Annotated in this window: 61 protein-coding genes (1 of these 61 cut by a window edge); 32 read left to right on the forward strand and 29 right to left on the reverse strand. The window is 42.5% G+C overall.

What is annotated here, in order from left to right; translation table 11 throughout:
- The 6 genes from AC1DU2_RS24095 to AC1DU2_RS24120 form a co-directional block, all read right to left on the reverse strand.
- Positions 1–116 (reverse strand): IS1/IS1595 family N-terminal zinc-binding domain-containing protein (locus AC1DU2_RS24095; protein ID WP_477387629.1); only part of this gene is annotated, 116 nt, incomplete at its 3' end.
- Positions 117–352: 236 nt separating this feature from the next.
- Positions 353–601 (reverse strand): hypothetical protein, encoded by a 249-nt coding sequence (locus AC1DU2_RS24100; RefSeq protein WP_477387522.1) that lies wholly within the window; start codon positions 599–601, stop codon positions 353–355.
- A 34-nt stretch (positions 602–635) separates the two neighbouring features.
- Complete coding sequence (locus AC1DU2_RS24105; RefSeq protein WP_477387524.1) at positions 636–1,385, reverse strand: ABC transporter ATP-binding protein; 750 nt, start codon at positions 1,383–1,385, stop codon at positions 636–638.
- Complete coding sequence (locus AC1DU2_RS24110; RefSeq protein ID WP_477387526.1) at positions 1,382–2,251, reverse strand: ABC transporter permease; 870 nt, start codon at positions 2,249–2,251, stop codon at positions 1,382–1,384. Before AC1DU2_RS24110 ends, AC1DU2_RS24105 begins: the two co-directional genes overlap by 4 nt.
- Before the next feature lie 56 nt (positions 2,252–2,307).
- Complete coding sequence (locus AC1DU2_RS24115) at positions 2,308–3,282, reverse strand: ABC transporter substrate-binding protein (RefSeq protein WP_477387528.1); 975 nt, start codon at positions 3,280–3,282, stop codon at positions 2,308–2,310.
- A gap of 394 nt (positions 3,283–3,676) precedes the next feature.
- Positions 3,677–4,138 carry an NUDIX hydrolase gene (locus AC1DU2_RS24120; protein WP_477361370.1) on the reverse strand — a complete coding sequence of 154 codons (462 nt, stop codon included), beginning with the start codon at positions 4,136–4,138 and terminating at the stop codon, positions 3,677–3,679.
- 118 nt (positions 4,139–4,256) lie between these two features.
- On the opposite strand from AC1DU2_RS24120, the gene AC1DU2_RS24125 reads away from it, so the two are divergent.
- Positions 4,257–4,754 (forward strand): SRPBCC family protein, encoded by a 498-nt coding sequence (locus AC1DU2_RS24125; RefSeq protein WP_477387530.1) that lies wholly within the window; start codon positions 4,257–4,259, stop codon positions 4,752–4,754.
- A gap of 537 nt (positions 4,755–5,291) precedes the next feature.
- Positions 5,292–5,876, forward strand: coding sequence for a riboflavin synthase (locus AC1DU2_RS24130; RefSeq protein ID WP_477387532.1), 585 nt, complete (start codon positions 5,292–5,294; stop codon positions 5,874–5,876).
- A gap of 171 nt (positions 5,877–6,047) precedes the next feature.
- Here AC1DU2_RS24130 and AC1DU2_RS24135 read toward each other — a convergent pair whose 3' ends face one another.
- The gene (locus AC1DU2_RS24135) at positions 6,048–7,193 is read right to left on the reverse strand and encodes a tetratricopeptide repeat protein (RefSeq protein ID WP_477387534.1); all 1,146 of its coding nucleotides are present in this window, start codon (positions 7,191–7,193) and stop codon (positions 6,048–6,050) included.
- 118 nt (positions 7,194–7,311) lie between these two features.
- Between AC1DU2_RS24135 and AC1DU2_RS24140 the strand changes: the two genes are divergently transcribed.
- Positions 7,312–7,602 (forward strand): hypothetical protein, encoded by a 291-nt coding sequence (locus AC1DU2_RS24140; RefSeq protein WP_477361362.1) that lies wholly within the window; start codon positions 7,312–7,314, stop codon positions 7,600–7,602.
- 88 nt (positions 7,603–7,690) lie between these two features.
- Here AC1DU2_RS24140 and AC1DU2_RS24145 read toward each other — a convergent pair whose 3' ends face one another.
- From AC1DU2_RS24145 to AC1DU2_RS24165, 5 genes are all read right to left on the reverse strand, one after another.
- A complete protein-coding gene (locus tag AC1DU2_RS24145) occupies positions 7,691–8,401 on the reverse strand; it encodes a hypothetical protein (protein WP_477387536.1) in 711 nt (236 codons plus the stop codon).
- Between the two features lie 443 nt (positions 8,402–8,844).
- Positions 8,845–9,858, reverse strand: coding sequence for a hypothetical protein (locus tag AC1DU2_RS24150; RefSeq protein ID WP_477387538.1), 1,014 nt, complete (start codon positions 9,856–9,858; stop codon positions 8,845–8,847).
- Between the two features lie 22 nt (positions 9,859–9,880).
- Positions 9,881–11,737, reverse strand: a complete 1,857-nt coding sequence (gene hscA, locus AC1DU2_RS24155; protein ID WP_477387540.1) for a Fe-S protein assembly chaperone HscA — start codon at positions 11,735–11,737, stop codon at positions 9,881–9,883.
- Positions 11,738–12,227: 490 nt separating this feature from the next.
- On the reverse strand, positions 12,228–13,541 hold the full coding sequence (locus AC1DU2_RS24160) for an MFS transporter (RefSeq protein ID WP_477387542.1): 1,314 nt from the start codon (positions 13,539–13,541) through the stop codon (positions 12,228–12,230).
- Between the two features lie 141 nt (positions 13,542–13,682).
- Positions 13,683–14,492, reverse strand: a complete 810-nt coding sequence (locus AC1DU2_RS24165; RefSeq protein ID WP_477387544.1) for an SDR family oxidoreductase — start codon at positions 14,490–14,492, stop codon at positions 13,683–13,685.
- A gap of 321 nt (positions 14,493–14,813) precedes the next feature.
- Between AC1DU2_RS24165 and AC1DU2_RS24170 the strand changes: the two genes are divergently transcribed.
- Both AC1DU2_RS24170 and AC1DU2_RS24175 read left to right on the forward strand, forming a co-directional pair.
- Complete coding sequence (locus AC1DU2_RS24170; protein WP_477361350.1) at positions 14,814–15,260, forward strand: DUF1572 family protein; 447 nt, start codon at positions 14,814–14,816, stop codon at positions 15,258–15,260.
- A gap of 232 nt (positions 15,261–15,492) precedes the next feature.
- Entirely contained in the window at positions 15,493–16,689 is a 1,197-nt protein-coding gene (locus tag AC1DU2_RS24175) for an NADH-quinone oxidoreductase subunit D (protein WP_477387631.1), read from the forward strand.
- 347 nt (positions 16,690–17,036) lie between these two features.
- Here AC1DU2_RS24175 and AC1DU2_RS24180 read toward each other — a convergent pair whose 3' ends face one another.
- Positions 17,037–18,137, reverse strand: coding sequence for a S1C family serine protease (locus AC1DU2_RS24180; protein WP_477387546.1), 1,101 nt, complete (start codon positions 18,135–18,137; stop codon positions 17,037–17,039).
- 15 nt (positions 18,138–18,152) lie between these two features.
- Entirely contained in the window at positions 18,153–18,722 is a 570-nt protein-coding gene (locus AC1DU2_RS24185) for an RNA polymerase sigma factor (protein WP_477361346.1), read from the reverse strand.
- 401 nt (positions 18,723–19,123) lie between these two features.
- Between AC1DU2_RS24185 and AC1DU2_RS24190 the strand changes: the two genes are divergently transcribed.
- The 3 genes from AC1DU2_RS24190 to AC1DU2_RS24200 all read left to right on the forward strand — a co-directional run bounded on the left by AC1DU2_RS24190 (position 19,124) and on the right by AC1DU2_RS24200 (position 20,090).
- Positions 19,124–19,315 carry a hypothetical protein gene (locus tag AC1DU2_RS24190; RefSeq protein ID WP_477387548.1) on the forward strand — a complete coding sequence of 64 codons (192 nt, stop codon included), beginning with the start codon at positions 19,124–19,126 and terminating at the stop codon, positions 19,313–19,315.
- A 182-nt stretch (positions 19,316–19,497) separates the two neighbouring features.
- Positions 19,498–19,716, forward strand: a complete 219-nt coding sequence (locus tag AC1DU2_RS24195) for a hypothetical protein (RefSeq protein ID WP_477361342.1) — start codon at positions 19,498–19,500, stop codon at positions 19,714–19,716.
- Positions 19,717–19,889: 173 nt separating this feature from the next.
- The gene (locus AC1DU2_RS24200) at positions 19,890–20,090 is read left to right on the forward strand and encodes a hypothetical protein (RefSeq protein ID WP_477362669.1); all 201 of its coding nucleotides are present in this window, start codon (positions 19,890–19,892) and stop codon (positions 20,088–20,090) included.
- Positions 20,091–20,229: 139 nt separating this feature from the next.
- Here the strand turns inward: AC1DU2_RS24200 and AC1DU2_RS24205 are convergent, their stop codons facing one another.
- Positions 20,230–20,685, reverse strand: coding sequence for a PA2169 family four-helix-bundle protein (locus AC1DU2_RS24205; protein WP_477362671.1), 456 nt, complete (start codon positions 20,683–20,685; stop codon positions 20,230–20,232).
- 93 nt (positions 20,686–20,778) lie between these two features.
- Positions 20,779–20,940 carry a hypothetical protein gene (locus AC1DU2_RS24210; protein ID WP_477387550.1) on the reverse strand — a complete coding sequence of 54 codons (162 nt, stop codon included), beginning with the start codon at positions 20,938–20,940 and terminating at the stop codon, positions 20,779–20,781.
- Between the two features lie 460 nt (positions 20,941–21,400).
- Between AC1DU2_RS24210 and AC1DU2_RS24215 the strand changes: the two genes are divergently transcribed.
- On the forward strand, positions 21,401–21,622 hold the full coding sequence (locus AC1DU2_RS24215) for a hypothetical protein (RefSeq protein ID WP_477362675.1): 222 nt from the start codon (positions 21,401–21,403) through the stop codon (positions 21,620–21,622).
- An 85-nt stretch (positions 21,623–21,707) separates the two neighbouring features.
- The gene (locus AC1DU2_RS24220) at positions 21,708–23,207 is read left to right on the forward strand and encodes an ATP-binding cassette domain-containing protein (protein ID WP_477387552.1); all 1,500 of its coding nucleotides are present in this window, start codon (positions 21,708–21,710) and stop codon (positions 23,205–23,207) included.
- A gap of 156 nt (positions 23,208–23,363) precedes the next feature.
- On the opposite strand, the gene AC1DU2_RS24225 is transcribed toward AC1DU2_RS24220, so the two are convergent.
- Together AC1DU2_RS24225 and AC1DU2_RS24230 are read right to left on the reverse strand one after the other, a co-directional pair.
- The gene (locus AC1DU2_RS24225; protein ID WP_477387554.1) at positions 23,364–24,554 is read right to left on the reverse strand and encodes a carboxypeptidase-like regulatory domain-containing protein; all 1,191 of its coding nucleotides are present in this window, start codon (positions 24,552–24,554) and stop codon (positions 23,364–23,366) included.
- A gap of 272 nt (positions 24,555–24,826) precedes the next feature.
- Positions 24,827–25,468 (reverse strand): hypothetical protein, encoded by a 642-nt coding sequence (locus AC1DU2_RS24230; RefSeq protein ID WP_477362681.1) that lies wholly within the window; start codon positions 25,466–25,468, stop codon positions 24,827–24,829.
- 196 nt (positions 25,469–25,664) lie between these two features.
- Here AC1DU2_RS24230 and AC1DU2_RS24235 point away from each other — a divergent pair, with 196 nt between their 5' ends.
- The 8 genes from AC1DU2_RS24235 (at position 25,665) to AC1DU2_RS24270 (ending at position 35,293) form a co-directional block, all read left to right on the forward strand.
- Complete coding sequence (locus tag AC1DU2_RS24235; protein ID WP_477387556.1) at positions 25,665–27,020, forward strand: DEAD/DEAH box helicase; 1,356 nt, start codon at positions 25,665–25,667, stop codon at positions 27,018–27,020.
- Between the two features lie 35 nt (positions 27,021–27,055).
- Positions 27,056–27,322 (forward strand): hypothetical protein, encoded by a 267-nt coding sequence (locus AC1DU2_RS24240; RefSeq protein WP_090653032.1) that lies wholly within the window; start codon positions 27,056–27,058, stop codon positions 27,320–27,322.
- Between the two features lie 124 nt (positions 27,323–27,446).
- Positions 27,447–27,776: a gliding motility protein GldC gene (gene gldC, locus AC1DU2_RS24245; protein ID WP_090653031.1), complete on the forward strand. Its 330-nt coding sequence runs from the start codon at positions 27,447–27,449 to the stop codon at positions 27,774–27,776.
- Positions 27,777–27,943: 167 nt separating this feature from the next.
- Positions 27,944–28,369 carry a hypothetical protein gene (locus AC1DU2_RS24250; RefSeq protein ID WP_477387558.1) on the forward strand — a complete coding sequence of 142 codons (426 nt, stop codon included), beginning with the start codon at positions 27,944–27,946 and terminating at the stop codon, positions 28,367–28,369.
- A gap of 96 nt (positions 28,370–28,465) precedes the next feature.
- The gene (locus AC1DU2_RS24255) at positions 28,466–31,909 is read left to right on the forward strand and encodes a response regulator (RefSeq protein ID WP_477387560.1); all 3,444 of its coding nucleotides are present in this window, start codon (positions 28,466–28,468) and stop codon (positions 31,907–31,909) included.
- A gap of 3 nt (positions 31,910–31,912) precedes the next feature.
- Complete coding sequence (locus AC1DU2_RS24260; RefSeq protein WP_477387562.1) at positions 31,913–32,743, forward strand: CheR family methyltransferase; 831 nt, start codon at positions 31,913–31,915, stop codon at positions 32,741–32,743.
- Positions 32,733–33,320 carry a chemotaxis protein CheB gene (locus tag AC1DU2_RS24265; protein ID WP_477362691.1) on the forward strand — a complete coding sequence of 196 codons (588 nt, stop codon included), beginning with the start codon at positions 32,733–32,735 and terminating at the stop codon, positions 33,318–33,320. Before AC1DU2_RS24260 ends, AC1DU2_RS24265 begins: the two co-directional genes overlap by 11 nt.
- Before the next feature lie 29 nt (positions 33,321–33,349).
- Entirely contained in the window at positions 33,350–35,293 is a 1,944-nt protein-coding gene (locus AC1DU2_RS24270) for a hybrid sensor histidine kinase/response regulator (protein ID WP_477387564.1), read from the forward strand.
- On the opposite strand, the gene AC1DU2_RS24275 is transcribed toward AC1DU2_RS24270, so the two are convergent.
- Positions 35,282–35,767, reverse strand: coding sequence for a methylated-DNA--[protein]-cysteine S-methyltransferase (locus AC1DU2_RS24275; protein WP_477387566.1), 486 nt, complete (start codon positions 35,765–35,767; stop codon positions 35,282–35,284). The genes AC1DU2_RS24270 and AC1DU2_RS24275 overlap by 12 nt on opposite strands.
- Positions 35,768–35,856: 89 nt before the next feature.
- Here AC1DU2_RS24275 and AC1DU2_RS24280 point away from each other — a divergent pair, with 89 nt between their 5' ends.
- The 5 genes from AC1DU2_RS24280 to AC1DU2_RS24300 all read left to right on the forward strand — a co-directional run bounded on the left by AC1DU2_RS24280 (position 35,857) and on the right by AC1DU2_RS24300 (position 40,845).
- Complete coding sequence (locus AC1DU2_RS24280) at positions 35,857–36,540, forward strand: heme exporter protein CcmB (RefSeq protein ID WP_477362697.1); 684 nt, start codon at positions 35,857–35,859, stop codon at positions 36,538–36,540.
- A 219-nt stretch (positions 36,541–36,759) separates the two neighbouring features.
- Entirely contained in the window at positions 36,760–37,947 is a 1,188-nt protein-coding gene (locus AC1DU2_RS24285) for a hypothetical protein (protein WP_477362699.1), read from the forward strand.
- Between the two features lie 12 nt (positions 37,948–37,959).
- Complete coding sequence (locus AC1DU2_RS24290; protein ID WP_477362701.1) at positions 37,960–38,382, forward strand: QcrA and Rieske domain-containing protein; 423 nt, start codon at positions 37,960–37,962, stop codon at positions 38,380–38,382.
- Positions 38,383–38,389: 7 nt separating this feature from the next.
- The gene (locus tag AC1DU2_RS24295; RefSeq protein ID WP_477387568.1) at positions 38,390–39,463 is read left to right on the forward strand and encodes an imelysin family protein; all 1,074 of its coding nucleotides are present in this window, start codon (positions 38,390–38,392) and stop codon (positions 39,461–39,463) included.
- Between the two features lie 8 nt (positions 39,464–39,471).
- On the forward strand, positions 39,472–40,845 hold the full coding sequence (locus AC1DU2_RS24300) for a di-heme oxidoreductase family protein (protein ID WP_477387570.1): 1,374 nt from the start codon (positions 39,472–39,474) through the stop codon (positions 40,843–40,845).
- Between the two features lie 273 nt (positions 40,846–41,118).
- Here the strand turns inward: AC1DU2_RS24300 and AC1DU2_RS24305 are convergent, their stop codons facing one another.
- Both AC1DU2_RS24305 and AC1DU2_RS24310 read right to left on the reverse strand, forming a co-directional pair.
- A complete protein-coding gene (locus AC1DU2_RS24305) occupies positions 41,119–41,535 on the reverse strand; it encodes a hypothetical protein (RefSeq protein ID WP_477362707.1) in 417 nt (138 codons plus the stop codon).
- 520 nt (positions 41,536–42,055) lie between these two features.
- The gene (locus tag AC1DU2_RS24310; RefSeq protein ID WP_477387572.1) at positions 42,056–42,940 is read right to left on the reverse strand and encodes an NAD(P)H-binding protein; all 885 of its coding nucleotides are present in this window, start codon (positions 42,938–42,940) and stop codon (positions 42,056–42,058) included.
- A gap of 83 nt (positions 42,941–43,023) precedes the next feature.
- Between AC1DU2_RS24310 and AC1DU2_RS24315 the strand changes: the two genes are divergently transcribed.
- Both AC1DU2_RS24315 and AC1DU2_RS24320 read left to right on the forward strand, forming a co-directional pair.
- Positions 43,024–43,446 (forward strand): winged helix-turn-helix transcriptional regulator, encoded by a 423-nt coding sequence (locus AC1DU2_RS24315; RefSeq protein ID WP_477362711.1) that lies wholly within the window; start codon positions 43,024–43,026, stop codon positions 43,444–43,446.
- Positions 43,447–43,540: 94 nt separating this feature from the next.
- The gene (locus AC1DU2_RS24320; RefSeq protein ID WP_477387574.1) at positions 43,541–44,875 is read left to right on the forward strand and encodes a dihydroorotase; all 1,335 of its coding nucleotides are present in this window, start codon (positions 43,541–43,543) and stop codon (positions 44,873–44,875) included.
- A 223-nt stretch (positions 44,876–45,098) separates the two neighbouring features.
- Here AC1DU2_RS24320 and AC1DU2_RS24325 read toward each other — a convergent pair whose 3' ends face one another.
- The 5 genes from AC1DU2_RS24325 to AC1DU2_RS24345 all read right to left on the reverse strand — a co-directional run bounded on the left by AC1DU2_RS24325 (position 45,099) and on the right by AC1DU2_RS24345 (position 47,997).
- Positions 45,099–45,566, reverse strand: coding sequence for a GyrI-like domain-containing protein (locus AC1DU2_RS24325; RefSeq protein ID WP_477362715.1), 468 nt, complete (start codon positions 45,564–45,566; stop codon positions 45,099–45,101).
- Positions 45,567–45,742: 176 nt separating this feature from the next.
- The gene (locus AC1DU2_RS24330; protein WP_477387576.1) at positions 45,743–46,165 is read right to left on the reverse strand and encodes an SRPBCC family protein; all 423 of its coding nucleotides are present in this window, start codon (positions 46,163–46,165) and stop codon (positions 45,743–45,745) included.
- An 11-nt stretch (positions 46,166–46,176) separates the two neighbouring features.
- Positions 46,177–46,617 carry an EVE domain-containing protein gene (locus tag AC1DU2_RS24335; protein ID WP_477387578.1) on the reverse strand — a complete coding sequence of 147 codons (441 nt, stop codon included), beginning with the start codon at positions 46,615–46,617 and terminating at the stop codon, positions 46,177–46,179.
- Positions 46,618–46,621: 4 nt separating this feature from the next.
- On the reverse strand, positions 46,622–46,972 hold the full coding sequence (locus AC1DU2_RS24340) for a DoxX family protein (protein WP_477362721.1): 351 nt from the start codon (positions 46,970–46,972) through the stop codon (positions 46,622–46,624).
- Between the two features lie 56 nt (positions 46,973–47,028).
- Positions 47,029–47,997 (reverse strand): helix-turn-helix transcriptional regulator, encoded by a 969-nt coding sequence (locus AC1DU2_RS24345; RefSeq protein ID WP_477362723.1) that lies wholly within the window; start codon positions 47,995–47,997, stop codon positions 47,029–47,031.
- A 58-nt stretch (positions 47,998–48,055) separates the two neighbouring features.
- Between AC1DU2_RS24345 and AC1DU2_RS24350 the strand changes: the two genes are divergently transcribed.
- From AC1DU2_RS24350 to AC1DU2_RS24365, 4 genes are all read left to right on the forward strand, one after another.
- On the forward strand, positions 48,056–48,472 hold the full coding sequence (locus tag AC1DU2_RS24350) for a putative signal transducing protein (protein ID WP_477362725.1): 417 nt from the start codon (positions 48,056–48,058) through the stop codon (positions 48,470–48,472).
- Between the two features lie 197 nt (positions 48,473–48,669).
- Positions 48,670–49,683: a glycosylasparaginase gene (locus AC1DU2_RS24355; RefSeq protein WP_477362727.1), complete on the forward strand. Its 1,014-nt coding sequence runs from the start codon at positions 48,670–48,672 to the stop codon at positions 49,681–49,683.
- Between the two features lie 124 nt (positions 49,684–49,807).
- Positions 49,808–50,563 (forward strand): copper homeostasis protein CutC, encoded by a 756-nt coding sequence (locus AC1DU2_RS24360; RefSeq protein WP_477387580.1) that lies wholly within the window; start codon positions 49,808–49,810, stop codon positions 50,561–50,563.
- Between the two features lie 198 nt (positions 50,564–50,761).
- Positions 50,762–51,118 carry an endonuclease domain-containing protein gene (locus AC1DU2_RS24365; protein WP_477387582.1) on the forward strand — a complete coding sequence of 119 codons (357 nt, stop codon included), beginning with the start codon at positions 50,762–50,764 and terminating at the stop codon, positions 51,116–51,118.
- 111 nt (positions 51,119–51,229) lie between these two features.
- Here AC1DU2_RS24365 and AC1DU2_RS24370 read toward each other — a convergent pair whose 3' ends face one another.
- Complete coding sequence (locus AC1DU2_RS24370; protein WP_477387584.1) at positions 51,230–54,079, reverse strand: TolB-like translocation protein; 2,850 nt, start codon at positions 54,077–54,079, stop codon at positions 51,230–51,232.
- A 623-nt stretch (positions 54,080–54,702) separates the two neighbouring features.
- Here AC1DU2_RS24370 and AC1DU2_RS24375 point away from each other — a divergent pair.
- From AC1DU2_RS24375 to AC1DU2_RS24385, 3 genes are all read left to right on the forward strand, one after another.
- On the forward strand, positions 54,703–55,275 hold the full coding sequence (locus tag AC1DU2_RS24375; RefSeq protein ID WP_477362733.1) for an RNA polymerase sigma factor: 573 nt from the start codon (positions 54,703–54,705) through the stop codon (positions 55,273–55,275).
- 25 nt (positions 55,276–55,300) lie between these two features.
- Positions 55,301–55,702 carry a hypothetical protein gene (locus tag AC1DU2_RS24380; protein ID WP_477362735.1) on the forward strand — a complete coding sequence of 134 codons (402 nt, stop codon included), beginning with the start codon at positions 55,301–55,303 and terminating at the stop codon, positions 55,700–55,702.
- Positions 55,703–55,809: 107 nt separating this feature from the next.
- Positions 55,810–56,025 (forward strand): hypothetical protein, encoded by a 216-nt coding sequence (locus AC1DU2_RS24385; RefSeq protein WP_477387586.1) that lies wholly within the window; start codon positions 55,810–55,812, stop codon positions 56,023–56,025.
- Positions 56,026–56,183: 158 nt separating this feature from the next.
- Here the strand turns inward: AC1DU2_RS24385 and AC1DU2_RS24390 are convergent, their stop codons facing one another.
- Together AC1DU2_RS24390 and AC1DU2_RS24395 are read right to left on the reverse strand one after the other, a co-directional pair.
- Positions 56,184–56,528, reverse strand: a complete 345-nt coding sequence (locus AC1DU2_RS24390) for a DUF7957 family protein (RefSeq protein ID WP_477387588.1) — start codon at positions 56,526–56,528, stop codon at positions 56,184–56,186.
- Positions 56,529–56,767: 239 nt separating this feature from the next.
- Positions 56,768–56,965: the 3' end of a VOC family protein gene (locus AC1DU2_RS24395; protein ID WP_477387590.1), read on the reverse strand. The gene runs 300 nt beyond the window's last position; the window shows 198 of its 498 coding nt (coding positions 301–498); its start codon lies off the right edge, out of view; the stop codon is at positions 56,768–56,770.

The following is a 56,965-nucleotide window of genomic DNA, read 5'->3' on the forward strand; positions in this document are numbered from 1 at the left end:
TTATCTCTTACACCAGCGTGCTGCCGAATAAACAATTGCCCACATGATTTACACTTATATCGCTGTTTTTTATTCTGCTTGCCCCACTTTATTACATCCGTGCTCTTACAGGTCAAACACGCCTTTTTTTGACGATTTCATATAACAAAAAAAGCAAATTGAAACCGATTTCAATTTGCTTGATGTATATTCCTTTATTACAGTCGATTACAAATATTCTACCAACTATTTTTGGCAATTATATCTTTTCTTTTATTAAAAAATATGGATAAACGATAGCCTTTTAAGGCACTGCAATGAGCCATTCAAAGCCACGTTTAACTACCTGGCATGACAAATACATCATAGGCACCTACGCCGCAATAGCCGTATTCCCTCTGCCGGCTTCAATCATAAAATTGTTTTTCAGTTCCCTTTCAGATACCAGTACGCTAAAATCGTCGTATCTAACGCCGTGGTCAAGCGGGTAAAGGGTATAGCCACGTTTAAGGGCATCATAGGCTCCAAGCTCAAAAATTTCGTCTTGTTGTTTCCCTTTTATTTTTGCGCCGGCTACCAACTGGTAGGCGTCGAATATATTTTCAAAATTATTGTTTTTCATTGTACTAATACCATTACAATTACTTTGCCAGTTTTTAAGCAAACCAATCAAAAAGATCATTTTGTTTTAACGCGGCCTTTTCCTTTTGACTTAAATCATTGATTACCAGCCCCTCCCCCATTTGTATTATTCGTGCACCATAGGTGTAGGCGTCTTTTAAGTTATGGGTAATCAGTATGGCGGTTAGTTTAAAATCGCTAATCAGCTTATCTGCAGTGCGCATCACTACATCGGCCGAGCGGGGGTCGAGCGCTGCCGTAGGTTCATCAAGCAGTAAAACCTTGCAGCTATCCATTACACTCATTAATAGCGTAAGGGCCTGCCTTTGCCCGCCCGAGAGCGTGCCCATGGACTGCTCAATTTTATTTTCGAGCCCCATGCCCAGGGTGGCAATCTTATCTTTTACTTCGCGCTTAAATTTATCATTGATACCGATAGATAATCCTTTAGGCCTGTTACGAATAGCTGCCAGGCGGAAGTTATCCAGGATGCTGAGGTCTGATGCTGTGCCACTCATTGGATTTTGAAAAACACGGGCTATCCACTGGCTGCGTTTATAGTCGGCTAGTTTGGTTACATCGTTATCATCAATAGTAATTGTGCCGCTATCCGGCATAACGCTGCCTGCAACCAAATTGAGCAGCGTGGTTTTACCCGATCCGTTGGAGCCTACTATCACCAAAAACTCCTGGCTTTTAATTTGGAGCGTGATACCATTAACCGCGTTTACCTGGTTGGCCTTTCCCTTATTAAAAACCTTATGTACATTGTTTATAGCTATCATGAGGCTTTATTGAATGATAAACGGGGAAGACTAACAATTAACAATACAAACGCGGCGGTAACCAGCTTAAGCAAATTGGCATCAACACCAATGGCCAATACAAAAGCCAACACCAGCTGAAATATTACCGCGCCTGCCAAAACCAGGGTCAAACTAACCCATACTTTGGTAATACGAAACCAGTTGATGAGCGTTTCGGCAATAATCACCGAACCTAAACCTACAATCACTATCCCGATACCCATACTGATATCAGCGAAACCCTGGAACTGCACGATGAGGTACCCGCTGAGTGCCGTAAGCGCATTGGCCAGAGCCAGGCCTGTAATTTTCATCCTGTCGGTATTAACACCCAATGCACGGATCATCGATTCGCTGTTGCCGGTAGCCCGCATGGCTATGCCGAAATCTGTTTTGAGCAGGTAGCCAATAAGTAAGGTTATTATTACCACAAAAACCGAGAGCAGGATAAATGTATTCTGGTTAGGATCGGCCACGATGTTTAAAAGCGAGAACAACGAAGCCGTACCTATAAGCGGCACATTGGAGCGGCCCATGATAGTAAGGTTGACGGAGTACAAGGCAGTCATGACCAGGATGCCGGCCAGCAAAGCATTTATTTTTAGCTTGGTATGAATAAGCCCCGTTAAAGCTCCGGCAAGCCCGCCAGCTATAATCACAGTTGGTAAAATAAGGTAGGGTGATAAATGGCGACTTAGCATTACAGCCGTAACAGCACCGCCTAAAGTGTAACTGCCATCGGTGGTGATATCGGGAATATTGAAAATCTTCATAGAGATATAAATTCCCAGCGCAATGGCCGAAAAGCACAATCCCTGCAATAAAGCGGTAAGGTAAAAATCCATATTTTGGAGCTGAAAGCTTAATCCGTAAAGCTGAAAGCTAATTTACAGTAAAGTGATTATTTAACAGCTTCGAAGCTTGATGGTACGGTAATGTTATATTTTTTTGCCACAGCGGGATTGTATACCCGCTTCCTCACTTTTACCATTTCCCATTTCAGGCCGTCGGTTTTATGTGTTTTTAAGTACTGGGCAGCCTGGGTGCCTGCCTGGTATCCCCATTGGTAAATATCGGCACCAAAAGCGGCTACAGCACCGCGTTGTACCAAACCAGCTTCGCTGGTAAAAATGGGGACATTTTTTTCATTACAACTTTTCAGGATGGTTTCAAAGGATGCAAAAACAGTGTTATCGGGGTTGGCAAAAAAGGCATCAATATTTTTGCTTAACAACGACTGCGTAACCAGCTGGGCATCTGCCGAAGTGTTTACCGGCAAGGCGACAATAGTTATATGCTGCTTTTCGGCCAATGATTTGATCCGGTTAAGCGCATCTGCCGATTGTGGTTCAGCTTGATTATAAATCATCCCGATAACCAATTTGGCCCCTTTAGGCTTCAGCAGTTTGGGAATGATAGAGAACGACGTGTCGATATAATTAAGATCCTCCAAAGCACCAAACAGGTTTACAGGGGCCTCGCCTTTATCATTCAATAGTTTCATCCTTTCGGGTACGGGCGATACCATCGCAAAATCGGGAATGGTTTTGGTGTTTTGCAGGGCTGTTACCGTGGCCAAAGTGGTGCAGGTAGCCAGCAGGTCAACCTTTTCGGAGACAAAGTAATTGGTGATCTGGGTAAGGGTGGGGATATTTCCCTGGGCATTGCGGTACTCTATCTGTACCGTTTTTTTGTCTTCGCTAAAGCCCTCTTTTTTTAAGGCATCGGTAAAGCCGGTGCGGGCCTGGGATATTGTTGCATCTTCAAAAGCATCAACAAAACCAACAACCGGGATATTTACTGCCTTTGGTTTGGGCTTACATGATGCTATGGTAATCAATAATAAAACGGCGGGAATGTATTTGAAAAACTTCATTGTACTAAGTTAAATATTTGAGGCGAAAGGTAAAAGGATAAGGGCAAAAGGTGAAAATTGTTTGACGAAGGGTGAAAACATTGGGTTTGAACGCTGGCTAAGACTCACCCGGCGAGGCTTCGCCCGCCACCCTCTCTTCGGCTTCGCCGGAAAGAGGGACCTTAAAATTTAAGTATAAATAAATTAGACTGTTATAGCCTTTATGACAAATTCAAAAAGGAGGTTGAACAGTTGAATATCTATCTGTAATGCCTGAAAACCACTTTCAAGCCCCTCTTTACACCGCAGGTGAAGAGAGGGTGGCGGGCGCAGCCTCGCCGGGTGAGTCTTAGCCTCCATGCGATAGACGCCATTTAATCCTTCGGAATCCGCCGGTTTTAACGGGCGTGGCGATTTATTTATTCACTACCTGCGCCAACTCCTCCACCAACCCCACCTGCCCCGCATTCATCTTTACCTTCGCCTCGTCAACTGTAAACCACCCTGCCCTATCCACCTCGGGAAACGGCTGCATTTTGCCCGATTTTGGTGGCCATTCTAATTCAAATAAATTGCTCCTAATGTTGGCGGCATCTATATCTCCTTCAATCAACCATGCCAGCACTATTTTGCCGCTCTTTTGTTTGATGGGTTTCAGGGCTATAAATTCTCCATCGATATATTGGCCGGTTTCTTCGTAAAACTCGCGCTTGGCGGCTGCAAGCGGATCTTCATCGCTCTCATATTCGCCTTTCGGGATTGACCACGCGCCATCGTCCTTATTTTTCCAGAACGGGCCGCCCGGATGGACCAGGAAAACCTGTAACACATTGTTCAGTTTACGGTAAAGCAGCACTCCGGCACTTTGCTTGGGCATATTTTTTAAGGGTTTGTAGCTTTCGGCTTTCCGCCTTAAGCTTTCAGTTTTTTATTATACAAGCGTAAAGTAATATTGTTATTTTTATATCCAACTACAACCTAAAATAATTAAACCCATGGCAGACGAAAGATGGAGTAAATTTAAAATTACTGCGGATTTTGACATCGATGTACGCAGCATTTATGAGGCATGGTCCACTTCGGCCGGTCTTGAAAAATGGTTTTTACGCAAGGCCGATTTTTATGCCATTGCAGGCCGCCTGCGCGAACCCGACGAGTTTATCAAAAAAGAAGATACCTATTCCTGGTACTGGCATGGCTATGATGATACCGCCGTAGAGAACGGACAGGTACTTGAAAACAATGGCTCCGATTTGCTAAAGTTCACTTTCTCGGGTGGTAGTATTGTTACCGTTGATATTCAAAGCAAGTATGGATTAACTGTTGTTGAATTAACCCAGGAAAACATTCCCCAGGAAGATAATCCGTCAAAAAACCTTTTTGTGCAATGCCAGGTAGGCTGGACATTTTACCTGGCCAACCTGAAATCGGTTATCGAAAGTGGTAAAGACCTCCGCAACAAGCGGCTGGATGTAGCCAGCAATTTTAAATAAATAGTTGACGACGGATTTTATGATTAACCATTTACAATGATTTGTGGCCTGGTTTAATTTACCCCATAACCACAAGGACGGATCAGCGGCGAACCTGGCAGTTTTAAATTTTAAAACCCCCGATTTTTAAGGCAGCTTTTTCTGAACTTTCGCGAAAAAAAATTTCATTTTATTTTTGTGTGAATAAATGTAATTTTTGTATCAATAAATAGCACATTTATTACTGAAAAGTATCAAATAAGTATCTTGTTTTTACCTATTTATGTGTGAATAAAAGGTCGTTTTTATATATAAAAGGAAGCATGTAAATTTGTACTGTTTACCATGTAAATAAAAGCAGTTTCTATACTGTTTTGCAGGTATTACACTGGCGAAATTCTCCTTAATTTTTGTGAATTATTGGCTGTTCGCTATGGCTCCTGCGTTAAACATCATACATCCAAATAAATTCATTTTACACTGACAAACAAACCGCTGTATAATTATAGCTTTGTCAATCAAAAAAATTCCCCTTCAGGGGGTTAGGGGGCTTCGCTTATGTTTACAGGCATTATAGAAACTTTAGGAAAAATAACCGATCTGAAACAGGATCAGGGTAATTTACATATCACGGTTGCATCGGCCATTGCGCACGAGTTAAAAATCGATCAGTCGGTAGCGCATAACGGCGTTTGCCTAACGGTAGTGGCCGTAGCCGACGGACTGCATGTGGTTACCGCCATTGAAGAAACGCTGAATAAAACCAGCCTGTCGCACCTTAAAATTGGCGAACCGGTAAACCTGGAACGCTGCATGCAAATGAATGCCCGCCTGGATGGCCACATTGTACAGGGCCATGTTGACCAAACCGCCGTTTGTACTGCATTTAAAGAACTTGACGGCAGTTGGGAATATACCTTTGAATATGATGCCGCCACCGGCAATGTAACTGTCGAGAAGGGCTCGATCTGTGTAAATGGCATCAGCCTTACCGTTGTCAATTCGCAGGCCAATAGCTTCTCGGTAGCCATTATCCCCTACACCTTCGAGCACACCAACCTCCACAACGTGCGCGAAGGCTCAGTAGTGAACCTGGAGTTTGATATCATAGGTAAGTACGTGGCACGGTTGATGAATAGGTAAGTATTAAGAAAAGAAAATGTCATTTCGAAACGAGGTACGAGTGAGAAATCTTATACACCCTGCATCACTATAGCGTGGTTTGATGCACATCGTACAAGATTTCTCCTCCCCCCTGCGCTCAATCCCCTTCCGGTTCGTCGAAATGACATTCGGTTATTTTAATAATGCCCCCTACCGCGATAACTCTGTAACCCTCGCCATGGCATAACTTACATACTTTTGCTGTTTACCGGTTGGTTTACTGGTCATGAATTTTTTGTAGTACTTAATGGCCATTTTTTTGTTCTTGAGCGATCCATCGTACATCGTAGCCATCAGGTAATAAATTATAGGCTTCTCATCAAATTGAAGGGCTTTTTCATAGGCCGCTATCGCTGCTTTGTATTTTTTCCGTACATCGTAGCTATCGGCCATTTCGGTGTAATAATCACTTATATTGGGCGATATGCCTGCTTCAATAGCCTTGCCCAGGTTTTCAATCGCCATAGGCTGATCTTTGAGTTCTTTATAAGCCAGCGCGGCAATATAATAGCTGGTTTCTGATTGGCTTACTTCCGGGATCCGTTTAAAAGCATCTATACTGCATTCATATTGCTTCAGGTTGTAATAGGCCGATTCCAGTTTAGTTAATACCAAACCATTATCGGCCCCCGCCGCTATCAGTTTCAGACAGGCGTTTTTTACCACATCATATTTCCTTTCGGCGTATGAAAGTTTCAGCAGGCTTTGCAACAGCACAATATTTTCTGGATCCTCACTTATGGCCCCGTCCAGCACCTTTTCGGCCTGTGTGTTAAGTTTTAGATTTACGTACAAATCGCTTAGGTCCGATGCCACATCGGCATCGGCAGGGTTTAGCTTATTGGCTTTTTGCAGGTACATGGTCATCTTATCCAGGTCGTTTTTATCCTGGCTAATTTTTGCCAACTGTTTAAAAACATAAAAATTGGTTGAATCTTTTTGAGCCAATACCTGGTAGTACATTAACGCTTTAACATTATTACCCCGCCTTAAGTTGATAGAACCCAGGCTATAAAGCACCGCCTTACTGGTAGAATCTATAACATACATGCGTTGATAATACCCCTCGGCATCAGGCAGCTTGCCGGCCATTTGCGATGTGTAGGCCAGTTTGCCCAGTATTTTTATATCGGTTACAGGTTCGGGATAGGTTTTCTTTAACAGGTCGGCAGCCTCGGCAAATCGCTGGCTTTGGTAGTAATCTAACAGCAAGGCATCACTTGCAGCGGTGGTTTGCTGGGCAATGGCAGGTTTTATTAAGCACATCAACAACAGGCAGATTATTATATTCTTCATATCAACTAACACATTAGTTATTTTAAACTAAATTATTAGTTATATATCAAATATCCAAATGGTAAACAATTTTTGTTATTTGAGGTTGAGTAGATATAACAATTAAAAAACACAACTTATGGATAAGCTAAAGAAATTCGGACTGATGGAGAAAATTGTCCATGAACTGGAAGACTTAAAAAACAGCCAGCAGGCAATCATCACCAAACTGGCTAAAATAGAAGTAGATAACATTGACCTTGGCGATAAACGCCTGGAAAAAGATTTGCCCGACATGCACCAGCGTGTTGCCGATAACCTGGACACCATTGCCAGCATCCTGCAAGACTTTGCCAGCCAAACCGAAAGCTACAGCGATAAAAATAACATTACCGCGCTAAGAGAGCAGGAAGCCATCGACAAATTGTAAAAGTTTGTTATTACATAAAAAGGGCGCCTTGAACTGAGGCGCTTTTTTTAGTGATTTTATTCTTTGGGCTCAAACGGTTGCCTATTAGCTATTTCCCCGCTGCCTTTTCAGCCTCTTTCCTTCTGTTACGGTTATATTTTTTTATTGCCTTGAAGTAATTTTTCCGTTGAATATTTTCCAGGGCATCAATATCATTCCCTACCATCTGTTTTAAGTTCTCCTCTGTGCATTTTACTATGGGGCCGTCATCATGCAACTGAATACCAACAATTGTGCTCTCATAAAAATACTGCCCCGTTTCTTCGCTCAGGAACGAATATACATTGATATCGCCCGATACCACCTTAAACATCCAGCAGCTATCTTTAGCAATACCTTTAAAAAACTTCTCGGGCTCGGTATTTTGAAAAGCTGACCTTGGATTGGATATCACGCCAAGGCCACGTTCGATACTGACAGTTTGATCAGGGTAAATCTTTTGGTTCCTGTTCGAATCACTCTTTGGCAGGCTCTTATCTACATAAAGCAGGTAAGTTTTATGCGTGGTTTCGTCGGTTAATATCCGTGAGTTTATCTCCTTACGGCTGCCATCTTTCATAGTTGCAAAAAACGTGTGTTTGAAGTTAAAATCAGCCCGGTTCAGCATCATCATGTTCATCATATTCATTTGCATTTGCATGTTCATCTGCATACTTTGCCTGCTCAGCATAGTATTTACCGCTGCCATATTCTGGGCCGAAGATATTTTCCCGGCCAAAACAATAAAAAGGATCAAAAGATATTTACAAAACGGTTTCATTATGATTATTTAGGTAGGCTAATATATAATTTTGAAAAGCATATAACGCATACGCTTAATATAAACATCAATAAAAGAATGAAGCTTTAGTGGTAAGGACGATGCCTTCGGCCCGGGCTAACCGCTCATACTGCACAGGCCTTATTCACAGGCCGGTATCCGCTTTTATCCCTATCGCAACTGTCTGAATCAGAATTTTTCACCTTTTGTTCGCTTTTAAGAGGTGTTCAAGAAGGCTGCGCCGTTTACAGAATTAAAGAATAAGCAGAATGACAAAACATCTCCCAGGGCAGGATGATATATAACTTTATCAGTATTTATTTTGGCATTTTAGTTGCTTCAGCTGAAAGCTGAAACCATGGTTCACCACGAGGTGAAACCTCGCGGCAGCTAATCAAAAAAATCCTGTCTTGATTCTTGACTCTTAATTCTTGATTCTATTTTTACTGATACTGTATATAAACAGGGCTCGGTTTCAGTGCCAAAACCTCTTTAGGTGTAAGCATCCGTTTAGGACCGTTTTTGATATCGTTTTTATAAAACAGCTTGAAGCCGGTAAATTGTACAGGCTCGGCAGCAATAAAGTATTTATAGGTTCCTTTTTTAAGGTCGGGGCCGCCCCAGCCGTCCATATCCATCACCAACTGAACTTCGCTGCTTAGTTTGATGTCTTTGTAATTGGTTACCATGCGTTTGGTAAAGCGGTGGATGATAAAAATTTTAGGCGGCAGGTTATTTTTCCTCACCAGGCCAGCCAGGTATTTGGATACATAGTTAATATCGTCGGCATCAAATGTACCAATGCGTTTACCCGGCACACTCCCCTCCTTCATGCTAAATTCCGGGTCGATACCTAAATGTACATTGGGCATCAGCAAATATTTTTCGAGTTTGGGAATCTCGGTTTGTACGGTGCTGAAACCAACCTGCAGATCAAGGAATACCAGCGCATTCATGGTTTTTGCCATCGCTATTACTTTATCTATCTGGCTAAAAGGCATCCTTAGGTTATGCAAGCCATTGCGGCCGGCATCGGCCTGGGCAGTTACACAAATGTAATGCAGGGCGGGTATTACTGGCGTAAGGGTATCGGCCTTTTCCCAAGCCTCGCATTCGGCTTTTAGTTTGTCCATCATTACTTTAGGCTCGTACTCGCCTAAAACCCCCATATTTTTGGAGTACATATTACCGTAATAAGCTACTACACGGTTAAAAGGCAAAATAGCCCCGGGTAATGGCAATGGTGCGTTTTTTACCGGCCAACGCCCGGTTTTATCGCCATTGGCCATCCGCTTCATTAAGGAATCATAACGAACGGTATCAAGGGCGGCAATATTTTTTGTGGTGTCTTTTGCATTTCGGAGTACAACACCGGCTGCATAAACTTTATTAAATGAACCTTGTAAAAAAACAGCCGCAAGGGCCAAAAATGTAAGTATTGCTGTAATTCTTCTCATCTATAAAGTTTCGTTCTGTATGTTATTCAATACTTTTGCCACGCATTGCAGTGCTAATTGCCTGATCCATTAAACGTTCGGCAAAGGGCCTGGTAAATTCGTTTACTTCGTCTATATTTTTCAAAATGAGGTCTTTATCCCCCGTAGCAATAGCATTTTTTAAAGCGGCTATATAACTGATTGTTTGTTCAGTTTCCGCTGCCGATACATAGCTGCCATTCTTTTGCAAAAACCGCTCCACGGTATAAACCATCTGCTCGCCTTCAGTACGTGCTTCTATGAGCATACGTTCAGTTACATCGTCTTTAGCGTGGGTAATGCTATCCAATAGCATTTGCTCTACCTGTTCGTCGGTAATGCCGTAGGTGGGTTTTACCTCTACCTCCTGCTTAACGCCGCTGCGTAATTCAATAGCCTGTATGGTCAGGATGCCATCGGCATTCAGCAAAAAGTTGATATCTACTTTCGGGAAGCCAGCTGGCATACTCGGGATGCCTTTCAGGTTAAACTCGGCCAGCTTGCGGTTTTCTTTGATCAGGTCGCGTTCTCCCTGGTAAACGGCAATTTTCATGTTTACCTGCCCGTCTATTGATGTGGTGTATTGCCTGCCGCCTTTGGTAGGCACCTTGCTGTTACGTGGAATAATGACATCCATCAGGCCACCCATGGTTTCGATACCGAGGGACAATGGTGTAACATCAAGCAATAAGATATCTTTACGATTACCGGCCAGTATATCGGCTTGTATAGCTGCACCTAATGCAACCACCTCATCGGGGTTAACATCATCATGTACCGGGCGGTTAAAAAATTCGGCCACCATTTTCTTAACCAGGGCTGTGCGGGTTGATCCGCCAACCATGATCACTTCATCAATCTCTGCTATGCTCAGTTTGGCATCTTTAAGCGCGTTTTGGCAACTGGTAATGGTTTGCTGTACCTTGGGCATAATCAGTTCTTCAAACGTATTCCTATCCAGCGTACACCATATCTCGCCTATTTTTTCGTTAAACAGGCTTTGGTGGGCAAATGCTTTCTTGGCTTCCTCTGCCTTAAGGCGCAATTGTTGGGCAAGCTCGTTATTGGCTATTATTCCGGCTTTATCCAGGCTATTTTTTTCAATCCAGTAATCAACAATAATGCGGTCAAAATCATCGCCGCCTAAAAAAGTATCGCCATTGGTTGCCAATACCTCAAAAATCCCGTTCTGGATTTGCAGTATCGATACATCAAACGTACCGCCGCCCAGGTCATACACGGCAATGGTTTTTACTTCTTCGGGATCGAGCCCAATGCCATAGGCCAAACTTGCTGCCGTTGGCTCGTTCACAATACGTAAAACATCTAACCCGGCCAGTTTACCGGCATCGCGGGTAGCCTGCCGCTGCGAATCATTAAAATAAGCCGGAACCGTTATTACCGCACGGTTAACAGGCGTTTTAAGCGCATGCTCTGCACGGGCCTTTAACTCTTTTAGTATCAGGGCCGATAGTTCAATAGGTGTGTAAAATTTATCGCCTACTTTAATTTTAACCAGGCTCTCGGTATCATCATCAATAACCTTGTACGAGAAAAAATCTTTATAATTTTCGATATCATGATAGCTGCGCCCCAATAAGCGTTTTACCGAAAAAACGGTATTCTGCGGATCGGTTATCAAATATTCTTTAGCCTCATTACCTACCAAAATATCGCCTGCAGGCCCAAAATGGACTACCGAAGGTACCAAAACACCTTTACCTGTATCGTTGATAACATGGGGTTGCTTATCGGGATTAATAAAAGCCACCAGCGAATTGGTAGTACCCAGATCGATACCTACTATGATATCTTCTTTTTGCAGCGAGCCTGTTGCCAGGTTGATAGAAACTTTAGCCATTACTTTTACTTAACAAACCGCAAATGTACTCAGTTTTGGCAGATGCTGTGTCTTTTCAATCTCTAATTATCAAAATCAGTGCAACAGAACTGCCGAACCCCAATTAGCCGGTATTATTTCTCATAAATACCTACTTCGGGGTATTTCATAAACCTTATATATAAGCTATGTTTGTTTAAACAAACCCATCATAAACTATAAACACTGAGTAATTAGAAAATATACGACCTTATCACATCATTTTCTGAGGGGGAAATAGTTATAGTGAGGAGCCCGCTGAAGCAATTCAACGGGCTTATTTATTGAACAGGATTTAAGGATTTTGCAGGATTAACAGGATTTTTTTTCTGAATCAAAATTTTCAGAATTTAAGAATGTGCAGAATTTGCCATAGCAGCTTTCATCCTGTTAACTCTTAAATTCTGTAAACAGCGTAGCCTTCTTGAACACCTCTTAAAAACAAACAAAAGGTGAAAAATTCTGATTATGATTATGCCAGCGCTTCCGCAGCTTTCACTTTGCGTTCAAATAGCAACAGCGTGATCAGTAAAACAAACCCGATAGCAAAAAAGCCGTCCAGTACCAGCGCCGAATCACGCATTTCGCCTGTCAAGCCTTCTACAAAGCCGAAGGTGAACAAACCTACCACAATTGATAATTTTTCGGTAACATCATAAAAGCTGAAATACGATGCGGTATCGGGAATGTTTGGCGGTATGTATTTAGAATAGGTTGAACGCGATAACGACTGTACCGCCCCCATAACCAGGCCAACAAAAACGGCGGCAACATAAAACTGGTTTGCGTTTGCAATAAAGTACACGCAAGCGCATATTACGCACCACAGTCCTACTATAACCGATAGGGCTTTAACGTTGCCGTATTTTTCTGATGCTTTAGCGGTTATTGCAGCGCCAATGATGGCCACCACCTGGATAACCAGTATTATGCCTATCAATGCATCATCGGGCATTTTAAGCTCTTTGGCAGCAAAATTGGCGGCCACCAGCAAAATGGTTTGCACCCCTACCGAATAGAAGAAGAATGCCGGCAAAAATCGTTTTAGTAGGGGCAGCTGTTTAACTTTTTTGAAAACCTTAGCCAACTCCTTAAAGCCACCGGTAACCACGTTATACTCATGCGATCCTGCATTTGGCGTCCCCTTGGGTAAAATGTAAAATGGAATAAGCGAGAAGCCTATCCACCATAGGGCAACTATCAGAAAAGAAAGCTGCGCCGATTTGTCTTCTGTCATCCCAAACCAGGCATGCCATTGCACAAACACCAAACAAAGTACCTGCACCACAATGCTGCCTGCAAAGCCATAAATAAAGCCTTTGGCGCTTACAGCATCCTGCTTATCAATGGTGGCTATTTGCGGCAGGTAGGAGTTATAAAATACAAAGCCACCACAATACCCCACAGAGGCCAGCCCAAAACATATCATCCCAAACTCAAAGGTCTTCATGTCAAAAAAGTACAAGCCAAAGCAGGCAAGTACCCCAAGCCAGGTAAACAGTTGCATGTACAGTTTTTTGTGGCCCTTGTAATCGGCTATGGAAGTTAAAATTGGCAATAGCGCTACAATGATGAGGTACGATAGCCCGAGGATATAGTTTGACAACACCGTATTTACATACTTGTGGCCAAAAAAGGTAACCATGCCTCCCGGGTTTTTATACTGCGTAATCCCCACGTAATAAGCCGGGAATATGGTAGAGGTGATTACCATATTATATGATTGGTTGGCCCAATCGAACATAGCCCATCCCCAGATGGTTTTTTTGTTGTTTTTTTCTTGCATTGTTTTGGTAAGGCGTCGATGGAGAGTGGCTAATATTCCGAATCAGAATTTTCAGAATTAAGGAATAAACAGAATTGAAAAAAAAGCATTTTCAAATTCTCAAATCTTCAAATTCTCAAATTAAATCAGCCACTCACCAACCTACTTAATCCCGTAATGGTCGTTCATTAATTTTACAAAGATGGGGCCGGGTAAAATGGCCTTCAGGGTAGGTACAATGGTTTGGCCAATGGCACCCACCAGATAACTATGGGCAGGTTTTGATTTGCCTACTATTTTAACAATTTGTGCTGCCAGTTTTGAAGGTGCGGCACCAATGCTTTCATCTTTTTCCATGGCGGCAACGGCTGCGTCAAACTCAGCTTTCAGTTTATCATTTTTAAGTGTGAACGGTAATTTTTCGCGGTTGCCGGTAAAGTCGGTTTTAAAATCACCGGGATTTACTACCGATACCTTAACACCTGTATTTTGCAATTCCATACGCAGGCTTTCGGAGTAGCCTTCTATCGCGAATTTTGATGCGCTGTATAAGCCCTGGTAAGGCAGGCCAAACAGCCCGGCCAATGAACCTATATTAATAACCAGGCCCTGCCCCTTCTCAATCATACCCGGTAAAACGGCACTGCTTACACGCACTACGCCAAAAAAGTTAACTTCAAACTGCTTTTTAGCGGCATCAACCGGCATGGCATAAAGCGGGCCTGTAATGCCGTTACCTGCATTATTAACCAAAACATCAATCTTGCCATCGGCTTTAATAATGGTTGCAATGGCCCCGTTTACAGATGCGTCATCGGTAACATCCATTTGTAAAGGCATAAATGATACGCCGCTTATGCGTTTAATATCGCGCGTGGTACCATAAACAGTGTGGCCCTGGGCAGCAAGTGCTGTTGCGGTAGCCAAACCTAAACCGGATGATGCCCCTGTTACAAGAATTACTTTTTTCATTTTTTGATTAGTGATTAAATACTTTAAGTTTTGAATTATTTATGCAGGGAATAATTCGCCATAAAACTATAAAATTATAATTACAGGGTGACAGCCTGAGGTAAAAAAGCCTAAACTATTTTTAAACCCGGCTACTTTAGTTCAAGAATTCAGAATTCTAATTTAAAACACCAGAAATTCAATGTATTCAACGGAGCTAAACCGAAAAAAAATAGAAAAACTTTGAATTGATAATTTCGGCAGGCAGCTGCAAATAAATATCTTGCATTATTAAACCTAAAGATTTCTTTAGTAAAAACTTCACCACGCCATACCAGGTATATGCTAAAAGATACGCTGAAAAAACTGATAATCCGTGACCTTGAAAAGTTAAAGCACGAGATAGAAGCTTACCAAAACGAGGAAAAGTTATGGCTTATTGAAAAGAATATTCTGAATTCTGCGGGTAACCTCTGTTTACATTTGGTGGGCAACCTGAATACATACATCGGCGCAGAATTTGGTAAAACCGGTTATGAGCGAAACCGGGAAGATGAATTTGCGCTGAAAAATGTGCCACGCGCAGAACTGGTAGATAAAATAGAAAAAACGATCATCACGATTGAAAAAACCTTCAATATGATGTCAGACCATCAGTTGACTGAAAAATACCCAGCCGAGATATTCTTAAAAGATGCATCTACCGAATACTTTTTTGTGCACCTGGCCATGCACTTAGGCTACCATTTGGGGCAGATAAACTATCATCGCCGACTGCTGGACAATTGATGTATTTTGCGTGTTATCTTTGCGTAAAAAGCAAACCGGCTGCTTTTCGCACAAAGATACCACTGTACAAAGCACTTCATTTTTTCCTGTTTGCGCCTTAGCCTCTTTGTGCGACTTTATTCGTCATTTTAAATTTTCAAATGGCGTTTTACTTAATTTTACATCATTTTAGCCCGATAAACGAAAAAAATACTGATTTTTGACAACAACAAAACAGCACGCAACATTGGTTATCACTAATTCAAAATACGAAGAAGCGCTTCTTAATTACAATAAAAAAATAGCCGATGCCAGTGTAGAGGATATGGTGCTCAATATGGGCCCACAGCATCCATCTACCCATGGCGTTTTGCGTTTGGAACTGATAACCGATGGCGAAATTGTAAAGGAAGTAATACCGCATATTGGTTACCTGCACCGCTGTTTTGAAAAACATGCCGAATCATTAACCTATCAGCAAACCATCCCGTTTACCGACAGGCTTGATTACCTGGCATCTATGAACAACAGCCACGCTTTTGTGATGGGGGTTGAACGGATGATGGGCATCGATAAAGACATACCTAAACGCATCGAATACATCCGCGTACTGGTTTGCGAGCTTAACCGCATTGCATCGCACCTGATAGCTATTGGCACCTACGGTATAGATATTGGCGCTTTTACCCCTTTTTTATGGTGCTTTAGGGATAGGGAGCATATTATGGGCATGCTGGAGTGGGCTTCGGGCTCGCGCATGCTATATAATTACATCTGGGTTGGTGGCCTTTTTTATGACCTGCCGGTTGGCTTTGAAGAACGTTGCCGCGATTTTGTGGAGTATTTTAAACCCAAAATGGTGGAGCTTAACCAACTGCTGACCGATAACCAGGTATTTATATCGCGCACGGCAAATGTTGGCGTACTGCCTTTAGATGTAGCCATCAACTACGGTTGCAGCGGCCCTATGCTACGGGCATCGGGCCTTAAATGGGATTTGCGCCGCATTGATAATTATTCGGCCTATCCCGAGCTTGATTTCGAGATCCCCATAGGTACCGGGCTGATGGGCAAAGTAGGCGATTGCTGGGACCGTTACAAAGTGCGTGTTGATGAGATTGAACAATCTGTAAGAATTGTAGAGCAATGCCTCGACCGCCTGCAAAAAGAATTGAAACGCACACCCGATTTTGACCCGCGCGCCAAAATGCCCCGCAAAACCATTCCCAAAGCGCAGGATTATTACGTACGTTGCGAAGGCGCCAAAGGCGAACTGGGTTTTTACTTTGTAGCCGACGGCAAATCCGAAATCCCCACCCGTGTAAAAGCCCGCGGGCCAAGCTTTAACAACCTCTCCGTACTGCCCGAAATTTCAAAAGGCGTACTGATTGCCGATTTGATTGCCATTGTAGGATCGATAGATTTTGTGTTAGGTGAGGTGGATAGGTAGCAGACGCAACTGTCTTGATACTTGATACTAACTACTTGCTACTTTTAGTGGCGTTGCCTGCGGCCGGGCTTTTTGCTCATACTGCACAGGCCTTAGCCGCAGCCTGTGCTCTTTCCCCTCGCACGGCCGGTATCCGCGCCAATCCCTAACGCAAATTGTCTGAACCTGAATTTACAAAATTTAATAAGCCAATTAGAGAAATTCTAAAAATTCGCTTAATTCGAGTTCAGACAACAAATAAAATCCAAAATCCGACGAATCCCGGTTCAGAAAAGGTCTTTAATCAAAAAAGAGACACCTTACGGTATCTCCTTTTAATTATTAATTTTTATTGGAATTGGGCGTTATTAATAAGCTTTAACCATGAACACATAGTTTTTTAGCTTTTTGACTTGTTGCGGCCGACTTAACCCTGCCAGTGTATTTTTAGTACTTAACGTTAAATCTTTACTCAATGAATCGGACGGTATATTTTGGATAGCTTTTAACAAATAAGCCGATTTTTTTGCAAAACCTGCACCAGCCATCTCGGGCTGCCTGCCGCTTATAATACCAACAACGTTGCCTTTACCATCTAACAATGGGCCACCGCTATTACCCGGATTAACGGGAATAGATACCTGATATTCTGTTGTATCGCCGGAGTGGCCATTTCTCGCTGTTAACGAACCTGGGCCATAATTCTCTTCGCCGCTTGGATAACCGAATGTATAAACATCTTCGCCCAAATCACTTAATGATTTCTTAAAATTGTAAGGCACATTTCCAAGGTCTTTAAATGCAGGGTCGTTTATCTGCAATACAGCTATATCATATTGTGGTTCTGTATAAATCACTTTAGCATGGAATGATTCCCCAGCCGCATTTTGAACATATACCGAATCGGCACCATCAATCACGTGAAAATCTGTTGCTATATAGCCGTTGGATGAAAGTGCAAAACCAGTACCCCTGTATTTACCGGGACTTGTATTTGTTTTACGGCCTTTCATATCTTTTAACAAACCACTGGTTTTACCCTCCAGTGTCGCCTGTGATTTTTTTATTTTGCCTATTTCATCGCTTAACTTTTCATAGTTAGATTGATGACTGTTAAGCTTACCTGTAAAAAACAAAGTGCTCAATATTGCAAAAATGGCTATCGACGCAGCTACCGATATTTTTGAATGGTGGTGCCTCCACATATTTACTATCCAGTTGGGCTTAATTAAAAGCTCTTCTTTCAGTGTATGTACATCAATTTCACTATGAATAGCATCCAGTCGCTTTTCCAGTTCAACGCGTTCGCCGTATTGTTTAATCAGCCCTACAAATAGTTTATGCTCTATTACCTTGCTGTCAACATTCGCGTCGTTTTTACGCAATGTCTCAAATTCGGCACGCTCACCGGCGGTCATATCGCCGTTTAGGTACCTGTCAATCAATTCCAGAATAAGGTTCTCGCTCATCTCTTTACACTCCTTTTACTTCTGCTGAAAAAATAACTTTTTCAGCCTTTGCAGGCATTTATACTTTTGCGTTTTGGCATTATCGGCATTGGTGTACCCAAAACGTTCACAAATCTCCTGCATCGATCTGTTATGTATATAAAAATCTTCCATAATAGTTTTACAGGGTTCGCCTAACAACTGAAGGGCCGCCTCCATTTTATTAAACTGTATATCCCGGTCATTATGTTTTTCAACCTCGTCATCAACAGGCAGGTACTCTTCAAAATCCCTGATATCGCCCCCGTACCTGTTCATCTGGCTTAACCTTTTAAGCCAAAGCCTGCGGCAAACCGAGTAAATGTATGTTTTAAGCTTACTGCTTAACTCAAACTCGCCCGATTTTATCTTGTTATAAAGAACAATGATAGCTTCCTGGTATATATCCTTGGCATCATCCTCGTTTCCGTTATTGTTGATAATTAACTGTAATATCATCGGGAAATAGGTTGTATATAGTCTTTTTAGTACTATTTCCGAATTGTTAAGTATCCCAAGAACTATTTCGCTATCTGTTGGTGCCGAAGCTTTTAAGTCTTTACTCACTATTAATACTGTTTATGCCAAAATGTAACCCAACGTTGTAAAAAAAAGAATCAAGAGTTAAGAGTCAAGAATCAAGACTAAATGAAAAGCGTTGAATCTGATAAAAAAGGGAACGTTTAATTACCGCCCGGATACTTGACTCTCAATTCTTGATTTTCTTCAAGTGATTCTCTTCAACTGTTAATACTATAAAAGCAAATAAGGTAACCCCCTAAGGTAAATTATAGCATAGGGGCAAATCTGCAAAAAAAAAGTGGCAACCAAACTTGCTATTACCACTTTGAAAATAACCAAAAAAGTAAAAATTTTATTTTTAATTAATTTAATGGGTTACCTTTTTCATAAAAGTGTATTAACAACAGTAAACGATTAAAAATACTAACATTTTAAAACACACAACGATGAAAAACTTATTAAAAACCAGCTTTGTTGCTTTAGTTCTTGCTGCTTCTTTCGCTGCTTGTAATGGTAATGCTAAAAAAGAAGGTGGTGATACTACCGTTAAAGTTGACTCTACAGTTAAAATTGATTCTACAGTTAAAACTGATTCAACCAAAGTTGATACAGTAAAAAAAGACACAGTTAAAAAATAACTGACTGCTGTCGCGCTATAAAAAGAGCCAAGGTACTACTTGTTGTTCTTTTAATGGTTTAATAGTTTTTTTTGATAAAAGGTAACCAATATTTTTTTTTAAAATCATGGGTTACCTTTTATCATTAATTGTATTAACTACCGAACGATCAAAAAATTATTAAAACTCATAAAACTCAAAACATGAAAAATTCATTCAAATTAGGTTTAGTTGCCTTAGCTATCGCTACTTCATTTGCAGCTTGTAAAGGTGCTGGTTCATCTACCCCTGTTGATTCAGCAAAAGCAGATTCAGCAAAAGTTGATTCAGTGAAAAAAGATTCAACTGTAGCAACTGATTCAACTGCTAAAGCTGGTGCAGCTAAAGTTGACTCTGTAAAAAAAGATACAGCTAAAAAATAATTATTAAGCCTTTAAACTGGCTGAAGTATAAACCTTCATGCCTTTTTATAGATTTATTAGTTTTTTTGCAATAAAAGAGGTGATCTGTAATTTTATTTTAAAATTATGGGTTACCTTTTTTTATTTCCGGTATTAACCAAAAAACTATTAAATCACTCATTAAAAAATTGAACATGAAAAATTCATTCAAATTAGGCTTAGTTGCCTTAGCTATCGCTACTTCATTTGCAGCTTGTAAAGGTTCTGGTTCTGCTTCAGGTACAGATACCGCTAAAATGGACACTGCTAAAATGGACACTGCCAAGAAAGATACCACTAAAATGGACACTGCTAAAGCTGACACTACTAAGAAAGACACTGCTAAAAAAATGTAATCTTACTTTTTTTAGATTTCTAAAAAAACGCCTCCGATTTTCGAAGGCGTTTTTTTATAGTATCAAGTCGTAAGTATCAGGTATCAAGATTTTTTTATCTGGGAAACATCAGGCTTGATACTAATTACTTGCTACTTGATTAATGAACACTATCGCGTAATGCTTTGATTTCGTCATGGGCATCCAAAATTTCGTCATGTTGCCTGGTTACCAGGTCACGTAAAAATCCGGGAATATATTCTTCGGCCAATGCGTCGCGGTAAGCTTTTACAATAGCGTCTTCGCCAAACTCACATTCTTCTAAAATATCGTGCGTGTCATGGGCGGTAAAAGCGGCTTTCACGTCGAGCCAGGCGCGATGTATTTTACCACCGGTTGAAGTACCTGTATCAATATCTTTTCCTAAAACTTCAACCTCTTTTCCCAATTCATTCTTATAACGGTTGCTTGCATCAATTAAGCTTAAAAAAAGCATCCTTAAATCAGTTTCGCCATCTTTTAATTCTTTAAGGGCTCGTTCATAACCCTTTATCCTGTCGTTGTTAATCTGAACCAGGTCATTTAAAACTTCTGCTGTTGCTTGTGTATTTTCCATGATAAATTATGTTTTTATACAATTACAACTCATTAAAAATTAAATTGTTTAATTAAATAATTAATAAATATCTCTATACGAAATATCAACATATTACTTCCTGAATAATGAAATTAGCCAAACGATAACCAAAATAACAACAATAACAGCAATGACGCCCACGATAGCACCAGCCTTAAATATGCCCGTAATAACCGAGCAACTATTTAAAGTAAGCATGGCCAGTGCGATCAGCAGCAAATGAATCTTTTTCATAATAATATTTTGAGTTGATGAAGTGTAGTGACCGCATTTTGCCGTCGCGGTTTAGCCAGCGCAAGAATCAGGCCTTTTTTTGCGTACAGCGTTTTATTACCCCGCAGTTTCCAAATGCCTAAATTTAACTCAAAATGTATAGTAAACCATACGCCTGGTTCGACATATCCGGCTATATATTAATTGGATAAACACCCAATAATTGCCTTTAATTGAAGGAGCAATCCACAACACGCTTTTTATTTATCTGTTAACCCATCAAATATGTACTAATCAACAAACAATTTAAAAAACGGAACGTTTATTGTGGATATTATCTTGAGAAGAAAGCGTCAACAACATTTCGGCTACAACAAACATTAAGTATTAACATACTTATAGTGCAGGTTTTTGCTAAATTTTTGGTGGTCCCGCAACATTATCATAATTTTGAATTATCTATTTATAACTATATATTATCATGACTTTTCAAATACAATCAAACATTCAATGCGAAAATTGCATTAAATGTGGCACAAGGCCTCAAGTTGAACAATCAAAAAAAAATTGGATTGTTGCCTGTCCAAATAAAAAATGCAATAATTTTGTTAAAGGCGAAATGGTAAATATAGAAGGCTGGAACAGGCTAAACAAGAGCAACGCCAATATTGCACCTAACCAAAGTCTTAAGAAAACTGCCTAAGCTTAAAAATTACTCATAATAATTATCACTATACTTAAGTGCTTTTTCGGGCAGATGGTTAATTTTGCCCGCTTTAAAAGCAGCCATGAGTAAAGCTATTTTTTCTATAAACAATGCCACCGTAAGATTTTTAAACAGCACACTGTTCAGAGATCTTACATTTAAAATAAACAAAGGCGAAAATTGGGCACTTGTAGGATCAAGCGGCTCGGGCAAAAGTGCCTTATTACAAACCATTGCAGGCCGCTTTAATATAACAGGCGGCTCCATCGCTTATAACTTTGAAAGCGTACATGATGGCGAAAGCCTGCCAGCAAATGGCATTAGCATTAAAACAAAATTAATTGCCATTGTAGAGCCCAGGCACCACTTCCGTAACCTATCAAATACTTCCGACTTTTACTATCAGCAGCGTTATAACTCGTCCGACTCGGAGGACGCCCTTACCGTAAACCATTATTTAAACAACATCACCAGCGAAACTGTTGACGGATATTGGACCTTAGATAAGGTTATGATTTTATTGAACCTTGATTATCTGCAGGATAAGGAATTAATAAAACTATCAAACGGCGAGACAAAACGCCTGATGTTAGCCGCTGCCTTACTTAAAAACCCGGCATTATTATTACTCGACAATCCGTTAACCGGCCTTGATGTAAAAACAAGACAGGAGTTTAATGGCATCATCAGCCAAATTACTGCATCTGGCATCAATTTAATTATCGCCACGCCCGCCCATGAAATTCCGGAAGGAATTACCCATGTAGCCGTATTGCAAAACGGGGCAATTATTCATGAAACTACCAGGATCGATTTTAGGCCGGAAGAGTTTATGGCCGATGTTGCCGACAGCATTGATATAACGGCACTTAACATACTTTTAAACCCAGATAAACCGCGGGTAACCTACAACCATATTGTTAAAATGGAAAAGGTGCACATCCAATACGCCGATAAGGTAGTACTGGATGATGTGAACTGGGAAATTAAAACAGGCGACCGTTGGGCGCTGCTTGGCCCAAACGGCGCGGGCAAATCAACACTACTCAGCTTAATAAATGGTGATAATCCGCAAGCCTACGCCAACCACATTATTTTATTTGATAAAAAACGCGGAACCGGAGAAAGCATCTGGGATATTAAAAAGAAAATAGGTTTTGTATCGCCGGAGCTGCATCAATATTTCCCTACCGATAACAGCTGCCTTCAGGTAGTAGAGTCGGGGTACTACGATACCCTTGGATTATTCAGACCAAGCAACAAACAAATGGCTGCCATAGCCCTACAATGGATGAAAACGCTTGAAATAGAGCAATATGCCCGAACGCTTTTAAAAAATATACCCGCAAGTGCACAACGTCTATGTTTACTTGCCCGTGCATTAGTGAAAAACCCTTCACTACTTATTTTTGATGAACCCTGCCAGGGCATGGACGACCATCAGCAGCTTCATTTTAAAAACATCATAGATACCATTTGCAAACTAAGCAACGTAACCATGATATACGTAACCCACTATCAGCATGAAATCCCAAACAGTGTTGATAAGGTTTTAACGCTGGATAAAGGAAAAGTGGTTTAATTGGTTCATTGGTTCATTGGAACGCGGGCATAGCGGACAAAAACAGTCGTCCACAATAGACTTACGAAGTTTTAAATACTTTGTAAGTTTTTCGCCGGCTGAAGGTTGTAATATACCAACAGTCAATACTAATGAACAAGTGAACCAATGAACTAATCAGTCCCCCGGCTCGTAATCAACGGGCAGCAAATCGCATAGTTTGGCTTTTGACCAGGTGCCTTCGTAAAGCGGGGCCGGGTTTGATATTACGGTGCCGTTGTTATCAAACAAAGCATAACTACCATACAGGGTGATTATACTGGTTTCAAAGTTTTCCATATCCAGCGGGCGGTAAACATCTTTAAATTCGGTAAGCTCGTGTTTTTTAGTATATACTACGTACAAAAAATGCGGAAAGGCGATGGCATAAATCCCGGCCTCGGGCGTGCTGCGCAAAATCTCCATTGACTGATATGGAATCTTCACCACATTTTCATCGCTCCATTTGGTAAGGTTGCTGAGTTTATACCAGTGCATAACCGAGTCGCGGTTGGTTTCTTTATACCTTTTTATTTTTTGCTGTATCAGTTCTTCGGGTGGCCGTTCGTGGTTCAGGGCTCGGGTAAAGTCGTGGGCTTCAAAACCCTCTTCCTTTAGCTTATCTTTATATAATGACCTGAAAAAATGCTGGGGCGAGCCGTAGTAAGCTTCCTCGCGTTTATGTTTCCACACTTTTTTTTGCTCGGCAGATCCCGGCAGGTTTTCAAACAAGGCCCTGCCCGAGTATTGTATGGTATGCTCAATAGCATCGCTTACGTAGTTTTTCAATAAATATTTGGTGCGATAGCCCAACGCCCTGTTCTCAACCACTAAAAACTCGTCGGCATCTGCCTCCAGCCGCTGCTTGCTACGGTGGTAATTAAGGTTAAGAACGCGCGGGTTAAGCACCTTGCATAATTTAGAGTTCTCGGTAGTACCAATAAACTCCCTCCTGAATTGTTCATAGTTCTTTTTCCAATCGGCATTACTGCTTATTACCACTTCGCGCAGCATGAGTACTTTTTGGGTGAGCGATATGTCGAGTTTTAAAGGCACGTTACCTACCTGCACTGTTTGTGCATAGTCTTCGTACCCCACTACGGTAACAATTAATTCATACTGGCCAGGCTTGACACCCGATAGGGTAAATGTGCCATCTTCGGCGGTTGAGGTACCGTAAGTAGCGTTATTTAAAAACACGCTGGCATTGGCCAATGGCGATTTACTTTCGCCATGCACTACCTTACCGGTGATAGTAGCGGACTGCGCCAAAACAAACAAGGGGCATAATAAAACAAAGGCTATAAAAACTATCCGGATTGGCCGCATTAACTAAAAATACTGAAATAATTATTCAAGCTACTAAAAAAAGCATTTTTTATGAACACAGGATGAATTGCCAAAGTATTTATTTACTGATATAAGATTTTTACAATGGGGTCTGGGGACGGGGTGCGAGGTGCGGGGTTCGAGTGGAAGGGCTAAATATCTGTATCTACTGCCCTTTGCTTATTAATGTCCGCCCCACCTTTAACTTCGCTTAGGGCAGACACAACTTAAGAGTTTCGACTCCGGGCTTCACACTAACCTTCAACCCAGCCCTACTGTTTCCCCCAGTAATAATTTACACCAAAACCAATATTGGTATTCAGCCCAATGTTGAATGAATTGGCTTTGGTTTGATAATCATGGGTATACAGTATGTTACCAAAACCAAGATTTACGGCCAGCTTTTTTGTGGCAAAAAACACGATATTGGGGTTACCGCCAATACTTATCGAGCCCGAATTAAAGTTGTTGATATCATTGGCCTCGGTAACGCCAAACTGCGGGAATATGCCAATCCTGTCATTCAGCATGCAATAGTACCTGAAATGGATACCTAACGAAAGCGCTTCGGTGTGGTATTTATGATCATACCTGTAACTGGTGGTACCGGTACCTGCTAATGCGGTGTAAACAGATGTTTCGGTACCTCCCGTGCGCGAGTAACCGGGCTGGATGCCAATAGTCCAGTTTTTTGACAGGAACATCCCAAAATCGGGGTTAATTTGCAGGTTAGATATACTATGATTGGTATAAACCGTAGTTCCGGCCGCGAACGAATAGGTGTTGGTGTAGCCATACCCATCGTAATTGTAATTAAGGCTACCGCCGGTGTAATACCGGCCGGTACCAATTTGAGCGTTTGCGGCAAAAGACGCCGCCACAATAAATAAAAGTGTAAATAAGTGTTTTTTCATTGCTGAATTTTAATAGGTGTAAAAACGAAAGCAATGGGATATAACCACCAGGCAATAAAACAGATAAGGTAAAGTACTGCATATGGTTAACGTCTCATGCATCCTTTATTACGGCTTTAAACGTAAAAGTGATACTAAAGGTTAGCGCAATATAACAAACAATAGCCCTAATCAACAAAAAGCCTATCTTTGCGGCATGGGTGTATCTTTTGAAGAATTTAATTTTAACCGGCAAATTTTAAATGCCATTGCCGATGCCGGTTATACCGAAGCTACGCCTATACAGCAAAAAGCCATCCCTCCTATCATGAACGGGCAGGATGTAATGGGCATAGCGCAAACGGGTACCGGTAAAACGGCCGCTTATGTTTTGCCCATAATCATGAAGCTTAAATATGCCCAGGGCGAGGCCCCGCGCGCGCTCATTATTTCGCCAACGCGCGAACTGGCTATGCAGATTGAGGAAAACGTTAAAACCTTTGCCTCCAACACCGACCTTAGGGTTGTAGTACTATACGGTGGCCTGGGCCCAAAAACACAAATAGAAAACCTTAATAAAGGTGTAGATATCATTGTAGCCACTCCCGGCCGCTTTATGGATTTATACCTGGCAGGCCATATAGTTACCAAAACCCTGCAGGTACTGGTGCTTGACGAGGCCGATAAAATGATGGATATGGGCTTTATGCCCCAGATTAACCGCTTGCTTGAAGTGGTACCTGTAAAAAGGCAAAACCTGCTTTTTTCGGCCACTATGAGCGATAAAATTCATGAGTTATCCAATAATTTCCTGGAGTATCCAACCATTATTGAAGTTACCCCACAGGCAACACCGGCGCAAACGGTTAACCAACAGCTGTATTATGTACCCAATGTTAAAACCAAAATTCACCTGTTAAAAAAACTATTGGAGGCCGAAGGGGAGATTACCAAGCTGATGATATTTTGCAAAACCCGTGTTGTTGCCGATGATGTTTACAAATTCCTGCTGCGCAAATTTGGCGAAGGGGGAGTTAAGGTATTACATGCCAATAAAGGGCAAAACACCCGTATCAACTCTATCAACTCGTTTAAAAACGACGAGGTTAAAATACTGGTAGCAACCGATGTAGCATCGCGCGGTATCGATGTTAGTGATGTAAGCCATGTTATTAATTTTGATGTACCTGTTGTAATAGAAGATTATGTACACCGGATAGGCCGCACGGGCCGGGCCCTGCAATCGGGCGAGGCCATTACTTTTTGTGGGCCGGCAGAGGAGTATTACCTTAAGAAGATAGAAAAACTCATTAAACAAACCATCCCGGTTTCGGCCATTCCGGATGATGTTTTTATTGAGGAAACCGGCTACGATGAGCGCCAGGAAATTGCGAAGGAAATTGATATGCAAAAGCGTAAAGACGACCCCGATTTTAAAGGCGCTTTCCACGAAAAGAAAACCCTCAATCAGCATAAAAAGTTCGACGAGGCCAAGAACAAAGTAAAATATGGCAAAGCCTATAAAGCAGCCGGCGGAAAAACCAGGTCATCATCGTCCCGAAAAAAACGTTAAYCGATTTTAAAAACTTCAAACAGATAGTCAATTACATGAAATTGCGCATTACCCCGTTAAATTTTGCCACCACATTTTTTTTGGTCGTAGCTGTTTATATCTGGATAAATGGAGCCGCCATTGCCGGTCGCCCTTTAGAAAACTGGAGCGGTACCATTGGTTGGATATTCCTGTTATTTGCCGCGGTGGTGTTTTTTATGGATCTGATGTTCCGCAACTTTTTTGCCGAGCTTAAAAAACTGTGGATTATTGAGTTGTGCGTAATAGCCCTGATAGCTGTAATCTTTTTCCTGGTTAAATAAATGCGCCCTCCTGTTTCCATAATTTACATGGTAGATAAGCATAATGTTCCCTCAAAAATTACAAACTCATTATAATCCCGTCGCTGTAAAATAACCTACTTTTGCGACTTCAATAAAACAGAAAATGAAAACTGCCGAAATAAAGCTCACCGTTACGCTGGACGATAATAACGTGCCCGAAAATATCATGTGGGAATCAACCGATTCGCAATCAAAAGAGGCATTGCCCGTAAAATCGTTCATGTTGGCCCTGTGGGACCAAAGCTACAAAAACACCCTGCGCATTGACCTGTGGACCAAAGATATGCCCGTTGACGAGATGAAACGCTTCTTTTACGAAACCCTGCAAACCATGGGCGACAGCTTTTTACGCGCCACCGGCGAAAAAAATATTGTTGAAGACCTGCGCGATTACTGCGCCCACTTTGCCGATAAAATGGAAATTAAACAATAGCCTTTTAGTATCAAGTAGTAAGTATCAAGTATCAAGATTTTTGATTGGGTAATTTGAGTGAGGATACTATTTTTACTTGCAGCTGTCTTGCTACTTGATACTTGCGACTTGATACTAAATAACTGCAGCTGTCTTGCTACTTGATACTTACTACTTGATACTCCCTTATGCGCCTTAGTTCAATTTCATCATTTGTGGGCTTTGTATTGCTTTTTGCCGGTACATACTGCCCGTTGTTACGTCCGTTCCATTTGTTTAACTGGAATGTTTATCAGCTTAACCAGCCGTACGGTATAGTACTTGTGCTGGTGGCTGTTATCGGTGTTATTTCATCGTTTTTAAACCAGTATAAAATTACGCGGGCCTGTGCCTGGGCGTCGGTCATATTGGTTGCGGTGCTGTTTATTGCTGCCATTGTAAAGGTAGAAACCACTTTTAGTTTTATCCCTTTCCGCAAGTTCGATTCACTTTTAACCAGGCAAATTAAATTTAAGTGGGGTTGGTTCGTATTGTTTGCGGGCCCGGTTCTGGCGCTTGCGGGTGCAATTAACGGCAAGCCTAAAGGCTTTGTTAAATCCGCAGAAACAGTATAAATTAATCAAAATATTCCTTATATGTTTATTAGCTGTTCACTTTACGTAAACAGCTTTTTTTTGAACATATTTGTATTTGTTTAATTATCCCTATCAATGTTGAAACTTACCTTTCGTCAGCAGGTATTAACTGGCTTTGCTGCATCAATCATCCTGGTTTTACTGGTTGGTATACTATCCTATAACAGCATCAGCCAGTTAGAAGAAGATAACACCTGGGTTGAGCATACCCAAAATGTTATCAAATCGTCTACCGGTTTATTGCAGCATATGATAGATGCAGAAACCGGCATGCGCGGTTTTGGAGCTACAGATAAAAAAGTATTTCTTGAACCGTATCATGATGCAATACCACGTATCAACGAGGACCTTAGTACGCTAAAAAATCTCACCAAAGACAATGCGGTTCAATTAAAACGGCTGGACACACTAACATCCCTTGTAACTACCCAGCTAAATATACTTAAAGAGAATATCGATACCCGTGATAGCAAAGGGCTTGAATTTATGGTTGCCAATAACATGTTTTTGAATGGCAAACAAAACATGGATAACATACGCGGGCTTGTAAACAGGGTAATAGAAAACGAAAACCGACTTCTTAGCATTCGCAAACAAAGTTCGGCAAAAGCATCAAAAATGGCCGTCACTGTGATAGCCTGCGGATCGTTAATATTCCTGTTTATCATCCTGTTTTTGTTCAGATACATTCAAACAGCATTTGATCAGCAGAAAAAAATAGAAGAAGAAATTAAGGTTGCCAACGCCGAATTGGGTGTAGTACTTGCCGAAAATGAAGCCAAAAACTGGCTGCTTACCGGTACCGGCACCCTTAACGAAAAAATGCAGGGGCAGCAAAGCGAAAAAGAGCTATCACAAAATATATTGGCCGAAGTTTGCTCTTATACCAAAGCAGCCGCAGGTACATTTTATTTATATAACGATAAGGAGCATCTCCTTGAATTATATGCATCCTACGCATTCCATAATCCAAATTTAATAAAGAAACGGGTACAGCTAACTGAAGGCTGGCTTGGCCAGGTGGCTGCCGATGAAAAAGCAGCTGTGGTAAAAGGCAAGTTGAATGATAGCTTGGAGCTGTCTTCATCGGTAGTTAAAGAATTACTAACCCAAACATTTATCATTCCGTTCTTTTTTGACAAAAAGCTAAAAGGCGTAATGGAAGTGGCCTTTGCCGGCGAATTGGCAGAAAAAGACCGTGGTTATATTTTAGCCATAGCCAATGATATTGGCATTGCGGTAAATACCGCCCAGGCCCGCACCATCATGCACGACCTGTTTGAAGAAACCCAGCAACAAGCCGAAGAACTGGAAGCGCAGCAAGAAGAAATGCGCGTTACCAATGAAGAATTGGTAAATAAAACAGAAATGTTGCAGGCATCAGAAGAAGAATTGCGGGTACAGCAGGAAGAATTACGTACTATTAACGCCGAGCTTGAAGAAAAAGCAAGCCTGCTGGAAGAAAAAAACCAGGCCATTGAAGAAGCACGTGCAGCCATTAACCTTAAAGTTGATGAGTTGGAAACTACGGGCAAATACAAATCGGAGTTTTTGGCAAACATGAGCCACGAACTGCGCACGCCGCTTAACAGTATCCTGGTGTTGGCGCGCATACTGAAAGACAATAAACCGGCCAACCTGTCTGAAGATCAGATTAAATACGCCAGCGTAATTTTCAATGCAGGTAACGATTTACTTACACTGATAAACGACATACTGGACTTATCCAAAATAGAATCGGGCAAGCTGGATATGCAAAATGAGGATATCAGGATATCCGAAATTGTTGACGATATGGAAATGTTGTTTAACGAAGTAGCGGGCAACAAAAAAATAAAATATAGCACCAGCATTGCCGGGAATGTGCCTTTAACCGTATTTACCGATAAGGTAAGAGTTGAGCAGGTGATAAAAAACCTGCTCTCAAACGCGTTCAAGTTTACGCCAGAGAATGGCTCAATTTCCATCAATGTAAAACCGGGGCTTAAAGAAAACACCGTCAACTTTGCTATCAAAGATTCAGGCATAGGTATCCCGGCCGAAAAACAACGGATTATATTTGAAGCCTTTCAGCAGGCCGATGGTTCAACAAGCCGCAAATATGGCGGCACAGGATTGGGATTATCCATTAGCCGCGAACTGGCCATATTATTGGGCGGCAGCATAAGCATGACCAGTGAGCCGGGAATAGGCAGCGAATTTATATTGACGATTCCCCTTGAGGCCAAAATAGTACCGGTTGTGAATGACGAGGTTTTACCAACAGCCCAAACTTTCAAGGCCGAAAGTAACTTCCTGAAGCCTGCTAAAGCCATAACCCGTGAAGATAACCACGAGCCATTAGTGGTAATTGTAGAAGATGATAAAAATTTTGCCGGCATACTGCAGGATTATGCCCGTGATCATGGCTATAAATCTATTATAGTTTATGAAGGCACACGCGCCGTTGAAACCATAAAGGAGGCAAAACCCGATGCTGTTATACTTGACATTATGCTGCCAGGCAAGGATGGCTGGCAGATATTAAAAGAGTTGAAGGCTGATGAAGCTACGATACATATCCCGGTACACCTGATGTCGGCAGGCGAAGCGGCGGCTAATCGTGTGCACAAAGAAGGTGCCATCAGTTTCCTTAAAAAGCCTATTAATACCGAAACATTGGATAAACTATTTGCAGATATCATGCTGCAAAGCGGCACCCGGTTTAAGCAAATACTGCTGGTTGAAGACCACAAGGCCCAAAGCCAGGCTTTAAAAGATATGATGCAGGGCCAGGGCATTACGGTAGACCAGGCTTTTGATGGCGCATCGGCATTCAGAATGCTGCACGAAAATGAGTACCAATGCGTAATACTTGATTTAAACCTGCCAGATATTTCGGGCCTTGATCTGTTAGACAAGATCAAGGAAGTTGACCGCTTTATTTCACTACCTGTAATTGTTAACACAGCCATGGAGTTGGATAAAACATCGGTAAACAGGCTTATGCAATATGCAAACGCCATGGTGGTTAAAACCAATAAATCGGCCGATAGACTAATTGACGAGGTTAACCTGTTCCTGAATAAAATTAGCGAATCATCGGCCAGCGGCCAAACGGCGCAAATATCAAAACCAAAATTGCCGGCTAAAGGCAAGGATGCCATTAAAGGTAAAAAGGTGCTTATTGTTGATGATGATATGCGCAATATTTTTGCCCTGAGCAGCGCCCTGCAAAGCTATGACCTTATTGTGGAAATTGCCAACGATGGCGAGGAAGCCATAGCCAAGCTGGAGGAGATCCCGAACATTGATATTGTTTTGATGGATATTATGATGCCCAAAATGGATGGTTACGAAGCCACAAGATACATACGTAAGCAAAACAAATGGGCCAAATTGCCGGTAATAGCATTAACAGCAAAAGCAATGAAAGACGACCGCGAAAAGTGCATAGCAGCCGGTGCCAATGATTATATTACCAAACCGGTTGATATGGACAGGTTAATTTCGCTGATGCAATTATGGCTGGAAAGCTAATTTATGACCGATACTAATGTAATCATATCCGCACCGCAAATAACCGCGCTTATTGACCTTGTAAAAAAGGTGCATGGGTTTGATTTTTCGGGCTATACCAAAGCTTCATTAAAACGCAGGATCACCAGGATTATGCAGCTTAAAAAACTAAGCTTTTATGATCTTAAGCATGCGCTCGTCAACAATCAGGACTTTTTTCAGGAGTTTTTGGAAGAGATAACGGTGAACGTAACCGAGATGTTTCGCGACCCATCATTTTACAAAGGCTTAAACAGCCAGGTTATCCCCTACCTTTCCACCTATCAGCATTCTAAAATATGGGTGGCAGGTTGTTCAACCGGCGAGGAAGTATATTCAATGGCTATCCTGATGCGCGAGGCCGGCCTGAGCAATAAATCGTTCATTTACGGCACCGATATTAACACCGAAGTACTTAGAGAAGCCCGCCGCGGTATCTATAGCCTGCGTAATATAAAAAGTTACGCAGAAAATTATCAATTTACAGGTTTAAAGGGTTCCATTTCAGATCATTTTACTATCTTGTACGACGCAGCTTCAATACACAATGAATTGAAACAAAATACGTTGTTTTCCGTACACAACCTGGTTTCAGATGGTGTATTCAACGAGTTTCAGCTTATAAGTTGCCGTAACGTGTTTATTTATTTTGAAACTGAGTTGCAGGAACACATCCTGGAACTTTTTTATAAAAGTTTATGCCCATTGGGCTATTTGTGCCTGGGGAGTAAAGAAACAATCCGGTCAGATACTTTTAAAAAGAAGTTTAAGGTGATTAATCCAAAGGAAAATATTTATCAAAAAATTGGCTCCTGATAAAAACCTGCTCGAACGTTGGAAATCTGCCGAAATACTGCTACTCGGCGGCTCTGCTGGTTCGTTTAAAATATTGTTCCAGATAGTAAAAACGCTCGCTCCCAACCTAAACAAAACTGTAATTATTGTAATTCATCGCAAAAAAAATTTTTTTAGCGAAATTGAAAAACTCTTTGCAGAAAACAGCCGTATGTTAATGCGCGAAATTGCCGACAAGGATATTCTGAATAAGAATACTATTTACATAGCGCCCGCGAATTACCATACCTTAATTGAAAAAGAGGGAACATTTGCACTTGATGTATCGGAATCGGTTTGGTTTTCAAAGCCATCAATTGATGTAACTTTTGAAAGCGCAGCCGAAATTTACAAAGAGCGTTGCATGGCGATACTGTTATCGGGTGCAAACCAGGATGGCGCGGAAGGATTGCTTAAATTAAGAAATAACGGCGCTACAACCATCGCGCAGCATCCGGAGGATGCGGAAATGACAGAAATGCCAACGGCAGCAATTAATATTGGAGCCGCAGAATATATTTTACATACAGACGAAATTTTTACATTATTAAGTACATAGGTAATTCACCATACACTAATCAATATTACATGACCCCTGTAAATATTCTTATTGTTGATGATAGAGAAGAGAACATAATAGCGCTTGAGGCCTTATTAAAACGCGATGACATCCGTATATTTTCTACAACATCCCCTAATGAAGCGCTCAAAATAGCCTGGGAAACCCAAATTGCTATAGCACTGGTTGATGTGCAAATGCCCGAAATGGATGGCTTTGAATTGGTAGAGATGCTTAAATCAAACCCGCGTACCAGGGATATTATGGTAATTTTTGTTACTGCTATATCAAAGGAAACCAAATACGCTGTTAAAGGCCTGGGTACCGGCGCAGTTGATTACCTGTATAAGCCGCTCGATCCGTATATAACATCGGCCAAAGTTGATTCATTTGTACACCTGGCCCGCGCACAAGCCGAAATCAAACTCAAAAACCAGGAATTACAGAATTACTCGATAGTTGTAAAAAACTCGGCAGATATCATTTGCTCTGTTGATGCGCAAACCCTGCGGATTGACAATATTAACCCGGCAGTTGAAAATATTTTGGGTTTTAAGCCAGCCGAATTACTGGGCAAGAGCATAGTTAACCTGGCCATTACAGAGCATCAGCCGGCATTTAGAAAAAAACTCGGCGAAATTATTAAAGATAACCTTCCTTTCGCGGTATTTGAAGGCAGGTTTGAACGATTTGATAAACGGGTAATATGGGGCGAATGCCGTGCATCTTACCATAATAAAATGATATTTATCAATATCAGCGATATATCGCCCCAAAAAAGCTACCAGGAACAACTCATCAAATCAAAGGATCAGGCGGAATATACCAAAAAGGTTAAGGAAACTTTTTTGGCCAATATGAGCCATGAACTACGGACACCCGTTAACGGTATTATTGGCATTACCACTATGCTGCTAAAAACTAATGTTGATGAGCAGCAAAGAGGAATGCTTGATTTGTTGGAAACCTCGTCAAAATCGTTACTTGGGGTTATTAACGATGTGTTGGATATTTCTAAAATCGAGGCCGGGAAATTTAACATTATCCGTACGGCAAATAATGTAAACGATATTATCAAATCGGTTTTCGACTTGCTGAAATTTAGGGCCGACGAAAAAGACATCGAGTTTTTATTGGAAACAGATCCTGAGTTGCCGCCGTATATGATGGTTGATTCGTTGCGTTTAAACCAGATATTGATGAACCTGCTCAGCAACGCCATTAAGTTTACCGAAAGGGGTTATGTAAAATTAAAGGTATCGGTTATACAAAGGCACACCGATAAGGTGAGGGTAAAATATAGTGTTGAAGATACCGGCATCGGAATTCCTGAAGATAAGCTTAACCGGGTGTTTGAATCATTTGAGCAGGCCGATGAGGATACGGTTAGTAAATACGGAGGCACCGGGCTTGGGCTTGCTATAGTAAAAAGATTGGTTGAGTTAAAAGGCGGCGAACTTACGGTAAACAGCAAAATTGGCGAAGGCAGCACCTTCAGTTTTTATAACTGGTACACAATTTCGGCCAAACCGGTTGAAAAGGCCAGTGCGAGACCAGATAAAGCACTTGCCCCCTTTTTAAATGTAAGCGTGTTGGTAGCCGAAGATAATATGGTAAACCAGTTTATGCTATCTAAAATACTTAAAGACTGGCAGGTACAGGTGGATATGGTTGATAACGGCCGTAAAGTGCTTGATAAACTAAGGAACAACCATTATGACATTATATTGATGGATACCCATATGCCCGATTTGAATGGTTACGAAACGGCAAAAACCATCAGGGTTGATTTTGAGGAACCCAAACGAAGTATACCTATTATATCACTATCAGCAGCTTCATTTGGCTACGAGCAACAGGAAGCTTTAACAGCGGGGATGAATGATGTTTTGTCGAAGCCATTTCAGCCATTTCAGCTGCACGAAAAAATGAGTAAACTTTTAAGCGCCCGCACACATAAATTAAAAGTTTAACCTGGTTTGGCCCACGCCCATAACATTGGCTTCGTGTTGCAGCAACCATTGCTTACGCCAAAGGCCGCCGGCATAACCGGTTAAACTCCCATCCGAGCCTATCACCCGGTGGCAAGGTACTACAACCCAAAGATGATTTTTTCCGTTGGCGGCAGCAATCGCCCTGATGGCCAAAGGGTTGTTCATTTGTTGAGATTGCTGCAGATAAGTTGTTGTGGTGCCGTACTCAATATTTAATAAACATTCCCAAACCTGCTGCTGAAAATCGGTACCCGGTTGCTTAATGGGGAAATCGAAGGTTTTCCTGGTCCCATCAAAATATTGCTGCAACTGATCAATAGCTATTTGCAGCAATGGCGTAGCTGGCGGCTCTATCTCATATTCCTCATCCCGGATGGAGATGCCTGATATAAATTCACCATCCTGTGTAATACGGACAATCCCGATGGGGGTACGATAATAAGCTATGGGCATTGGTTTGTTAATTGTAATCAAAATTAAAGTAATCGGGGCTATCAAACAAATGGCTAAAATCCCATATTACAAATTATTACCTTTGCCGCATGAAGCTTGTTCAGGAAACCATTCATTTGTTAAAAAAAGAGATTTTGCTGGAGTGGCGGTCAAAATATGCTTTTAACGGGGTTTTGCTGTACGTGGTATCTACCGTATTTGTTTGCTACATCTCGTTCAATCAAAGTTCCGGTTTAAACGGTACCACCGCCTATCCGCTGGTATGGAATGTGTTGTTTTGGATCATCATGTTGTTTGCATCGGTAAACGCTATTGCCAAAAGCTTTATGCAGGAGAGTAAAAGCCGGTTACTGTATTACTACTCCATTGCCAGCCCGCAAGCCATTATACTTTCAAAAACCATATACAATATTTTGCTGATGACGCTCATCAGCTTTTTGGCCCTGCTGGTATACCAGGTTTTCTTCACCAATAAACTTGGCGATGTATGGTTTTATTTGCTAGCGGTGTTAATGGGTAGCATCAGCTTTTCAACAGTATTTACCATGATATCGGCCATAGCATCAAAAGCCGGCAATAACGGTACACTCATGGCTATTTTAAGTTTTCCAGTAATTATTCCGGTGATATTAATCCTTATCCGCCTAAGCAAAAGAGCAATGGATGGATTGGAGCGAAGCTTAAGTTACGGCGATATCGGCGTTCTGTTTGCCATTAACGCTATCGTAATTACAACCGCGTTGTTACTTTTCCCTTATTTGTGGCGCGATTGAATCCCGATAAGCTACATTATTATTCTCTTATTTTTTGAATATATCTGTTCAATTAGTTTGATCAGCGGTTTTTTACGTTCCAGTATGCTTATTTAGAATCATTTTAAATTTTATTTGGATTAAGTCTAATTAAGGTATAGTTTTGCCATCAAAGAATCAACGACGATGCATGGCAAAAACTGTACTCTACTCATAATATCTTTATTTATATCGGGCACATTGTTAGCACAACAGCCGAATAATTCAACAGCAGAAGATTCCCTTAATAACAATACTGCAAAAAACTCTATTCTCACCAACACCTCAATAGGTGGCTACGGAAATGCCTTCTATCAGTACAACTCCAATCATGGGACCGCCAAAGTTGACCTGGAACGTTTTGTACTTTTTGTGGGCCATAAGTTTAGCGATAGGATTTCGTTTTTCTCTGAACTTGAACTGGAGGACGCCAAAGTTAACGGCGGCGAGCCCGGAGGCGAAATTACTATTGAGCAAGCCTATTTAAAGTTCAGCCTTAACCCTAATCAATATATCGTGGCCGGTTTGTTTTTGCCGCGCATAGGCATCCTGAACGAAAACCACCTGCCTACCACCTTTAATGGTAACGAACGTAACTATGTAGAAACATTGGTTATCCCGGCTACCTGGCGCGAATTGGGCATAGGATTTTATGGCCGTTTAAATAACCTGCCCGTTAATTACTCGGTGGGGATAATGAACGGACTGAGCGCTGCTGGCTTCACGCACGGAACTGGCATAGTTGACGGGCGTTTTGAGGGGCGTAATGCTACGGGCACCAATCTTGCCGTAACCGGTGCTTTGCAATATTACCAGGGCAGCTTTAAAGCGCAGTTATCGGGCTACTACGGTGGTACGGTGGGCATCCGGAAAACTGAGGCCGATAGCCTTGGCTTAAACTCGGGCATATTTGGCACACCCGTAGCCATGGGCGAGGGCGATATACAATATAATAACCAGGGGGTTTCGGTTAAAATATTGGGCACTATCGCCTCTATTCCCGATGCAGACAAGATTAACCGGGCCTATGCCAGCAATACACCCAAAAGTATGTATGGCGCTTATGCCGAAATTGGTTACGATTTGCTTTTTCGTCAAAACTACGGCAAAATTAATCCTGCCCAACTCATTGTGTTTGTACGCGATGAAAAGCTTAATCTTAATTCGGGGGTTCCGCCAAATGGCATAACCGACCAAACGCTTAACCAGAATTTTGTAGTTGCGGGCTTTACTTATCTGCCGCTACGCAACGTGGTTGTAAAGGCCGACGTAAGGCTGGCCCACACAGGCGTGCAAAACCCGGCATTGGTAATAAACCCAAGCCCGGTAGCTCGGCCATATCAAACCAGCAACTCTTTAGTAAACCTGGGCGTGGGATATTCATTTTAAATGAGGCTTTGTATGCACAGAAGAAAATTCATCAAACAGTCGTGCTCATTGTGTGTAGCTGTCGGCGCAGGTATGATAACGGGATCTTTATCTGGTTGTGCCACTTTACCTGTTTACAAAACAGGTGTAGCCAATAATGCGGTAAGCGTACCGGTTGCCATTTTCGGCACAACCAATTTCCAGCTTATCCAACCTAAAAACCAGTATTATAATATCGGCCTGAAAAAGGAGGCCGATGGCAGCTATACCGCTTTACTTTTAAAATGTACTCATGCAGATAACCAGTTAATGCCTACCGGTAACGGCTATAAATGCGATTTGCATGGCAGCGCTTTTAACGGTGCAGGTAAAGTAATTACCGGCCCTGCCGAGCGGCCGTTAAAAAAGTACAAAACAGAAATACTATCAGATCAAATAATCATCCATCTAATTTAACTTACCTATGAAAAACAACTTACTTGCATTAGTTTGCATAACCGCGCTTGGTTTGGGCGCCTGCAGCAAAAGCAATACAACAAACACTCCGGTAACAACCGACGTGGAAGTCCAGGTGATAAACGATTTTGTGAACGTTGTTGCAAACCCCAATTATGTACAGATACAGGCAAATGCAGTGGTGTTGCAAACGGCGGTTACGGCTTTAATTGCTACCCCAAATGCGGCCAACCTTTTAGCTGCGCAAAATGCCTGGAAAGCCACCCGCGCGCCATGGGAAGCATGCGAAGGCTTTTTGTTTGGCCCGGTTGAAGACAATGACTACGACCCCATAATGGATAGCTGGCCGCTAAACAAGCTTGATGTTGATGGCTTACTGGCCAGTTCGGGCTCATTGGCTGTAGCCGATATTGATAAGCTTGATGGCACGGCCAAAGGCTTTCACGCTATTGAATATATTATATTCGGCGTTGGCGGCACCAGAAAAGCCACCGATATTACTGCCCGCGAACAACTCTTCCTGGCCTCTACAACACAAAGCCTGGTAAATACCACTACCCAGTTACGCGACAGCTGGGCCGCTGCAAGCGGCAACTACTCGGCAACTGTAACCACCGCAGGAAAAGGAAGTGCAGTATTCAAAACCCGCAAAGATCTATTTAAGGCGATGGTTGGTGCAATGTCGGATATCTGCAACGAAGTTGGCACCGGTAAAATGGAAGATCCATATGCCGCCCGCGACAGCACGCTGGATGAATCATCGTTTTCGCATAACTCCACTACCGATTTTACAAACAACATCAAGGGTATCCTGAATGTGTATACCTGTACTTATAACGGCGCAAGCGGCACCGCGAGCCTAAGCACATTAGTGGCAGCAAAAAATGCTTCGCTGGATGCCAAAATCAAAACACAATACAACGCTGTATTGGCTTCATTTGGCACCATAACCCAAACTTTTGAAAAAGCCATATACAACCAGCGCGGCCAGGTCAAGGCTACACAGGATGCGATAGCCACGTTACAAACCACGCTGAGCGTTGACTTAAACGCTTTCATTGAAGCAAATATYACAGACTAATTATACAAGTGAAAAAGTTAAAGGTAGTTGGCGTATTAACACTATTAGTACTTATTTTATCACAATGCCAAAAGGCGGCTCAGTTTCCTGATACAGGATATGACGAGCGCCTTTCGGGCGGGATAACTACAGTATTTGATATCACATCGCATGCGTTCAGTAACATGTTCGCCGGCATGTCAGATTATGATCAAAAAGTACATGGCTTTGGCGACGCAGCTTTCAGCAAAATATTTGTTACCGCGCCTGCACCCATTAACAGCGGGTTAGGCACTATTTTTAATAACACGTCATGTATATCATGCCATCATAATGATGGTATCGGCTTGCCTACCGCGGGCGAGTCGCGTTCGTCGCTGCTGGTGCGTATCAGCCTGCCTGGCGCCGATGCCCATGGCGGCCCCCTTCAGGTACCCGGCTATGGCCTGCAATTACAGGATAAGGCGGTATTTGGGCAGGTGCCCGAGGCTAAAATAAACATTACCTACACTTATACCACCTACAGTTTTGCCGATGGTGAAACTTATGAATTAAGGGCGCCCACTTATACGCTTACTAATTTATATACAGCTATATCCGGCAGTTACCTGCTTTCGCCCCGCCTGGCGCCCCCAATGTTTGGCCTGGGCTTGCTGGAAGCTGTGCCCGAAAGCGAAATTGTTGCCATGGCCGACCCTAACGACGCAGATGGCGATGGCATAAAAGGCAAACCCAATTACGTTTGGGATGTCGCCACGCAATCGCGCCGGCTGGGCAGGTTTGGATGGAAAGCCAATACCGCATCGATACTAACGCAGGTTGCAGCAGCATATAACCAGGATATTGGTATTACCAACAGGATATTCCCGGTTGAAAGCAGTTTTGGCCAACCCCAGGATGATGGACTGAAGGACGACCCTGAATTGCCTGACAGCACCCTGAACGCTGTCAGGTTTTATGCCGCTACCCTTGCTGTGCCGGCCCGCCGTAACGTTACCGATGCCGACAGCAAAAAAGGAGAAACATTATTTAAGGCGGCCAAATGTGCTGTTTGCCACAGGCAAACGCTTACTACAGGGGTAAATGTAGCTTTCGCACCGGTATCAAACCAGGTGATACACCCATATACCGATATACTTATACATGATATGGGTCCCGGCCTTGCCGATAACCGCCCCGACTTTTTGGCCGGCGGACAGGAATGGCGCACCGCCTCGCTTTGGGGCCTTGGTTTATTCGAAAAAGTGAACAGCCCGGGCTACTATTTACATGATGGCCGTGCACGATCCGTAACGGAAGCCATTATGTGGCACGGTGGCGAAGCGGAGGCTTCTAAAGTATATTTCTCCAAACTATCGAAGTCAGACAGGGCGTTGGTATTGAAGTTTTTGGGAAGTTTGTAAGAGAAACCTGAAATAAAATTTTCTTCTTGGGTATATAAGGGTTGGATAATCACCAGTTCAGGAAAAAAACTTTTTCAGCTACAAATGGTTAACCGTTACAAGACAATACACTTTTAAGTTGCCTCGTAGAGGCTACCTGTTTGTAGAAAACGAATAGTTCAACCCTTTTTGCTCCTTAGGAGCTACCTTTCTTCAGGATCAACTTTCAAAAGCGATTTCCCTGATCGCCAGTTGCGCAACCAAACTGATTGGGTGCTTTTTTTATGCTTAACTCTACCCTGTTTTCTTTTCCAATAAGGCATAAACCTCATCATAATCCTTATCGCCAAGTTCCTGACGGCTAAGGTGAAATACCACAGAACTCGTATCCTTCTGTTTAATATATATGTTATCGTTATAAGCTTCAAAAGGTTTAAAAAGCTGCCAACTTAGTTTCATGGATTTTTCTTTGTCTTCGTAAAAAATGCCATCGTCGTTAAAAATATAGGTGCAATCCATCCCTTCTTTTTCAAAGCGGTCGCCAATAGTTTTAATTCTCTTATGGAGTTTTATCCATCTTTCTATCAAACCTATCCACACTAAAGTTATATAAAAAATAAATCCCGAGGCGATTGTTTTGCTAACAGAAAACTGGTTTTTATTGTCGGGCGCGAATTCTATCAGCGTCAATACGGCCGCAACTACCGACATATAGATATATTGCTTAAAGGACTTCCGCATTGCAAATTTCCAAAGGCTCTTTTGCCCGCTTGCAAAAAGTGCACGATTAAATTGAATATGAATGACTTTTTGCTCCATAGGTAATAAATTGTGATAATAGGCTGAAGATACAGTTTATAGTAGTTCAGGTTGCTCAATACAGGAGGTAAATTTATAATTGTTATTCGAAAAGAGCGCACGCCATTTTACATAATCGCCTTTTTTTAGCATAGGGTTATCAGATACCTGCGTAAAAAATATTTCAGGCTGGCCAAAAAAACCGCCCTCATTTTTGTGAGGGCACTGAAAAAGTGGCTATTTATCAAAAGAGTCTGTTTTCAATATTGAAAACAGACTCTTTTTCTTTGATGTACTCGGATAGGTGGTGGAGAGTACTTTCGTACAGACGATTCTCAGGGCCTCTATTTTGACTGCACAACACGCCCTTAAATTATAAAGGACTTTTTCAGTGCCCTCATTTTTGTGAGGGCGGCCTTTTTTTTGAGTTCAATTAGCTGTTATAAACTTCGGCAAATTCCCTGGCAAAATCTTCGAGTTTTACCTTGCCCGATTGGGTGGGTTTATGGAGATCATAATCTTCCCAGATTATTCCGCTACGTACAGCTGTACCCATTTCTACAAAGTTTTTGGCCATTTCAGGCGGCAAACCATGTTGCAACATGCCCTCAAGCGCCTGCTCGTCGCTGAAACCTGTCCACTGCAATTCGGGTTTACCAATGGCTGTGCCTAAGGCTGTTGCTACCTGGGCGGTTGTACTTTCGTCGCTCACAATGTAGCGTACACTTTTGCCGGTAAAATCTGCTTGTAGTTCTTCGGCAACAGCATCTGCAATATCCCGCGGATGCACCAATATCAGCCTGGCATCAGCCGGATAGTTTGATCCTAAAATTCCCTGGTACTTAATAGCCGGAATATCATTAAGCAAATTCACATAAAAGAAAGGCGCCCGAATGAATTTGACAGGTACTCCCTGTAACCCACTCAGTATGCCTTCAACGTCATGAATGCCTTTTATCGGCCCGGTTCCTTCACTTAAATGCGCGCCAATACTGCTTAATGCTACCACTTTTTTAACTCCCGATTTTTGGATGGCTTCGGCATAGCTTTTACCGGTGTCGCCCATATATTCCCTTAGGTTAGTGGCACCGAAGTTTGGCGGCACCATGGCGTAAACTGCATCCGCCCCGGTGAAAGTATCCGCAAGGAATGTGGTATCGGCTAATGAGCCAATAGCCGCCGCAGCGCCTAAAGCCTCAATTGCTGTAATTTTATTTTTATCGCTGCTGATGACGGTTACCTGGTGGCCTGCCTCAATTAATTGTTTTACCAATGGTTTGCTGATATTGCCTAATGAACCTGTTACGATGATTTTCATGATTATAATTTTGTTTTTGTTGAGGACAAAGTTATATTTGTACTTACTTTTATACAAGTACTTACCCTAAAGTATGTATTCACATGACCCAGATCAAAGAAACATCAACCATACAGGAAAATAAGCAAGCCGCATTTAAAGAGTGCCCGGTAACGTATGTAATGGAGCGTATAGGCGGCTATTGGAAACCAATTATAGTGTTTCATCTACTAAACGGCAGCAAGCGCTACAGCGAGTTAAAAAAGGCAATACCTACCATAACAGAAAAAATGCTCATCCAGCACCTGAAGCAGCTGGAAGCCGATAAACTGGTTATCAGGGAAGCAAAGCCAGTGGTGCCGCCATACGTAACCTATAGCCTGAGCACAACAGGCGAAGGTTTAAGGCCGGTAATGTACGCCATGGCAAGCTGGGCAATTGAAGACAGCGAGGCTAATGGTACCGCCATTTATAAAAACATGGGCAGTTTCCCGGAGATGCCGGAAACTGCAAAACCGGTGATATAAATCAGTGTTTGGGCGATACCTGAATATATCCCCCTAAATTCTAAATTTGCCCAACATAAATCCGAACTCGAACATCCCAAATCCGAAATCCTATATGGCTACCATTCTCATTAAATCAGCAACCATCGTTAACGAAAACAAACAATTGATAGCCGACGTATTGATTAAAGATGGTTTGATTGACCGTGTAGACCCGCAAATTGATGCCCAGGCCGATAAAGTTATAAACGCCGAAGGCCTTTACCTTTTCCCCGGCTGCATTGACGACCAGGTGCATTTTCGTGAGCCAGGGCTTACCTACAAGGCAGATATTCATTCTGAATCGCGTGCGGCTGTAGCAGGGGGTATCACATCATTTATGGAGATGCCCAATACGGTACCTAACACGTTAACCCAGGAGCTGCTGCAGGATAAATACGACATTGCATCGCGTAATTCACTGGCTAATTACTCATTTTTCATGGGCGCATCTAACGACAACCTGGACCAGGTACTGCGCACTGATACGGCCAATGTTTGTGGTATTAAGGTTTTCATGGGCTCATCAACAGGCAACATGTTGGTTGATAATCCGCAAACTTTGGATAACCTTTTTGCTAATTCGCCTATGCTGATAGCAGTACATTGCGAGGATGAGGCCACCATTAAAAGCAACCTTAACCATTACAAACAATTACTGGGCGAAAATATCCCGATAACTCTTCATCCGAAGATCCGCAGCGCCGAGGCTTGTTACCTGTCATCATCCCTGGCGGTGGAGCTGGCCAAAAAGCATAATACACGCCTGCATATCCTGCATATTTCAACCGCGCTTGAAACGCACCTTTTTGACAATACCACCCCGCTTAAAGACAAACGCATTACTGCCGAGGCCTGCGTACACCACCTATGGTTCACAGACGCCGACTACGAGACTAAAGGCAACCTGATTAAGTGGAACCCGGCTGTAAAAAAAGAAAGCGACAGAGACGCTGTTTTGCAGGCTGTTTTAGATGGCCGTATTGATGTGATAGCCACCGACCACGCCCCGCATACCATCGAAGAAAAAGCACAGCCTTATTTACAGGCACCTTCGGGCGGCCCGTTGGTGCAACACGCGCTGCCGGCCATGCTTGAACTTTACCACCACGGTAAAATTACACTTGAACAAGCAGCCGAAAAAATGGCGCATAATGTGGCTACCTGTTTCCAGATTGACAGGCGCGGCTTTATCCGAGAAGGCTACTGGGCCGACCTGGCTTTAGTTGACCTGAATAACCCCTGGAACGTAAACAAGGCCAACATTTTATATAAATGTGGCTGGAGCCCTTTTGAAGGCACTACCTTCCGCTCACGGATAGCTTACACCCTGGTATCGGGCAATATTGTGTACGCCAACGGAAGCCTGGTGGAAGGTGAGACCGGTAAACGCCTGAATTTTAACAGGTAGTCTGAATCAGAATTTGCAGAATTTAAGGATTTACAGAATTTTCTGGATTATAAAAGCGATAGAAAAGCATCGGAAAACTATACCGTTTGAAGCGCTGAAGCAATCTAAAAATGACAAAAGTCAATATTCATTCAAAATACATTATGTAAATTCTTAAATCCTGCAAACGGCGTAGCCTTCTTGAACACCTCTTAAAAACAAATAATAGGTGAAAAATTCTGATTCAGACAACCCCAACATAAATATCCACCTCTGCATCTTCCGGGTTTTGGGCTTTGGTTCCCCAAACATCAAAATCGGCAATGTATTTCCTATCTAAATCACTACTCCATATATTTTGCCAGGCTTCGGCCACGCAATCGGGCAGGCGGCCTTTGGCAACGTATTTTACGTAGTCAGCCGCAGGTACTATAAGGCTTATCAGCCCTTCGGGGATGTTATCCAGCGAACTTACTTTACAACCCAACACGGCGGTGTAAAAGCCGGTATAATCTCTTTCATAATCCGTGTATACGCAGTATATCTCGTCTGTTATCCTGTCTTCAATCTGCAGCAGCACATTGTTGTCCATAAACCGGCCCCATAGCTCGCCAATGTCCTTTGCCGACTGTCCATTTTGATTTGTTGTACGTACCGAAATACCTTCCAAAAAGAAGCCTTTAAGATGCACGTTTGCTGTTATTGATGTCATTACTATTTGTTATACTGGTTTATAATTAACTTTTAGTCAATTTATTATAGAGTTTATTTAATGTGCAGATATGCAGATTTCAGATGTGCAGATTATTTAGCTGCACTGCTCGTTGTAAAACTTTGGCTCCATCTGCATATCTGACATTTGCACATCTGAAATCTGCACATTTAAAATCATTCAATCATCTTTTTCAGTCCTTCAAACATCCCCTGCCAGTTTTGTTCAGAGTGCTCTTTGGCTTCCTGGTTTTTTATATTATCCTGGATAATGGTTAAAGTGGTTTCGCCGTTTTCTTCGTCCAGGCTGTAAGTGATATTGGCATAGTTTTCGGGCTTATCTTCGGTACCGGCCATGCTGCTCCAATAGCTGTATGTAACAAATTTGCCTGGCTCAATTTCCAGGATAGTTCCCTTGTCTTCATATTTATGCCCATCCCATTCGCCGCTGAATTTAATGGGCTCCCCTACCTTCCAGGTCGATTCTAAATTGGTACCAAAAAAGTATTCTTTTACCATTGCCGGGTCGGTAAGGCCTTGCCAAACTTTAGCGGCAGGGGCTTTAAATTTAATTTCGGTTTTTAACGTCAGCTTTTCCATAATGAAGTGTTTTATTTATTGTTTATTGGTGTTGGTTCGTTTGTTAACATGTGGTTTTTTATCAGCTCAAAATCGTGCCCGGGCAATTCAAAAAAACCAAACCTGAAGGGGTAGCCCCATGATTGTTTATTGGGCATAAAACTCAATTTATCTACCAGGGGTACTATGGGTGTTTCCTTACATTTATAGTAAGTAACATCGCGCCGAAAAGGTTTGAAATCTTCGCTCATTTTATATTGATATATCTCATCGGCGGCAACCTGGCCTATGGCTGTAAAGGCCTGGAGTTTTTCGTCGCCTTCCATACTCTTCTTAGGCGAATAGATGATTACCCAATCGCCGGTTGCCATGCGGGTTAGCGGCCCCTGTTTGCCATGATTGGCTTGCATAAACCCGCCGGCCACGCCGCGGGTAATATGATCTTTTGATACAACGGTTATCCAGTATTTCATAACATTATGCTATTGATAGGGTTAACAAAAATATGACCAATAAATGCAGCCCAACATAAACGGGCGTCATTACCTCTTTTTTTGGCTCGCGAAATTTGATGTGTGTATAAACGGCACCGGCCAAAATTACCGGGAACAACGCCATACCATAAATACGGGTTGGCCCGTAAAGCATCAGGCTGCCGCCCAGCACTTCAACAAAGCCAAGCAGATGCATCAACCACAGCGGGTAGCCCCAGCTTTTAAATTGTTGCACTTTTTCTTTTTGACCCAATAATTTCTGGAAGCCAAAAATGTAGCCGGGTATCACGTATGCTAAAAGCAGTACCCAAATAAGGATTGTTTTAATTTCCATGTGTTGTAGATTTTGATTACAGCACAAATAAAACACGGACCGGTGACAGCAGTATGTCAGTAGGAATTTAACTCCTGCAAATTTTTCTGGCTAATTGCGGTAATAATTTCGGCAACCCTATCTTTCAGGGTATCGGGTTTAATGATCTCGGCATGGTCGCCAAACATCATATACCAGCGGGCAAAGCCTTCAATAAACGCGGTCAAAAAAGTCATCTCTATTTTATTGCCCACATTTTTTTCAGAGATAAAGCCACTGTAATATTTCTGGTGCTCCAGGTAATTGTAAATCTCTTTATCAACCCTGATCACCACCATCTGCAAATCTTTTTCTTTAATAGTTTGGGCTATGTAGGCTTTTAATGTTGGGTGTTTACTGCTGTTATAGCTATTATCAGTAACCACCAGTTTGCGAATACGGTCGATCCTGAAATCGCGGTAATCATTGCGCAGGCGGCAATAGGCTATCAGGTGCCAGAATGCATCCAGGTAAACCACGCCAACAGGCTCTATATCTCGCCGCGTATTTTCCTGGTTGTGGGCGGCAAAGTAATCAATACATAGCACTTTTTTATGAATAATGCTGTCCAGTATAGTTTGAATGTGATCATTAGTACCGGCGGCCCGCCGCTGGCTATGGCTTTTCATTACCTCAATGCTGCCATCCAGGTTTTCAAGCGCATCTTTTTCTGATGTTTTTAAAATAGCCCGCACCTTATACATGGCCGATTGATATTGCGCGTTGGTGCTGGCATCGGTAAGTTTTTCTACAAACTTTTCGGCCGTTAAGAAGGCGGTGGCCTCTTCGCGGGTAAACATTACAGGCGGCAGGCGGTAGCCATCCATAATAGAGTAACCCACACCGGCTTCGCCTATCAGGGGGATACCCGCCTCTTCCAGGGTTTTAATATCGCGGTAAACCGTGCGCAGGCTAATATTGAAGCGTTCGGCAATATCACCGGCCTTAACAACCCGGCGCGATTGTAGCTGAATCAAAATGGCAGATATGCGGTCGATGCGGTTCATACACCAAATTAAACAAAAAAGGGGTTACATTTGTACTATTATTTCAATTATCACCTTTATGGCTCTTGAACAGGACGACAAAATTATAACATTTGAAAACTATTACGATGTTATGCTGGCGCACATTGTGCGTACCAAGCTGGAAGATAATGGTATTCCCTGTTTTATCGCCGACGAAAATACACTTACCGCGAACCCATTGTACAACCAGGCTGTAGGCGGCATTAAACTTAAAATATTTGAACGCGACCTGGAGCGATGCCGCGCCATATTAGCCGCCGAAGGCGATATGCACGAGCTTGACCATATAGAACTGGATGAAGAAACCAATGATGTCGTGATATGTCCGTTTTGTGCGTCAACTAATGTTGGCCCAACAGATCGTAGCAAGTTTGAATCAGTTATAACTTCAATTCTGCCATTTATAAATAGCAAGGCATGGCATTGTTTTAACTGCCACCAGGATTTTGAGTAAAGAGCCTCACCCTGCCCTCTCCAAAGGAGAGGGTTCTTGATTTACAGATTCGAGATGTATAAAACATCTTGGTTTTAAACACACTAAACTATTCTTTTAAAGTCCTCTCCTTTGGAGAGGATTTAGGTGAGGCTTTCCTTTGGCGAGGATTTAGGCGAGGCTCTTTACTTTTTGCATGTTTTAGCTATATTAGCGATATGTACAATCGCCGTAAGTTCATCAAAATATCAGCTGCAGGTGCCTCTTTAGCAGCGCTTTCAAAGTCAGCTATAGCAAAAACCGTTTCATTAAAAGCCGAAGCTAATTTCCCTATTGTGATATCCACCTGGGATTTTGGAATTTTAGCCAACAAGGAGGCCTGGAAAACCCTCGAAAAAGGCGGCCGTGCGCTGGATGCAATTGAAGCGGGTGCACGCGTACCCGAAGAACTGGACATAACCAACGGCACCGTTGGACGTACCGGAACGCCCGATCGTGATGGCCACGTTACACTGGATTCATGTATTATGGATGAGCTGGGCAACTGTGGGTCTGTTGCGGCGATGGAAAATATAGCGCACCCTATATCTGTTGCGCGTATGGTGATGGAAAGAACACCCCACGTAATGCTGGTTGGCGAAGGTGCTACCCAATTTGCCGTTGAGCAGGGTATGAAGAAGGAAAAGCTATTAACCCCAAAGGCCGAAGCGGCCTGGAAAGAATGGCTTAAAACCGCCAAATACAGCCCGGTGATGAATATAGAGAACGGCAGCAACCGCCCGGGCGGTAAATATAACCACGATACCATTGGTATGCTGGCTATTGATGCCAAAGGCAATATATCCGGCGGTTGTACCACCAGCGGTATGGCTTTTAAAATGCATGGCCGTGTAGGCGATAGCCCCATCATTGGCGCGGGATTGTATGTGGATAATGAAGTTGGCGGCGCCACATCAACCGGTGTAGGCGAAGAAGTGATACGTAACGTAGGCAGCTTTTTGGTGGTTGAACTGATGCGCCAGGGCCTATCGCCCGAGGATGCCTGTAAAGAAGCCGTGCACCGCATCATCAAAAAGAAACCCGAAACAGCCAAACAAATACAGGTTGGCTTTTTAGCTATCAATAAAAAGGGCGAATATGGTGCCTATGCCATCCAAAGCGGTTTCTCGTTTGCTGTGTGTGATGCCAAACAACAGGATTTATTAATACCAGGTAAAAGCTATTATAAATAGCGGTTCGGGTATCGGGGTGCGAGGATCGGGAGCTTAAACCGCAATGGTTGATGACTATACATCCCGAACCCGGCAACCCGAACCCCGAACCAGAAAACTCGAACCAGAAAATACGAATCTCAAAATGACCAATAAAGTTTCTCTCGAAGTTTGCGCTAATTCGGTTACATCGGCTGTGGCTGCACAGGAAGGCGGCGCTACCCGTGTTGAGCTTTGCGAAAACCTGAAAGAAGGCGGTACTACCCCATCGCACGGGCAAATACTAATGGCCCGTAAGCTACTGCATATTAAACTTTTTGTATTGATAAGGCCCCGCGCCGGTGATTTTTTGTATACCAACCTGGAATATGATATCATGATGGCCGATATTCGTTATTGTATTGATGTTGGCTGCGATGGAGTGGTTATCGGTATCCTGCATGCCGATGGTACCATAGATAAAGAACGTTGTATTGAAATGGTGCGCCTTGCCAAACAATGGGGACTGGGAGTTACCTTTCACCGGGCTTTTGACATGTGTAAAGACCACTATAAGGCGCTGGAAGATATTATTGAAATAGGCTGCGACAGGATCCTTACCTCGGGCGGTAAAAGCACAGCGATGGAAGGTGTTACCGTTTTAAATCACCTGGTAGAAAAGGCTGCCGGCCGCATCAGCATTATGCCTGGCGCCGGTGTAAACGAAGCCAACGTTGCCGACCTGGTGCGTTTTACCAAAGTAACCGAGGTGCACTCATCAGCACGAATACCCGTTCATAGCAAAATGGAATATCATAACGATCATATTTTGATGAGCGACGCCCCCGGTGATGAATATACTACCGATGTTACCGGTGTTGAAAGGGTGAAAAAGTTGATTGAACTGGCGAATGGGAATTAGAATCAAGAGGCAAGAATCAAGAGTTAAGACAATACCATTTTAACGTTGCGAAAAAAAGAAGGGCTACGTGCGATTCCCTCCCTTGGGAGGTAGGGAGGGGTTTCGCAAGGTGTCCTTCCAAACTAACGTAATACCCATGTCAAGAATCATCCCCTATAATCCAAAACTAAAAGCCTTGGCCGAAAACTTAGAAAGGATATGACTTTTGGCGAAGTGCTGCTATGGAATGAATTAAAAGACAATAAGGTCTTGGGCTTTGATTACAGGCAACGTTGTATTGATAATTTCATAGTCGACTTTTATTGTAAAGATTTGATGCTTGCTATAGAAATTGACGGCATGTCGCATAATTATGAGGAAGCATTTGAAAAGGACGAATTGCGACAGCAAAAGCTGGAAAGTTTTGGGATAGCTGTTATCCGATTTTCTGAATCTGAAATGAAAAATGATATGCTTAATGTGATCAGAACTATTGAAAGCACGATTATTGACATCATTAGGATCAATCCTAAAATCAAATTACCACTCGAATTCGATTTAGCTTTGTTAAAATAAATATCGGCTACTTTAACGGCGTAGAACCCCTCCCTACCCTCCCGAGGGAGGGAATCGCACGTGGCCCTGCTTTTGTCTTAACTTATATCACTATTCTCAATCTTCCCCCCTCTAAAAAAACGTAACCGGCAATACCAGCTCTATCCTATTTCTCCCGGTTCCACCAAAAAAGTCTTCATCCAGCAAACGGCTGTACCTGATACCGAACGAGATGCTGTTTTGGTTAAAAAATTTGGTATCAAAAAAAAGCGTTCCGCCTGCCGAACGGAAATTTTGTTTAAAACTGCTGCCATCGGTGTAAAAATTATTGGCGGTGGCATGGGTGTAATCAAAAAACAAGGCCGCGCGCAGGCGCAGCAGGTAAACCAAATTGCCAAAACCTCCATCGGGATAGGCTACCGGGAAATGGTAGGTTAAGCCCAGTTTGTTCATATCCTCCAGGTTTTGGGCAGTGTAGCCTTTGCTGAAAGGAAAATCGTTAGAAAAGCTAATAACATCATCCTTACCCTTTTGCTGGTGCGCCAGGCTAACCACAAAGCTATGATTGGTAACCAGGCCCGGGAAGTAAAACGAGCCTGTAGCCAACAATTGTGTGGCACTTGCGCCGGCAATTGTAGCTTTATAATTTACGCTGATGCTTTGCGCAAAAGCCGGGTAAATATTTTTGCGAGCCCTTTGGGTTTGATTGTTAAACGATATGTAGTTATTGAAGTAGGTATAGCTCCTATCGGCATACTGCGTGGCGTAGGGCTGCTGGAAACTGGTTCGGTTAAAATACAGGTCGCTGCCAATGGTGAGGCCGGTAAAGTTTTTGCCTTGCGAAAAATTGAGTGGCACCTGTAAGCCGCCATGTAGCTGGGTTTCGTTCCAATACACGTAGTGGCCTTTGGCAAAGCCCCGCCTATCTAAAGTATAATCGGCACCGGCAGATAGGTACGGGAACAGCGCGCCATATATGGCATCAAAACTGAACTCTTTGTAACCTTCGTTGGTATTGTAATTGAAAGACACCTGCGATTGAAATGTATTCAAAACGTTTTCGCCCACGATAGCCACCGAATAATTAGGGTCGCTGATGTTGGGGATCAGGCTATGAAAATTGAACAGGCCATGCAGTTTTGAATATTTGGAAACCGGCAATTGTTTATCATCAACCCGTGCCAGCATATTGGCCGAGCTGTCTTTTTCAAGCGCATGTATCCCCATTAGGGGCAAATTGCTATTGGCATATAAATCGCCCGCATCAATCCATTTCAGTTCTTTGCGGTTAGCCTCGGTTATCTGGTAGCCGGTTGCGGTAAAACCAACCCAGGCCATTTTATGATCGGCGACGGCCGGCTGATAACTGCCTATCGTAGCATCATTAGCCATTGGCAATAACTCGTAAAGTTTATTAGCGCCAATCATTAAGGCAAACAGCCTGTCCTGCCGCTCTACCACTGTCGAAAAGTATGCCGTATCGCCTTTTAGCGCTGTAAAACCTATCGGCTTAAAAGTAAAAGGCAGTAAATATTTGGCATCACCTGTGGCTATATCGATCAGAGCCAAGGTCATTTTGCCTTCGGGATTGCGCACTGCCGAAAGCAGTTGGTCGCTTTTATAAAACTTAGGATACGTGTAAAACAGCTTTTCCGGGTTGGGCACAACCTTCAGCAAATTGCCTTCGGCATTCAAAATATGCAGTTCACTTTTTCCCGACGGACCAACCCGCACCGCTACAATATTGTTGCCCCCGGCATTAAAAGCAGGCGCAAAATATTTAGCCTTTGCGGTAATGCGCTGCTCCCGGCCGGTATTTACATCCAACAGCATCAGTTCGCTGTAATCACGGTATCCCCAGCGGACATCGGGGCGATAGGTAGCATAAACTACCTTACCGTTGCGGTAATCAAAATAATTATCGAGCGAGTAAGAACGTGTACTTATTTTACGCTCGCTATCCCCTGTTTTAACTACAAAGGCCGGCACATGATCGTAACTGCTCTTCATGTATATGAGCGTGCTGTCGTTTACAAAAGCCGGGTACTCCCTATCGGCATCAAAGTGCCTGGGTGATACCGCCTTCGCAGGCTGATTTTGCATATCTGCCGCAAACTGTCCTTTAAAATAATCCAGTCCCTGGTTTGCAAATGCTTTAAAGCTGGTACCCGTATATTTTTTTACAGCATTTTGAAATGGATATAAACCCGTATAAAAACCCGCCGCATCATGTGTGATATTTTTCCAGATGTCGGCACCATATTTATCCCGGCCGTACGAAACCAGCATATAGCCCAGCGGGTAATGATCGGGCGTATAATCGCGGTACGATCCGTTGCGCAGCTTCATGTAGCTGTAATTTTTACCCGCTGCCCACAAGGCACGGTAACCATTAAAAAAGTATGGCAGGCGCCCCCTGCCCTGCCGGCTTACGTGGGTTTCGTTAAATACGGCGTCGCCCTCAAAAAACCAGTTGGGTACCGATAGATCGTTACCCAGGGCCTGCCCGCCTTCGCCAAAAAGTATGTGCAGAAAACGGGATAAACCTACGTTGAAATTGTTGTATTGCTGCACATGCCTAAACTCGTGTATGGCCAGTTGCTGTTGCCAGGGCAGGCTGCCTATATCAAAGCTATTTTGCTCGGGTGTTAAAAAAAACTCGCTCCTGAAGGGCGCCAAACCTACATACGCGTTTGATATCGTAGTTTGGTTTTGTAACACAATGCTAATTTGCCGTTGCCTATTACCTATCGTAGGTTTTATCAGCCCGTTCATTTGCTGCACAATATTGGCCACATTAAACGCCGCGGTATCCATGCCGTACGGAAAAATAACTTTAGCTGCCGGCGTATTTACCTGCTTCCATTTTATAGATGGCGGATTACCCCCAAACTCCTGGGCTGTGGCGGTAGTTGCTATTGTAAACAGCAATGGCACCAGCAATTTGGGCAATATTTTATAAGCAGATGGGCGTTTGTTCATTAAGGGTTGAAAGTAGGTAGATTTTGTAATTTAAGCAATAATTTATTGGGGTTGGGTACGTGCCGAAGAAAGAGGCAATCGCGGGCTTTGCACTTCGAATATTTCAGGTACTATTTAAATTAGTGTTAATCGATCAGCATTGGCCCGCTCAGTTGCCGCGGGAGGGCTGTTACTTTGTCTTGAAACAAAGTAACCAAGACCGAGCATAGCGAGATAATGAGCGCCAGAAAAAAACAAACAACAGCGAATAATTCAAGTCGGCAGTATTGCTTCTTTGCCGCATCCCGATTTTAATCGGGACAAATCGGCCAGAACCGGGGCTGCAATTATTTGCCCCGCTTCACCCGCTCTATCCCCACCCTTTTGCAGAACTTGCTACGCCCTGCCACTGCACTGCCCACCATCGTTCTGCCCGCTTTCACCCGAAGCTCCGCTGCCGACGGGAAGGGAACACGAAAGGTTTCGTTTAGCCAAAAACTATCTTTTTTCTTTTGTCCAAAACTCCGTTCTCCAAAATCCTTGCTCTTTTGTCCAAAAGTCCTTGTTCCCTCTAAAAATCTTTTTTCAAATAATTTAAAATGTTTTCAATCATCAATCGTCTGTACCTTTAAAGGAATAATAAATTGATAACAGCCGTAATGCCCGAAGACAAAAACAGTCATATTATACATACCATTAAAGCGTATGGTAAAAGCCTGTTGAGTTTTATAAGGCGGCGGGTAAACAACGATGCCGATGCCGAAGACATTCTGCAGGATGTGTGGTACCAGTTTAGTTCGGTTATCAACTCGGAGCCTATTGAGCAAACAAGCGCGTGGCTGTACCGTGTGGCCCGCAACAAAATAACGGATAAGCATAAAAAAAAGACAGAAACCCTGCTGGATGATATGCTGGCTACCGACGACGATGAAGAGGATACCGATAATTTTAAATCGATCCTGTTTGCCGAAACCAGTACACCCGAAACTGAATACCTGCGCAACCTGTTTTGGGACGAATTATTTTTGGCGCTGGATGAACTGCCCGAAGAACAGAAACAGGTTTTTATTTGGCATGAGCTTGATGATGTACCGTTTGAGGAGATAGCTACCCGCACCGGCCAAAACATCAACACCCTGGTATCGCGCAAGCGTTACGCTGTGCTGCACCTGCGCAAAAGGCTTAAACAGTTATACCTTGAAATAACAGAATATTAAAAAGAATTTAAAACATTAAAAGATAATGAAAAGATCATTTTATAAAGCGCGGTTTATACTGTTCCCTATAGGAGCGGCCGCCATCCTGGCGCTCATCAGTTTTGTGGTGATGCAGTTATGGAACAATCTACTACCGGTTATATTACATGTAGGTGTAATAACCTTTTGGCAGGCCATGGGCATATTTATACTATGCAAAATACTGTTTGGTTTTGGTAAAGGCAGTAAGCCGGGATGGGCCCGCGGAGGCTCGCCCTGGATGCGCAAACGCATGGAAGAACGTTTTAAAAACATGAGCCCCGAAGAAAAGGAAAAATTCAAAGCCAAAATAAAAGACCGCATGTGCAACTGGGACCATCACGGCCACGGAGGATTTGGACGCCGACCATGGGATGATTTTGCATCGACAGAAGAAAAAGGAGAATAGTGAGTGGTTGAATGGTGAGTGGTAAGTAGTTTCAAAAATGAAACTACTTACCACAACCATCCTCCAAAAAATCTTTATACTTGATACTAACTACTTGATACTAAAATATGAACATCCTGGTATTTTCAACAAGCGTTAAAGAAAAAAGGCAGGTAAACAAAGTAACCACTTTGCTTACCAAAATTCCGGCTATCGCCCAATGGAATTTCGACCTGGAAGACTGCGATAATATATTACGCATCGAGGCCGAAAACCTTTCGCCCCGCTACATCGAAAGGATATTGATTGGCGCAGGGATACATTGCCAGGAACTGGAATACTGATAACGTTGTACGTGTGACGTTTTACGTTGTACGTATGATCTTTAACTGGTAATTCAAACTTTTTTTCCCCCGAGAGCTACCTTTCTTCGGGATCAAATTTTAAAAGCGATTTTCCTGACTGGCTGTTACGCCAGTCAAGTGATTCCAAATGTAAAGGACTATTTTGTTGGGTATCTTCTGAGTACTTCACCATCCTGCGGATTTATCACAACAGCAGTATCACACCAGTTAAAAAGTACAACTTCGTGTTCTTTGTTAATTATGATGTCTATATATGCACAATAACGACCTTTTTCATAAAGTTCCACATCTTCTATGTGCCACAAAAAGTCGCCTGTTGTATTAAATGCAAATACGTTATTATTGTAATACTTCGTGTCCGGGATATCCAATACCACTATCAAAAAATGATAAACTTCGAGTACCTTCAATATTGGGTATTCAAAATCAACGTTTGTTTTATTTGCAAAAGTTAAGTTGTTCCCGCTTACATTATAGTCCATTTAATAATTATGAAAGTAGATCCTAACCCAACCGCGTACCACGTAAAACTTACAAGCTACACTACTGATAACGTTGTAAGTGGGACGTTTTACGTTATACGTAGCTCTTATACAGCCGAACAAAAAACGTAAAACCTACACTACTGATAACGTTGTACGTTTTACGTGATACGTTATACGTAGTTGTTATAAACCCAAAAACGTAAAACGTATCACGTAAAACGTAAAACCTCCTCAGCTTACTTCTTCGGTGCCGGGCTGTTAATCTCGATCCAATAACCATCCGGATCCTGGAAATAAAGTTGCAGCACGCCGTCGGCCCTTAAGGTTGGCTCTTTACTATCACCTTTCCAGTTGCTGTATTTAATATTATAACTGTCTAAAACTTTGGCAAACTCATGAACCGACCCTACCGAAAAACACAAATGCTCGGCTAT

The sequence above is a fragment of the Mucilaginibacter sp. P4_C11 genome, assembly GCF_056402115.1.

Bases quoted from the DNA above. Each gene is read 5' to 3' on its own strand.
- AC1DU2_RS24190 (WP_477387548.1), top strand. From the start codon at position 19,124: ATGAAAAACTTATTAAAAACCAGCTTTGTTGCTTTAGTTCTTGCTGCT.
- AC1DU2_RS24325 (WP_477362715.1), bottom strand. From the start codon at position 45,566: ATGACATCAATAACAGCAAACGTGCATCTTAAAGGCTTCTTTTTGGAA.
- AC1DU2_RS24165 (WP_477387544.1), bottom strand. From the start codon at position 14,492: ATGAAAAAAGTAATTCTTGTAACAGGGGCATCATCCGGTTTAGGTTTG.
- AC1DU2_RS24125 (WP_477387530.1), top strand. From the start codon at position 4,257: ATGGCAGACGAAAGATGGAGTAAATTTAAAATTACTGCGGATTTTGAC.
- gldC (WP_090653031.1), top strand. From the start codon at position 27,447: ATGAAAACTGCCGAAATAAAGCTCACCGTTACGCTGGACGATAATAAC.
- AC1DU2_RS24345 (WP_477362723.1), bottom strand. From the start codon at position 47,997: ATGAACCGCATCGACCGCATATCTGCCATTTTGATTCAGCTACAATCG.
- AC1DU2_RS24360 (WP_477387580.1), top strand. From the start codon at position 49,808: ATGACCAATAAAGTTTCTCTCGAAGTTTGCGCTAATTCGGTTACATCG.
- AC1DU2_RS24115 (WP_477387528.1), bottom strand. From the start codon at position 3,282: ATGAAGTTTTTCAAATACATTCCCGCCGTTTTATTATTGATTACCATA.
- AC1DU2_RS24225 (WP_477387554.1), bottom strand. From the start codon at position 24,554: ATGCGGCCAATCCGGATAGTTTTTATAGCCTTTGTTTTATTATGCCCC.
- AC1DU2_RS24235 (WP_477387556.1), top strand. From the start codon at position 25,665: ATGGGTGTATCTTTTGAAGAATTTAATTTTAACCGGCAAATTTTAAAT.
- AC1DU2_RS24350 (WP_477362725.1), top strand. From the start codon at position 48,056: ATGGCTCTTGAACAGGACGACAAAATTATAACATTTGAAAACTATTAC.
- AC1DU2_RS24215 (WP_477362675.1), top strand. From the start codon at position 21,401: ATGACTTTTCAAATACAATCAAACATTCAATGCGAAAATTGCATTAAA.
- AC1DU2_RS24105 (WP_477387524.1), bottom strand. From the start codon at position 1,385: ATGATAGCTATAAACAATGTACATAAGGTTTTTAATAAGGGAAAGGCC.
- AC1DU2_RS24275 (WP_477387566.1), bottom strand. From the start codon at position 35,767: ATGCCCATAGCTTATTATCGTACCCCCATCGGGATTGTCCGTATTACA.
- AC1DU2_RS24370 (WP_477387584.1), bottom strand. From the start codon at position 54,079: ATGAACAAACGCCCATCTGCTTATAAAATATTGCCCAAATTGCTGGTG.
- AC1DU2_RS24255 (WP_477387560.1), top strand. From the start codon at position 28,466: ATGTTGAAACTTACCTTTCGTCAGCAGGTATTAACTGGCTTTGCTGCA.
- AC1DU2_RS24290 (WP_477362701.1), top strand. From the start codon at position 37,960: ATGCACAGAAGAAAATTCATCAAACAGTCGTGCTCATTGTGTGTAGCT.
- AC1DU2_RS24315 (WP_477362711.1), top strand. From the start codon at position 43,024: ATGACCCAGATCAAAGAAACATCAACCATACAGGAAAATAAGCAAGCC.
- AC1DU2_RS24150 (WP_477387538.1), bottom strand. From the start codon at position 9,858: ATGAGAAGAATTACAGCAATACTTACATTTTTGGCCCTTGCGGCTGTT.
- AC1DU2_RS24385 (WP_477387586.1), top strand. From the start codon at position 55,810: ATGAACATCCTGGTATTTTCAACAAGCGTTAAAGAAAAAAGGCAGGTA.
- AC1DU2_RS24305 (WP_477362707.1), bottom strand. From the start codon at position 41,535: ATGTCGGTAGTTGCGGCCGTATTGACGCTGATAGAATTCGCGCCCGAC.
- AC1DU2_RS24220 (WP_477387552.1), top strand. From the start codon at position 21,708: ATGAGTAAAGCTATTTTTTCTATAAACAATGCCACCGTAAGATTTTTA.
- AC1DU2_RS24195 (WP_477361342.1), top strand. From the start codon at position 19,498: ATGAAAAATTCATTCAAATTAGGTTTAGTTGCCTTAGCTATCGCTACT.
- AC1DU2_RS24130 (WP_477387532.1), top strand. From the start codon at position 5,292: ATGTTTACAGGCATTATAGAAACTTTAGGAAAAATAACCGATCTGAAA.
- AC1DU2_RS24260 (WP_477387562.1), top strand. From the start codon at position 31,913: ATGACCGATACTAATGTAATCATATCCGCACCGCAAATAACCGCGCTT.
- AC1DU2_RS24230 (WP_477362681.1), bottom strand. From the start codon at position 25,468: ATGAAAAAACACTTATTTACACTTTTATTTATTGTGGCGGCGTCTTTT.
- AC1DU2_RS24160 (WP_477387542.1), bottom strand. From the start codon at position 13,541: ATGCAAGAAAAAAACAACAAAAAAACCATCTGGGGATGGGCTATGTTC.
- AC1DU2_RS24140 (WP_477361362.1), top strand. From the start codon at position 7,312: ATGGATAAGCTAAAGAAATTCGGACTGATGGAGAAAATTGTCCATGAA.
- AC1DU2_RS24240 (WP_090653032.1), top strand. From the start codon at position 27,056: ATGAAATTGCGCATTACCCCGTTAAATTTTGCCACCACATTTTTTTTG.
- AC1DU2_RS24280 (WP_477362697.1), top strand. From the start codon at position 35,857: ATGAAGCTTGTTCAGGAAACCATTCATTTGTTAAAAAAAGAGATTTTG.
- AC1DU2_RS24365 (WP_477387582.1), top strand. From the start codon at position 50,762: ATGACTTTTGGCGAAGTGCTGCTATGGAATGAATTAAAAGACAATAAG.
- AC1DU2_RS24335 (WP_477387578.1), bottom strand. From the start codon at position 46,617: ATGAAATACTGGATAACCGTTGTATCAAAAGATCATATTACCCGCGGC.
- AC1DU2_RS24390 (WP_477387588.1), bottom strand. From the start codon at position 56,528: ATGGACTATAATGTAAGCGGGAACAACTTAACTTTTGCAAATAAAACA.
- AC1DU2_RS24340 (WP_477362721.1), bottom strand. From the start codon at position 46,972: ATGGAAATTAAAACAATCCTTATTTGGGTACTGCTTTTAGCATACGTG.
- AC1DU2_RS24180 (WP_477387546.1), bottom strand. From the start codon at position 18,137: ATGAGCGAGAACCTTATTCTGGAATTGATTGACAGGTACCTAAACGGC.
- AC1DU2_RS24145 (WP_477387536.1), bottom strand. From the start codon at position 8,401: ATGAAACCGTTTTGTAAATATCTTTTGATCCTTTTTATTGTTTTGGCC.
- AC1DU2_RS24310 (WP_477387572.1), bottom strand. From the start codon at position 42,940: ATGAAAATCATCGTAACAGGTTCATTAGGCAATATCAGCAAACCATTG.
- AC1DU2_RS24210 (WP_477387550.1), bottom strand. From the start codon at position 20,940: ATGAAAAAGATTCATTTGCTGCTGATCGCACTGGCCATGCTTACTTTA.
- AC1DU2_RS24100 (WP_477387522.1), bottom strand. From the start codon at position 601: ATGAAAAACAATAATTTTGAAAATATATTCGACGCCTACCAGTTGGTA.
- AC1DU2_RS24330 (WP_477387576.1), bottom strand. From the start codon at position 46,165: ATGGAAAAGCTGACGTTAAAAACCGAAATTAAATTTAAAGCCCCTGCC.
- AC1DU2_RS24380 (WP_477362735.1), top strand. From the start codon at position 55,301: ATGAAAAGATCATTTTATAAAGCGCGGTTTATACTGTTCCCTATAGGA.
- AC1DU2_RS24250 (WP_477387558.1), top strand. From the start codon at position 27,944: ATGCGCCTTAGTTCAATTTCATCATTTGTGGGCTTTGTATTGCTTTTT.
- AC1DU2_RS24135 (WP_477387534.1), bottom strand. From the start codon at position 7,193: ATGAAGAATATAATAATCTGCCTGTTGTTGATGTGCTTAATAAAACCT.
- AC1DU2_RS24110 (WP_477387526.1), bottom strand. From the start codon at position 2,251: ATGGATTTTTACCTTACCGCTTTATTGCAGGGATTGTGCTTTTCGGCC.
- AC1DU2_RS24320 (WP_477387574.1), top strand. From the start codon at position 43,541: ATGGCTACCATTCTCATTAAATCAGCAACCATCGTTAACGAAAACAAA.
- AC1DU2_RS24200 (WP_477362669.1), top strand. From the start codon at position 19,890: ATGAAAAATTCATTCAAATTAGGCTTAGTTGCCTTAGCTATCGCTACT.
- AC1DU2_RS24170 (WP_477361350.1), top strand. From the start codon at position 14,814: ATGCTAAAAGATACGCTGAAAAAACTGATAATCCGTGACCTTGAAAAG.
- AC1DU2_RS24355 (WP_477362727.1), top strand. From the start codon at position 48,670: ATGTACAATCGCCGTAAGTTCATCAAAATATCAGCTGCAGGTGCCTCT.
- AC1DU2_RS24205 (WP_477362671.1), bottom strand. From the start codon at position 20,685: ATGGAAAATACACAAGCAACAGCAGAAGTTTTAAATGACCTGGTTCAG.
- AC1DU2_RS24270 (WP_477387564.1), top strand. From the start codon at position 33,350: ATGACCCCTGTAAATATTCTTATTGTTGATGATAGAGAAGAGAACATA.
- hscA (WP_477387540.1), bottom strand. From the start codon at position 11,737: ATGGCTAAAGTTTCTATCAACCTGGCAACAGGCTCGCTGCAAAAAGAA.
- AC1DU2_RS24120 (WP_477361370.1), bottom strand. From the start codon at position 4,138: ATGCCCAAGCAAAGTGCCGGAGTGCTGCTTTACCGTAAACTGAACAAT.